Source organism: Enterococcus sp. JM9B, assembly GCF_009933265.1.
Classification (GTDB): domain Bacteria; phylum Bacillota; class Bacilli; order Lactobacillales; family Enterococcaceae; genus Enterococcus_C; species Enterococcus_C songbeiensis.
The window spans coordinates 70452-127637 of the sequence record NZ_MAEK01000034.1 but is presented as its reverse complement, the minus strand read 5'-3'; the positions used below and the strand labels follow the sequence as shown (position 1 = coordinate 127637).

Below are 57186 nucleotides of genomic sequence, written 5' to 3'. Positions count from 1 at the left end.
TTGATACGTCCATTCCAATTATGACTAAAAAGATGTCCTTTTGACCTAGTTTTACTGCTAACGGCATTAAAACATCTTCTAATTTACCAAACATATTTTTCCCTTCTTTCTAAAAAATAGCAAAATAATTACAACCATTTCTAAACCGGTGCTTTGATTCGTTTTTCATACGCATCCAGCCATTCCTGTGTGATTGGTTCAATCACAGTTGTCTGATTTTCACCGGGATGTGCGATGAAAATTGCGGCTGCCGTTTTTTCGGTTGCGACGCTGAATGTAAATTCAACATTTGTGGCAACGCCCCATTGTCCCTCCTTATTCAATGCGATTAAAGAAAAGGCACCAGCTTTTCCATATCGTTTTTTTAACCGCTCACTAAATCCGTATACGGCTTGGTCACATGCTTCTTGCGGTGTGCAGCCTTCGCTCATCAAACGAACAATTTCATAGGACAGACACCCTTTCATCAAATCCTCTCCTAACCCAGTTGCAGCAGCTCCGCCGATTTCACTGTCTACATAAAATCCAGAACCTGAAAGAGGAGAATCGCCGACTCGTCCGCTTTTTTTCATAAATAAACCAGAGCTTGAAGTTCCGGCAGCCATTCCTGCTAATTGATCCAACGCAACGACTCCTACCGTATCATGTCCATCATAAGGATTTAGATGATTTTTGGTGACCTCCTCTACTCGTTTTTCCCAAATCGTTTTTGCCCGTTCAGTCAGCATCACTTTTTCTTCAAAGCCTTCTTCTTTGGCATAGTTCGATGCACCTGCACCGATTCGGAAGCTGTTGAATTTTTCTTTGCTTAGTTTTCTTGCGACTGCGATAGGATTTTTAATATCTACAATACCGGCTACGGCACCGATTTCAAACGTATTGCCATCCATAAAAGCGGCATCCATTTCCAGAATTCCTTTTTCATTCGGCAACCCGCCGTACCCTACTGATTTATAGTAGGGATAGTCCTCTACTTTTTTGATCGCCGTTTCAACAGCATCCCCTGCCGTTTGTTTTTCCAGCAATAATTTTTTGGCAGCCAAAACACCATCGTGCGCCATCCGCCATGTTGCAATAATTCCCCACATAATATGAGCTCCTTTTTCGTTTTAATGGACTGCACTTTCTGTCAATATACTCAGCTAGGATTCCAGTCCTATCAGCTTTCTTACTAAATATAGAACAATAGATTTTTTGTATGCAGCGCTTACATTAGCATTATATATAGTATATACCATAATGTCTATACTAAAATGGCGTCCATCGAAAAATTTTTCCATGAACGCCATTTATCATTGAATCAACGCAAGAATACTACGCATATAAATTTCCATATTGGTTTTTAAATCCGCAACTGTCATCCATTCATTTTTATTATGAGCGATTCCTTTTTGTCCGGGAAAAGAAGGGCCAAAGGCGACAATATTCGGTAATTTTCGCGCATAGGTGCCACCCGTCGTTGTCACAGGCGTTCCATCGTTTCCGGTGATTTCTTGATAAATATTTCCCAATAAACGAATTTCTGAACGATCTTTATTTAAGTTGATGCCGGGAACACTTCGAATCACTTCAACTGTCGAATGCGCAGGAATAACTGTGGCGATTCCCGAAACTATCTCTTCTTCCTGAAAAGAAACCGGATAGCGAAAAGCAATTTCCAATTGTAGCTGATTTTCGTTTTTGGAAAGAATAACCGGTGTCAACATCAATTTACCAGAATCTTCATCTTCCAACGCTAAATCAATCCCTTCTCCGGTATGCTGTTCGTGGAAATGTGTAAATAACCAATCAAAATACGCCCGCGTTTTCACAGAAAGCTGTTGGTTAGTTTTTAAGCGACGAGCCAATAATGTGATTGCATTCTTTCCCATTTCAGGTGCATTGCTAGGAGCCCGTGCTCCTTCTACCGAAATTTTTGTTTCGTCAACCAACACCGACAGTTTATCCGGGACGTGATCCCGCGCTTGATTGCCAATAATTTCTCCCAGATTTGCTAATTCCCCCTTCTCAAAATCAGTGGTAATCCGCACATTCACAATCCCCCGCTCCCCATAGACCACCGGGTACTTGCAATCGGGGGTGAAGCCAAAAATTGGTGGCTGTTCTGCCTTTAAATAATGAGGAACGTCAGACATACCGCTTTCTTCGTCCGTTCCAAATATAATACGCACCGGTTTTTTGGGTTGAATACCGCTATCCTTTAACAATTTCAATCCATAAAAACAACTCATGATCGGGCCTTTATTATCTAAGATTCCCCGACCATAAAGCACCCCATCATCTTCCGTCAAATCAAATGGAGGATAATCCCAGCCCTCACCGGCAGAAACCACATCCAAATGTCCTAAGATACCGATATATTCTGACCCTTCCCCCCATTGAAGATAGCCGATTGCATCATCGATAGTCGTTGTCGTAAACCCATCATTTTCTGCCATTTCCAATACCAAAGACAACACTTTTCTAGGATAAATTCCGTAAGGTGCCTGTTCTTTCGGTTCACCTTTTACGCTGGGCACCTGCATAACCTGCTGGAGATCTTGCAAAAAACCTTCCCAGTTTTGTTCCACCATCGTTTTGATTTCGTCCATTTTTTTCACCTTTTTCTTCTAGTGTTTTCGTTGTAGGGTATTTTTGAAGGTATATTTATCTGCTCGATAGAAAGATGTATCATACAAAATCGGTTTTGCAGAAGGAGAATATGTCAGAGAATGAACCAACAGCAGCGGCTGTCCCTTCTCTACCTCCAACAATTTGTTCATGTCTTCTGTCACTAGGATTGCTTCAACTTCTTGATGAGAGTAGCCGATTTCAATATTTTTTTCGATTTCTGAAAACAAAGAACCTTCCTCTAGCTGTTCAATGGAAGAATCCTTTAAATATCGCTGCAAAACGTAAATGTTTTCGATTGTCATTGGTTCCTCCTCCAAAAAACGGCGACGAACCAAATGAATTACTTTTTCATTCGCATATTTTCCAAAAGCTTGTTTCACTTTTTCCGGCAGTTTTTCTGTGATTTCACAGGTCAGAATTTCCGTTTTTGACTGTTTTCCTTGTCGTTTTGCCGCTTCTGTAAAACCATACAACCCACCACTGCCGCTTTGGATTTTTGGCTGTTTCATCACATAGGTTCCCTTCCCTTTTTCCTTAACCAAGATATTCTGACCGATTAAGCTGTCAATCGCTTTACGAACAGTCAACCGGCTAACTCCAAATTCTGCGGCAAGATCATACTCAGAGGGCAGTTTTTGGCTGGTCACGTAAGTTCCGTCATTGATTCGTTTTTGTAATTCGTTGGCAATTGTCAAAAAAATTGTTTTATTTCTCATTTTGTTCTCTCCTACCACTCAAAAAAAGTTCGGTTCGTACTAACACCCGGTGCAATGCTGATAAAAGCTTTTTCATCGACTTGATGAATCAGTTGTTTGACCATTTTCAATTCTCGTTGGGATATCACCAGCAACAATAATTTCTTTTCATGATGATCAAAGGCACCTTCTACATCATTGATGACCGTGATTCCTCGTTGAATCGAAGTCTGCAAACTTGCAGTCAATGCAATGGGTGATTCTGTTACAATCATCAACTGCACCCGTTTTTGCTTTGCGTTCACATAATCTACCATCTGACCGCTAATAAAAAAGGACAATGCACTGTAAAAAGCATATTGCCACCCATAGATCCATCCAGCAAAAAATTGTAAACAAATATTAAAGACAATAAAAAAAGAACCGATACTTCTTTTCGTCGCTTTTTTTACTAGTATACCAATAATATCCAGTCCACCAGTAGAAAAATCGCTATTTAATGTCAACCCTACTGATAATCCATGCAGTGCCCCACCAAAAATCCCGCAAATAACCGGGTCAGTCGTCAAAGGATACACAGGAATGATTTTCATCATAAAGGAAGTGAGTAGAACAGCAAAAATCGTGTAGATTGTAAAGGAACGGTCGATCCTCCGCCAAGCTACTACTAGCAATGGTAGATTAAAAAGTAAGACAAGTGTTGGAATTGATAATGTGATTTGCAGTCGATCAGCTAACAGTTCCGACAACAATTGCGAAAGTCCCGTGATTCCGCTGGCATAGATTTTTCCTGGCAGCCAAAAAAAGTTTAATGCGACAGAGGATAAAAAAGCATACGCAGCAGCAATCCCAAGTTTACGAATAATTTGTTGATTCATGACGACCTCCTAAAGAATACGCTTACAGTATATACTATTGAGTATATACTGTCATCTTTTTTTCAAAATAAAAAACCAAAAAATTTCTCCTAAGAAAAATTCTTTGATTTCCGTTTTTTATTTTAGATAAGTAGCAACTTTTGTCGTAATCAAATCGATGGCCACGTGGTTTTCGCCACCTTCTGGAACGATAACATCTGCATAGCGTTTTGTCGGTTCGATAAATTGATGGTACATGGGTTTCACCACGGAAAGGTATTGTTCAATGACAGAGTCCAGCGTCCGTCCCCGTTCCTCCATGTCCCGCTTAATTCGGCGAATGATACGGATATCATCGTCAGTATCGACATACAATTTAATGTCCATCAACTTCCGCAAACGTTCATCTTCTAAAATCAAAATGCCTTCCAAAATAATCACTTCTTTTGGTTCTTGAATCACTGTTGCTGTACTGCGGGTATGGGCAACGTAATCGTAGACGGGTTTTTCAATTGCTTCATATTTTAATAATTTTTCTAAGTGTTCAATTAACAAATCCGTATCAAAAGCAAAGGGATGATCGTAATTCGTGTTCAATCGTTCTTCAAACGCTAGATGGCTTTGATCCTTATAATAAGAATCTTGTTCAAGCATCATAATGGAATGATTAGGAAAATTATTAAAGATTGCTCGGCTAACACTGGTTTTACCACTGCCAGAGCCACCAGTCACTCCTATTATAATCGGCTTGTTTTTCGTCATTAAAGAAAACCTCTTTCATTTTATACTAGCTATTATTATAGCGAAAATCCAAGAAAATACTATGCTTTCTCGTGAATCTATTCCGCTAAAATCGTATAAATCTCATCCAGCTTGCTGATTTGATACGTCGGCGCAATGGAAGCCGCCGCTTTTGCAGGATTCAACCAAATTGTATCGATCCCGGCTTGAATCCCCCCTTCAATATCCGAAGTCAAAGAATCACCGATAATGACGGTTTCTTTTTTCTCAAATTGCGGGATTCGCTCAAAAACAAAATCAAAATATTCCTTCATGGGTTTTTGGAAGCCGGTATCTTCAGAAACAAATACATTTTTGAAATAAGGCAAAAGTTTTGCATCCGTCAGCCGTTGATATTGCGTAGCAGAAACCCCGTTCGTCACGATATATAATTCTGCTTTATCTGCTAAATCAGCGATGATTTCCCGACTGTTTCCCAGCAGTTGATGTCCTTGATTGAGAAATTGACGGTAATGGCTTTCCATTTTTGTCCCATCCACTCGCTTGCCAAATTGTTGAAACAACAGGCTGAAGCGTTGATTGACGACTTCATCTCGCTGACGTTTGCCTTGTTCAAATTCTTGCCATAGCTGATGGTTCAATGCTTGGTAGCTTGTCTTGATCGCCGGTGTCAGTTGCAAGCCTTCTTCTTGGAACAACGCCTTTAGCGCCTCATTTTCTGCCGCTTGAAAATCCAATAGCGTGTCATCTACATCAAACAATAAATTTTTATATTTCATTTTTTTCTCCTTTTAACGAAAATAGGGGGTCAATTGTTGCAATTCTGCCACGGTCAACCGGCGATACTTTCCCAGTGCGAGAGTTTCAGGCAACCGTAGCGGTCCAATCGCCGTCCGTTTTAAAAAGACCACTTTTTTTCCACGAACCAAAAACATTTTTTTCACTTGATGAAATTTCCCCTCTTGGATAGCCAAGCGAATGGTACTTTTTTCATCAGAAGCAAAAAGAATCGTTAATTCTGCGGGTTGGCAAATGGTCCCGTCATGAAATACGATGCCTTGTTGAAATGCCTGCTGATCTTCCTGTGTCACCCGTCCATTGACTGTTGCTTCATAACATTTTGTCACTTTTTTTACCGGATGAAGTAATTCGTAAGCCAATTGTCCGTTTGTCGTCAAAAAAACCAGACCTTCCGTATCACGATCCAAACGTCCTACTGCAGCTAATTTTTCTCGGCGATCAGCTTCAGCAAGTAAATCCAAAACTGTCTGATGCTGTGCATCCTGGTTAGCTGTTACGATGCCCTGTGGTTTATTTACCAAATAATAGGCCTCATCCGTCGCCAATGACTTGCCATCCACTAAAATCTGATGGAGATCACTGTCTACATTGCGGGCTTCCCGTCGTTGAATCTGACCATCAACGCTTACTTTACCCAGTAAAAAAAGCCGCTTCATCTCTTTACGGCTGGTTTTCAGCTCTTTTTCAATCAATTTGTCTAAACGCATCGCTTTTTTCCTTTCTGACACATTATAGCGCGAATTTATTCTCAGCAAAACACAAAATCTGCGAAATCCTTGACTTAATTCATTATTCGTCCTATGGTTAGAGAGTAAAGTAAATAAAGTTCTTCTACACAGCGTTATGACCTGGTGGAGAAAAGTTGAACCAAAACTTTCTTGGGTAGCTGTATTTCGGCTACCCTTTTGCGTGTTCTCACGTACCACTCAATGTGCAGACTAGCGAGATTTGCTTTTAAAATGAATGTCGTCAGACAGAAAAATTTTAGGAGGAATTAAGTTATGGCAGTATCATTAGAAGTAAGTAAGAGAGAAGTTCGTCCCCGTTCGTTGCGTAATCAATTGCGTCACGAAGGAAAAGTCCCTGCAGTAGTAAACGGTTATCAAGTGGAAAGCACACCGATTTCTGTTGTTGCGCGTGACTTAGACAAGATTTTGCGGGAACATGGCGCAAATGCAGTAATCAAAATGGAGTTAGATGGAAAAACAGTCAATACTCTAGTAAAACAAACACAAGCAGACACTTTTAACAGACATTTGACCCATATCGAATTCTTGTCAGTAAACATGTCTGAAGTAACTGAAGTAGAAGCAGAAATCTTGCTTGTCGGCGAAGCAGCCGGTGTGAAAGCAGGCGGCGTCTTGAACCAAACATTATACACTGTTGTGGTTTCTGCAACCCCTGATAAATTACCAGAACGTATCGAAGTAGACGTGACACCACTTGAAATCGGCAGTACCTTGACTGTTGCAGAATTGCCAAGTCATGAAGATTACACAATCGTCACAGATGCAGATGAACAAGTTCTTTCTATCACGGAAGCACAAGAAGTTTCTGAAGACGATACTGCTGAAGCAGCTGAACCAGAAGTCATCGGTTCAACAGAAGCAGAATAACAAACGAAAACTAGTTTAACTCTTTTTACCTGAAATTGGGTCGTTGATTAAAATTTAATTAACGACCCAATTTCTTTTGGCTCCTTAGTTGCATTTTTGGCGGCTCAATCGTAAAATAAGTGTTCAAATGAGCAACATTTTTTCATTTCTTCTATAATAGAAGTATGATAATGTTACAAGGAGGTCAGGACAATGTATGAAGTCTTTGATAGTAATCGCAGTCGTTACGCTTCCGTAGGCGTTGTTTCCAGTATGCCCGGCGAGCTGATCGATAGTATTTGGTTCATTATTGATTTAGATTTAAAAGGAGTGATTCCTTTAAATAACTTGATTGCCTTTGATTTAATCAATAAAAATGGCAAAGTCACGATGCATTTTTCACAAGAAGATAGTGAGGTAGAAATGGATATCGATTTGCCGTTTCCTTATTCATCCGACCTGCCAAAAGAAATTTTTGCTTATGATGATGGCACCAGACAAACAATTTTATTGCCTAGTGAAACAAATTAAAAAAATTCCAGTCATGTTATTGGCTGGAATTTTTTTGTTCTGCATTATCGTGATTCATTTTTCAAGGTGTTGTTGAAAAACCGTCTCATAGGCGAGCTCTAATTCTGGATGATTCACCAATAATTGTGCGTGATAGGGTAGAAGTTCGTTGAGGGCTGTCAGTAATTGCTGATTTTTTTGTGATGTTTTTAAGGGGGCGAGCTGGTGGATACACGGTCCTTTGAATAAGTAGCACAACAAATGCAAGCGAAAAATATCTTGCAGGATTTTTTGTCGAATTCTCCGGGACGAATAACGCTGATCGAGAGGATAGATTTTTTGCTCACCTAGCAATTCATCACTGATTCCCATTGGCCAAATCTCTTCTACTCCCAACAACTGCCGCCATAAAAAACAAAAACCTCGTTCATTTATTTCAAAATCAGGAATCCCGTTTATTTGGCTGATAAACTTCCGATCAAACCAGTTTGGATCGATGGCATATCCTTGTTGCCGCCGTTTCCGACTGATTTCTTCAAGTATTTGAAAATAGGCGGCTGGTGTGATTGGCATTTTTGGCGGTTCTAACAGCAACCGGATATGAAATCGAAAGAAACGTTGCTGTGCCTCTGCGCCACAAATAACCGGCTGTTTCTTAAAACTGGCCGTCAATCCGTACCATTTAAACAGCTTGCCTAATTCATGAAAATGCCGGCGAATGATTTTTGGACTCAGATAGAGCGTCTTCTCAAGATCCCTCACACCCCAAGATGGATGTTCCAATAATTTTTCTAAGAGCTGTATTTTGATACTCCGCTTGAGTAAGAAGGCAAAAAAATACCGATCATCAAAGCCCGTCGCCTTTTGTAGCACTAAATGTTCTTTTTTGATTATCACATCGATTCCGATTTGCAGATGACTTCCACTATCTCTCCAGTCATTAACAGTTTCTCGTATGTAGCGGACCGGATGCTGGCACTCACTGGCGGCATCTTCCAGAGAATACTTTTTCTCCACTGCCAACTTTTGATAAACTTTCACTAACACCCGATCTCTTTCTTCTAATAAACAGTCAAACATTTTTTTCACCTCTCATAAAAAAAAATACCATAATAACAGTCGTGGTTTTTTCCAAAATCTTGGATGCTGATGACTATTTTTTGGAATTTTTCTTTCACAGATTTGGTGATGGAGTGCGTAGGAGGGTAGAAGAAAACAGAAAAAAAGAGATGGCACTTGATTGCACCATCTCTTTCCTATTTTACTTCTCGTCTTTATTTTCTTCCTTCAACAATGCTTTGCGGGAAAGGTTTACCCGTCCTTGCTTGTCAATTTCTGTTACCTTCACAAGGATTTCGTCGCCTTCTTTCACGACGTCTTCGACTTTGTTGACCCGTTCATTTGCCAATTGGGAAATGTGAACCAATCCGTCTTTTCCTTTGATCAAGTTGACAAAAGCGCCAAATTTTTCAATGCGGACAACTTTACCTAAGTAAACTTCACCGACTTTGATTTCTTTGGTTAAATCTTCAATGATCTTGATGGCTTTTTTGATCATTTCAGCATCTGCTGAAGCGATCGAAACATTTCCTTCTTGATCGATATCGATTTTAACGCCTGTTTCTTCAATGATTCCGTTGATCGTGTCGCCGCCTTTACCAATAACATCTTTGATTTTGGCAGGTTCGATTTGGATCATTTCGATTTTCGGTGCGTATTGGCTCAATTCTTTCCGTGGTTCAGCAAGAGTTGATGTTAATTGTGCCAAAATTTCCATCCGAGCTTTTTTTGCTTGTGCCAAAGCTTCTTTTAAGATTTGTTCTGTAATTCCTTGGATTTTGATATCCATTTGCAACGCAGTGATACCGTCTTTTGTTCCGGCAACCTTAAAGTCCATGTCGCCTAAATGGTCCTCTAGTCCTTGGATATCCGTTAAAATCGTATAATTTTCACCATCGGAAACAAGTCCCATTGCAATACCAGCTACAGGTGCTTTGATTGGGACCCCTGCATCCATTAATGCCAAAGTTCCCGCACAGATACTTGCTTGTGAAGAGGAACCATTTGATTCCAATACTTCTGCAACTAAACGGATTGTATAAGGGAAATCTTCTTCTGATGGAATCACTTGTGCCAATGCTCGTTCACCTAATGCACCATGACCAATTTCACGACGACCTGGAGAACCGGCACGACCGGTTGACCCAACAGAAAATTGTGGGAAATTGTAATGATGGATAAACCGTTTGAAATCTTGAACGCCTAAGCCATCAATAATTTGATGTTCCCCAAGGGGTGCTAAGGTACAAGAAGACAGGGCTTGCGTTTGTCCACGAGTGAAAAGACCTGATCCGTGAACCCGAGGCAATAAACCGACTTCAGAATCCAATGCTCGAATTTCATCCAATTTACGGCCATCAGGACGAATTTTATCAATCGTAATCAATTCACGAACGACATCTTTTTCAAGATCTTCCGCAATTTGTTTGATTTCTTTTGTTAATTGACCTTCATTTTCATCACCGGCAAATTTTTCGGCATAAACTTCCTTGACGGTTTCTTTTACCTTTTCAATTTCATCTTCCCGTGCTAATTTTTCTTCTGTCAGTACGGCAGTTTTCATGATTGGGTAATATACTTCATAAACATCTTTTTTCAATTGTTCATCGACTTGTAGTAAAGTTACTGTCATTTTTTCTTTGCCGACTGCTGCTTTGATTTCTTCTTGGAAAGCCACCAATTCTTTGATAGCGTCAAAGCCAAAGAGCAAGGCTCCCAGCATTTCTTCTTCTGAAGCTTCTTGTGCACCGGATTCTACCATGTTGATGGCTTGTTTCGTTCCGGCAACTGTCAAATTGATATCTGACACGCCATCTTGTTCAACGGTGGGGTTCAAAATATATTCACCGTTCACACGACCAACTTCAACGCCGGCGATTGGTCCGTCAAAAGGAATATCTGAAATTGATAATGCCAATGATGACCCTAACATCGCTGCCATCGCTGGAGAACAATCTTGTTCCACGCTCATCACGATATTAGTTACTTGTACTTCATTACGAAATCCTTCGGCAAACATTGGTCGAATCGGACGATCGATCAAACGAGCAGTCAATGTTGCTTCTGTGCTTGGGCGGCCTTCCCGTTTGATAAATCCTCCAGGAATTTTACCGACAGCATACATTTTTTCTTCATAGTTGATTGTCAGTGGGAAAAAGTCTGTGTCTTTTGCTTCTTTTGAGGAAACAGCGGCACTTAATACGACGGTATCGCCATAACGAACTAATACGGCACCATTTGCCTGCTTGGCTAATTGACCAACTTCTACTTCCAAGGGACGTCCGCCCCAAGTTGTTTTAAATACTTGCTTTGTCATAAATGCTCCTTCCCTGTGAACAGCGGGCTGCTACTAAACAAATGAAAACAGTGACACTTTCACTTCTTTCATTTGGTTAGTAGTAAGCCGTACCACGATTCACAGAATGCTTTTTTTGTAGTTATTTTTCATTCCGTCCTTCACCACAGACTAGAATCGAAAAAACAAATTCGTAGCAAAAAAAGTGAGATTCGTGTGAATCTCACTTTTAGCGTTTTGATTAACGACGTAATCCTAAAGCTTGGATCAATTCGCGGTAACGTTGAACGTCAGTTTTACGTAAGTAAGCTAACAAGTTACGACGGTGACCAACTTTTTTCATAAGTCCACGATAAGAATGGTGGTCTTTTTTATGAACGCGTGCGTGTTCATTCAAGTGGTTGATATCTTCAGTCAATACAGCGATTTGTACTTCTGGAGAACCAGTATCTCCTTCATGACGGGCGTATTGTTTGATGATTTCATTTTTACGTTCTTTTGAAATTGCCATGTTTTTCACCTCTTCCTAAAAAATTCTCCCTATGACTGAGTATCGCGTTGGTGATTCGCCAAACCAAGTGACAGGTGGTGCATAATGCACAAGTTTACTTTACTTGATTCGTTGAAAAAAAGCAAGTTTTTCTTGCTGGTCTTCATCTGTTTTCACGGGAATTGTAGGATTCTGCGGTTCAAAGAAAATCCTCCCGAAATTCTTTGATTACTTCTCGAGAACGATAAATTTTATCTGCGTTTTCATTGTTACGACTAATAAATAGATAAAACAAAATATCCACTGCTAAAAAATGAGCGATAATCGAATTGGTGGCAGCACTTCGCCGATCTGTCTCTTTCGGACGAGAAACTTGAATGGCTACGTCTGCCAGTTTAGATAATGGATTATTTCCAAAACGCGTTAAGGAAATAACTGGAATTTTTATTTTTTTTGCATACTCTGCATAGCGGACAATCTCAGGTGTGAGTCCAGAATTGGAAATCAACCACAAGACTGAGTTCTCTTGATTATTAATAAGGTGGGGAAGCAAGTTATTATAGTCATTTTCAATCCGTACAGTCTTACCAATCCGTCCCCATTTTTGCAAAATATCTTCTGCAACCAATTCGGAAGCACCGATTCCGGCTAAAAAGATTTTTTCTTTTTTTTCTAGCAGTGAAATAGCTGTTAGTAACACTTCTTCACTAAGGATATCTGCCGTTTCTTGAATCGTAATTTGTGCATTGTGACTCATTTTCGCTTTCAAAATTTCGATTGATTCATTTGGATCAACGTCTGAATATCCAGTGGAATGGATCGGTTGATGAATTTCTGTCGATAATTGAATTTTGAAATCAGTCAAACTCTGATACCCAATTTTTTTGGTAAATCGGACAACGGTTGGTGCACTGATTTTTGTTGCCATCGCCAACTGCTCTGCCGTCATGGATGGGACTTTTTCAGGATTTTTTTTGATATAATGAAAAAGTTTTTTTTCTGAAGCAGAAAGCTCACTTTGGATACTTTCAATGCGAGAAATAACACTCATGTCTTCACCTTCTTCCAGTCTATTTTCCATTAATTATAGCATAAAATATTTTGACAAAATTGTATTAGAAAAGAAATAACCCGGACGATAGCGCGATGATTCCTACGGGTACTGACCCTTGTTGCAATAGTGCAACTGTTCGGAATTTTTCTGACTATTGTTCGGATTATTTTATTTACTGCTTTCTATCACTGACCTTTTATTTATACCGTTTTTACTGACATAACAGGGGTGTTAGGTTCAGCCGATCCAGTTGTTTCCAGCACATTGCTAGCTACCGCATCCATATTGGTAATAATCACTAACATATCGGTTTCTTTGCCGGCTTGTTTGATTGCTGCTAAATCTACTTCAGCAATAATCGTTGTCGGTGTTACTTTTTGCCCTTCAGAAACTTTGATATCAAATGGTTTTCCTTCTAACTCCACTGTGTTGACACCCATATGAAGTAAAATTTCCAATCCAGTTGTTGTTTGAATACCAACTGCATGTTTTGTTGGAAAAATGGAAGAAACGACACCTTCAACTGGTGAATAAATCGTTCCATTTTCCGGTATTACTAAAAACCCATCGCCCATCATTTTTTGGGAAAAAACGCTGTCTGTAGATTCTGTGATTGGTTTTACAATACCTTTAACAACAGCAAATAATTCGGTTGTTCCTGCAGAGACTACTGGTTTTTCATTTTCACTTGCTTTATTTTCATTTGTTTCAACTGTTTCAACTGCTGCTTGTCTATCTTTAGGAATACCAAAGAAATAAGTAGCGATAAATCCACCGACATATGCACCAAGTAAACCTAAAACATATCCCCACCAGCGGCCATCAGCAATTAACGGAACCAAGGCAACACCGGAAGGACCGATGGCGATTGCACCAACACTGCCGATTGCACCGATAATCGCACCACCGACACCACCACCGATACAAGCAGTGATGAATGGTTTTCCTAGAGGAAGTGTCACACCATAAATCAATGGTTCACCGATTCCTAGAATTCCGACAGGCAATGCACCTTTAATCATTTCACTCAATTCTTTATCTTTACGTAGGCGAATCCACAATGCCAAGGCTGCACCAACTTGTCCTGCACCAGCCATTGCCAAAATTGGCAATAATTGTGTGCTACCGGTTGCTTCGATCATTTGTACATGAATTGGTGTCAAAATTTGATGCAAACCAAACATAACCAACGGTAAGAAGGTTGCACCCAAAACAAAACCAGAGAACGCTCCACCCACTTCTACGACCCAATTAATTGCCCCAACTAGACTATTTGATATAAATCCAGCAAGTGGCATAATCAAGAAAATTTCTGCTAATCCGATAATCAATAAACAAAGAGTTGGTGTCACAATAATATCAATTGATTCTGGTACAATATGATGCAGACGTTTTTCCAATTGTGCCAGTAACCAAACTGCAAAGATTACACCTAAAATCCCACCTTGTTGTGCAATCAATGGTTGTCCAGTAAACAAATTTGTAAGGGGTGCTTCTGGATTCATTCCGGTCAATGTAACTACGGCACCAATTACCCCACCAAGGGTAGGTGTCGCACCAAAAACCTGTGCCGCGCTGATCCCAGTATAGATAACTAAATAAGTAAACAACCCATTTTTCAAAATATTCAACACATCAATATATTGTTGCCATGTTGCTGCATCTAAATTTCCTGCAGTGACATTATTTGCCAAGATGGAAGCAATCCCAGCAACTAACCCAGCACCAACAAATGCTGGAATCATTGGTACGAATATATTAGAAATATCTTTTAAAATTGCTTTTATAGGTGATTTCTTTTGTCGTGCTTTTTGAGCTGCTTTTACTTCGGCTGCTTTGGCATTTACTGCATCTTTTCCGCTGGTATGAACAGGGATTGTTTCTCCTAATTGAACACCCGCCTGATCTGCCATCTCTTTTGCTACTTTGTTGACTTTTCCTGGTCCGATGATTACTTGGAGTTGTTCATCATCCACTACACCAAGAACCCCAGGAATTTTTTTCAATGATTCATCATTGACTAAAGATTGATCCCGCACTGACATTCTGACCCGAGTCATACAATGAGTCACATTTTCAACGTTCCCCATGCCGCCGACACCTTTATAAATTTCTTTTGCCAATTCCTCTAATGATAATTCTTCTTTTGCCATTTTTTATTCTCCTTCCATTGTTTTTTTCACAAAACCGTTGGCATCCTTCAGTTTGGCTGCTGCTTCGGTTTTACTGCTGTTGGTTAAAATCATAACAATTGCCAATTTAACGTCTTGTTCTGCCGCTTCAAAATATTTTGCTGCCGTGTCATAATCAACTTCTGTCGCCTGCATAATGATTCGTTTGGAGCGTTCAACCAATTTTTCATTTGTCGGCTTCACATCAACCATCAGATTATTATAAACTTTTCCGATACCGATCATAGAGATTGTCGAAATCATATTCAAGATCAGTTTTTGGGCTGTACCTGATTTCAATCGTGTTGATCCAGTTAGAAATTCCGGTCCACAATCTACTTCAATAGGGAATTGGGCATGTTTAGAAATTTCTGCATTTTTGTTACAGGAAATCGTAGCTGTTGTTGCACCGATAGTCGTTGCATAATCCAACCCACCGATCACATACGGTGTGCGGCCGCTAGCGGCAATCCCGATTACCAAATCATTTTTCGTAAGTGCCAGATTTTTTAAATCTTCACCACCTAATTCTTTGGAATCTTCTGCCCCTTCGACTGCTAAGGTCATTGCTTTTTCTCCACCGGCAATCAATCCGACCACCATACTTGGATCAACCCCAAAGGTCGGCACACATTCGGCTGCATCTAAAACTCCCAGCCGCCCACTCGTTCCGGCACCCATATAAATCAGTCGCCCCCCATTGTTGAAGGCTTTGATGGTTTCTTCAACTACTGCTTGAATACTTGCTAATTCATTTTCAACAGCTAACGGAACTTTCTGATCTTCTGCATTCATTTTTTGACAAGCTTGCGCTACCGTCATTTCATCCAAACCAAATGTCTCTTGATTTCTTCGTTCTGTTGTTAAATTATCTAAATTAATTTTTTCCATCGTCATCTACTCTTTCTAAATAAAAATTTGTACCAGCTTTGATTTGCTGGATCAGTGGTAAATCTTCGTGAATTATTCTACCGACAACATTTACTTTTTCATCTTGCGGCAATTCATTCTTGCAAATTTGAATTTCTCCCATATATCGTAAATATTTATCATTATCAATAGTCACACTGCCACAGGTTCTTGTCACTGTGTTTTGTTGGGTTATCAATGGCACTTCCCGAAAACGTGCATCTGCACTGCGAATTACATCTCGCGCTTCATCTCGCCGATTCTCATGAGCACCTAAAATATAGTTAAAATAATTCGTCCCTGTATCTTCCACATGCAATAAAATCGTTTCCTCTTCTTGAAACCGTTTGAATTGTTCCTTTGTTTTTTGAGTTAACCCACCATCCCCGATGTAAATCAAATCAACGGAACCAACTGACTTCATCGCCAAGGCGCTGGCCAAAGGATGTTGATAGCGGTGTTCTTCCAAAGTTGGTAAGCCGGCAAATAACGGGCCGCGAAGGTGCGCATCCCCGGGTACAAAGGCTTGCACCGTGAATCCAGCCTGCTTGAGCCACTGATTTTTTTTCTCAAACCAATGTCTTTCCAACCCTGTTTCTGGTCGTGGATAATAGTTATGCCATGCTTCTAAATTTGTAAAATCTGCTTGTTCTGCTTGTAGTTCTTCGATATCTTGCTGAGAAACGGTACTGGCATTCAACGATATCTTTAATTGATGAGAAAGTTTTGCGATTTGATGATTGCTGATGGCATAATCCATACGCAACCCAGTTACACCTAACGCCAATAATTCTTCTATGCCCTCAAAAGAAAATCCTGCCCGTTGTAAAGCCTCTCCAGAAATATCTACCATCAAGTCCAGTTGTCGTTTTTTTGCCTGTCTTCCTAAAACAGATAAACGTTGCCGATAATGGGCAGCATCATCTTCGGGAATGTGCATGGACGTAAAGATTCCTTTAAAGCCTGCTTGTGCCATTTCTTCAATATAATCAAACATTTCTTGTGTTAATTCTTCATTCATAAAAACAGAAAAACCAAACATATCTCTCGATCCTTTCTCTATGGCAACCGTTTACAAAAAGAGTATACTTCACCCCATCAAAAAAAGCAATGATTTTTCTCTTATTTATATAAATGTATGAAATATCATTTCACTAGCGTTTAAAATCCGTAAAGATTTTCATAACGTTTTGCCTTGCATAAAAATTTTGTGTTAAACTATTCAATAATCAAGAAAACAATCCTAGAGGTGGAAGATACATGATAACAATGGATGATATTATTCGGGAAGGTAATCCAACTTTACGAGAAGTTGCAAAAGAAGTCCCTTTACCTCCTACTGATGAAGAAATTCAATTAGGACATGATATGCTGGAGTTTTTGAAAAATAGTCAAGACCCAGTAAAAGCAGAAGAATTGGCGTTACGGGGCGGGGTCGGTTTAGCCGCACCACAACTGGATATTTCAAAACGGATCATTGCGGTGCACGTGCCATCAGAAGATCCAGAAAGTTCCGAGCCTGTTTTAAGTGCCGTCATGTACAACCCTAAAATTTTGAGCCATTCGGTCCAAAGTGCTTGTTTGGGAGATGGCGAAGGCTGTCTGTCCGTGGATCGCGAGGTGCCCGGCTACGTTGTTCGTCATGCCCGTGTAACCGTGAGCTATTCCAACGAAAAAGGGGAAAAACAAAAAATCCGGTTGAAAAATTACGAAGCAATTGTTGTTCAACACGAAATCGATCATTTAAACGGTGTAATGTTTTACGATCATATCAACGAAAAAAATCCTTTCGCTATTGAAAAAGGTGTATTGGTCATCGAATAAGCTACAGAACAAAAAAGCTGCCGAATATTCGGCAGCTTTTTTACGTATATTGGCTTTCACTTAATTTTCCTGATATAAAATTCCTTTGTCTGCCAACGCCTGTTTGATTTTGACCAAATCTTCCTCTTTTTGATAGCGAATGGTATGCAGATGGATACCATTTGTCAGTTCAGACAGCAGGCTGGCATTGGTTTTTTGATAATTCTTGAGAAAATCAGCGATGTCTTTTTCATTTTTAATGTAAAGACCCCCGACTAATTCGCCGTAAAGCTCATGTTCCACGATAACATCGATGATTTCACCACCAAATGCCAAAACCGTTTCAAATTCTTCACGAATCTGGGAAGCATCGTGCTGCACGGCAATTTTAGTCGTTTTTCCGATTCCCTCTTTTTGAAATTTGTATCCTCTGGCAGTAGCAATAATCGCCGCCCCTGCTGCCCGCATCAGCGCGACATCTCCTACGATAATTTGACGACTGACACCGAACTGTTGAGCAAATTTACTTGCGCTGATTGGTTTTTCAGCTACCTGTAATTGTTTCAAAATTTCTTCTCGCCGCAAAGTTCCCTCCAAATCATTCAGCTCCTTTGATTTGTGCCTGATACGCACGGGAATGTTTCATGATATCTTCAAAAGAATGTTGGATAGTTTCCCGATAAGCTGGATTGTTGACTGCTTGACGCACATTGTCCAGCACTTTTTCTTCTCGCTTGCTGTCTAACACGTTGGTATTTGTTTGTTTTTTGATTGCGCCGATTTCTGCCACCGCATCCATTCGTTCTTCTAATAATTGGGCGATTTTGCGGTCCAAGGTATCAATTTTTTTTCGTTGAATAGTCAAAGGTTCTTCCGTTTTTTCTGTTTCAATTCGTTTGATAACTTTAGCGGGATTCCCTCCCAGCACCACGTTGTCTCCAAATGATTTTGTCACGACACTGCCGGCTGCGACAACAACATTGTCACCTAACGTCACCCCGGGAATAATCACCACGCCGCCGCCAAGCCACACATTATTTCCCAACGTGATGGGCTTGCCGCTTTCCAGTCCGCTGTTGCGTTTCACCGGTTCTAGTGGATGGGTAGCCGTCAGTAATTGTACATTAGGACCAATCATGCAGGCATCCCCAATCGTAATTGGGCAAATATCCAACAAAGTGCAATTAAAATTTGCGTAGAAATTTTTTCCTACTGAGATATTGTAGCCATAATCAAAGGCAACAGTTGGTTCCATGTAGATTTTCCCTGCAACATGGCCAAACGTTTCCTTCAATAATTGACTGCGGATATCACCATCTAATTCATGATTAATCAGATGCATTTGCTCCCGAGAATGTTTTCGTTCAGCAACCAATACCGGATCTTCGGCAAAATACAATTCGCCGGCAATCATTTTTTCTTTTTCTGTTTTCATTTCGTTTCCTCCATTAAATAAGCTGGAATACCGCTTCACCGGTACTTTTCACCATGGTAAAGGGGGTATCCATTCTTAAATTTGTTTGATTGATTGCCAAAATCTCGGCATTTTTTTGACGATAATGAATCAAGTCACAAAAAGGATGTACTTGAAAAGTCGTCCCTACAACCACCAGCAACTCCCCGTTAGCAACAGCGTCAATTGCTTGCTGCAAGGTCTCATCTGAAAAACCTTCTCCATACAAAACAATATCCGGGCGAAGCTGTCCGCCACAAGTTGCATGACGATCTGATTTTAAATACTCCTGCCAAGGCACCGTTTGACCGCATTTTCGGCAAAAACAGTGATACAGGCTTCCATGAAAATCGACTAATTTTTGGCTGCCGGATTTGCGATGCAACCCGTCAATATTTTGCGAAACTGTCCATACCTCTTTTGTTTGTTCTAGTTCCGTGATTTTTTGATGGATGACATTTGGCTGTGCCTCCGGATGATAGAGATGTAAAACAAAGTGATAAAATTTTTCTGGTTCCCGCAGCATGCATTCATGGCTCAACAGATATTCCGGACGTTCCATTCCGTGGTAAACCCCTTGCAGCGAACGGTAATCGGGAATCCCTGATGCCGTGGAGACACCGGCACCTGTTAAAAACGTGATTTTTTTCGCTTGACGGATCTTTTCTGCCGCCTGTTCTAACTGACTCTCCATCTTGAATCACCTCTTCTTTTAGTATACCGTTTCTTAAAAAAAGATACAGATAAAAAAAGAAAAATCGACAAAAATTCTGCCGACTTTTTGGTTCTCCATTTAGTTGGTTCTTTGTTACTCAGTAGCTAGTCTCGTCAAAGGAACCTGCACAAGGCGATCATCATTTTCATTCGGGGTTCCTCTACCGTCAGAATTATTTGTAACAAAATACAATTGGTCCTCCATAATATAGATGTCGCGAATGCGCCCGTACTCGGTCAAACGTTCCGTCACCTTCTTGCCCGGTGAATTCACTTCCAGCACGGCCGTTCCCCGCAACGCCGCTACATAAAGATTGTCTTCGTGATAAGCCATTCCTGAAGGTGCCCATGTTTGGTCACTGCCGGAAGTAAACAACGGCTTTCTCATTTCGGTTTGTGTCTGATTTCCTTGGATCACCGGCCAACCATAATTTTTTCCAGCCTCAATCTCATTGATTTCGTCATTGGCAGAATCACCATGCTCACTGGCGTACATTTGCCCATCTTCCCCCCACGCCAGACCTTGCGGGTTACGATGACCATAGCTGTAAACATAGGAATCAGCAAACGGATTGTCTTCAGGAATCGATCCGTCCAAATTCATCCGCAAAATTTTACCCGTCAATGAAGTTTCCTCTTGTGCACGCTCTTCATCCAACGCATCACCGACTGTGGCGTATAATTTTTTATCCGGACCGATTTTTAAACGTCCACCATGATGAAAACTCCCTGCTGGAATTTGATCCAAAAGAACATTTGTTTCTTTCCACTGATTCTCTTCCAGTTTCAATTGAATCACACGACTAAAGGTTGCACTATTTTCATAGGTATAATATCCGTAAGCCGTTTGTGATTCGTCGAAATCTTCACTCAAAACAAATCCCATAAAGCCAGCTTCGGCTGCATCAGACAAGGGTTCGGCTAAATCCACTTTTTGCCGTTCTACTTTTCCATCGGTGATTTTTGCAATAGTGCCGCCACGTTCGGAGACATAAAATGTTTCGCCGTTTTTTTCAATTGCCCAGGGAATCGTCAAATTTTCTGCTAAAACGGTGATTTCTTCACTCTCAGTGGTGGAAGGTACGGTTGACAAGGAGTCACTGGTCATTTCCGTAGAACTTGACTCTTGGGTCGGTTGATTGCTACAGCCGCTTAGAAATACTATGCCTAAAATACCCACTAGCAGGATTGTTTTCATTCGTCTTCCTCCCATTTTTTGGCTTCGCAACGTCTCTCTTCTACCCTACCATCGCCGTTTTTTCCTGTAAATGAATCTGCCTAAATAAGCCGTCCCCCATTGGATACGGCTTATTTCAGAAGAACTATTTCTTTTTATCAGGCGTCATAAAATCCTAAAATCATGATACCAATCATAATTGCGGCAATCACAAGATAATGCTTAACAGTTAATTTTTCTTTTAAAAAGATTCGACCTAAAAGGATAGAAACTACGGCATAGGCTGAGATCACAGGTGCTACAGTAACCGCCTCTTTGGTGGAAATCGCTCCCACATAAAAAAATTGGCCCAACGTTTCAAGCAAAGCCGCAATCCCCTTATCCCGCTCCCGAAAAACAAGAACACTTTCTTTTTTTACGATTTCCAAATACGCCCATAAAAGGAGCGCCACAATAAAGAAAGTCAATTCGTAACTCATCAAACCCTGATCTTCCGGCATGATTTTTTTGTATTCCAAATAATAGCTGTCTAAAAATGTGCCCAGTCCATCAATCACCATGTATAAAATGGGAAACAAAATCGCAATCGCACCGATCCGATATTTTTTCTCGACACGGACCCCTTCTGCCACCAATTCGGCATCATCTTGCTGCTTCTCAAAAATCGACAGTAACAAAATCCCCACCAATATCAACAGAATTGCTGCCAACTGAATACCATTGATGCGATTGCCCATAATCAAAAAGCCCAATCCGGCAGTCACTGCACCAGAAGAATTACTGATAGGAGAAGAAATGGATACTTCAATGTAACGCAACCCGAAATAACCGATTGCCATTGATAAAATATACATGCCAGAAACCGGCAAATACAGCAACAGATTTTTCCAATCATAGCTGATTCCTTGATAGACCACATAATAAAACAGCACGTGCAGACCCATAACCAGCCCCACCATGATCGTGGTTTTCATCGCACTGTGGCGATCTGCTTCCTGATTGCCTTTTTTGTAGAAAAGATCTGCTGCCCCCCACGCTAAAATCGTAATGATCGCCGAAGCAAACCACATACCAAACACTCCCTTTTTTCAATTTATCTCTTAAAAACTATCCTAAAGCATCGAAATCGTCAATCAATTTTTTAACTTCTTGCAGGTTTCACCGATCCCCTCATGACACCCTTTGGAAAACGTGGTAAAATGACCATGGAATAAAAGTGAGGTGAATCTATATGGTACCATTTATTATTTACTGGGCAATCATTCTTGTTTGTATCGCTTGGTTAGCATTGAGCGTCTTCTTTTCAATTTTTTATCTAGCTCGCAAAGAAAATGGCAATCTTTGGGCATTTGGTTTGTTCAACGTAATCGCAGCTATCGTGTTGGCGATCTCATTAGCCGTTTATCGTACATGGGGTTGGGGCATCACACAATATTCAAGCCTGATTTATTTGATTCTAGGATTATTGATCGGTTTGACTGTTGTTCAAGCAATTTTAGGTCGTGAACCTAAAGCTAAAGCAGCTTAGACTTTTGAACAAGCGGAAGATTTGTTTCGCTTGTTTTTTATATACAATTTTTATGCATAATTATCAATACTACCAATGTGAAACTATTCTGACAAAGGATTAGCATCCATCACTATAATATTTCTTGCGTTTTTATACGCAAATCGATTGACAAGCCCTTTTTATTCGGGTAGTCTTTTAGGTGTACGAAACAACTGAATACGAGATGCCTCATTCACTGAGGTAGAGGTCGCGAGGTTCATTACCCCTGTGGAGCAAAGCAAATGCGCAGAAACAGGACTAGGGAACATCGCCGAAATGAATAAATCTTTGCTTGGTTTATTTGTTGGGACGCAAGTCAATAGCTTGCGGACTGTCTTAGCAACTTGCTAAGATGCGCTATGTTTTTGTGAGAGGCTTGTCGACTAATCACCAGTCAGTCCACAGCCGTTCCTTTTCATAGGGTACGGCTGTCTTTTTTTTCGACGATGCCAGCAATTGATACCCTTTATCTCGTTCAAAAAAATGGAAAAAAGGAGAAAGTTATGAAAAAAAAGGTTTCGGTAACAGTATTATTTGCGTTCATTTTGTCAATCATTGGATTAGGGGGAACCTTAACCGCTTTGGCAGATGAAAAAACACCTGAAAATGAATTTCGAGTAGGTTTGGAAGCAGGGTATGCTCCCTTCAACTGGTCCCAGCAAACGGATGCCAATGGTGCAGTGAAAATCAGTGGGCAACAAGCCTATGCAGGCGGTTATGATGTCCAAATTGCCAAAAAAGTTGCTGAAGGATTAGGAAAAGAATTAGTCATTCAACAAATCAAATGGGATGGCTTAGCACCTGCCCTACAATCAGGAAAAATCGATGCAATCATCGCCGGAATGTCTCCAACAGCGGAACGAAAAAAAGAAATTGATTTTACGGACCCCTACTACGAGTCTCAATTGGTTATTGTTACGCAAGCTGACAGCAAATATGCAGACGCAAAAAGTATCGAGGATTTTGCCGGTGCAGCACTGACCGCCCAATTAAATACTTTCCATTACAATGTGATCGATCAAATTCCTGATGTTAAAAAAGAACAGGCGATGGATAATTTCTCTGCCATGCGAACTGCCTTATCCTCCGGTGTGATCGATGGCTATGTCAGCGAACGTCCAGAAGGTATCACCGCTGAGAGTGTTGATAAAAAAATGAAAATGATCGAGTTTGAAGATGGACAAGGATTTGAAACCAATCCAGAAGACGTTCAAATCGCTGTCGGAATGCGTAAAGGCGATCCGGATGTAGCAAAGGTCAACGGGATTTTAGCTGGAATTTCTTCAGCCACTCGAATTGAAACAATGGATCAAGCCATCAAAGATCAACCTGCCGCTACAGATAAAGGCGAAGAAGATGCGGGACTTTTAGGGGATTTCAAAAAAATCCTCAGCCAATACGGCATGTTGTTCTTACGAGGCTCCCTATTAACCTTGGGCGTAGCGCTGTTTGGTACGATTGCTGGAACAACGATTGGTTTGCTGATTGGCGTTTTCCGGACCGTACCGAAATCGGAAAATAAACTGACTTTTATTTTCCAAAAAATCGTTAACTGGCTATTGTCTCTTTACATTGAAATTTTCCGAGGAACCCCCATGATGGTACAAGCAATGGTTATCTTCTACGGTTTGGCATTGGCCTTTGGCTTGAATTTAAACAAAACCGTTGCTGCTTTGCTGATCGTTTCCGTCAATACTGGTGCTTATATGTCCGAAATCGTTCGGGGAGGAATTTTCGCAGTCGATGAAGGACAGTTTGAAGCGGCGCAAGCCATCGGAATGACCCATAATCAAACCATGAGCAAAGTTGTTTTGCCGCAAGTTTTACGAAACATTTTACCGGCAACCGGAAATGAATTTGTAATCAATATTAAAGATACTTCCGTTTTAAGTGTTATTGGTGTTGCTGACCTGTTCTTCCAAGGAAATTCCGCCTCAGGTGCGAACTTCCAATTCTTCCAAGTCTTTACGATCATCGGTATCATTTATCTTGTGATGACCTTTACGATCACTCGGATTTTGCGTCTGGTGGAAAAACGGATCGATGGTCCAGCTTCTTATGTTCAATTAGATGAAGAAGAAGTTCTTCCCCAAGAAAAATAAAGCGAGACAAGATTACCGGCAGAAATCGGTTGAACTTTTCTGCCTAAGAATGAGGAGGCAGCACATGTCGAATACAATTATCGAAATCAATCACCTGCAAAAAAGCTTTGGTGAAAATGAAGTGTTAAAAGATATCAATCTGAAAGTCAACAAAGGAGAAGTGGTAACGATCATCGGTTCTTCTGGTTCCGGGAAATCTACCCTTTTACGTTGCATCAATTTACTGGAAAAACCTACTGGCGGCGACATTCTTTATAAAGGAGAAAATGTCTTAGGCAAAGATTACAGCTTGTCAAAATACCGCACAAATTTGGGGATGGTTTTCCAATCCTTTAATTTATTCAATAATATGAACGTTCTGGAAAACTGTATGTCCGGACAAACTACTGTATTGAAAAGAAACAAATCTGCGGCGCGACAAGTAGCGTTAGAAAACTTGGAAAAAGTCGGGATGGAACGGTTTGTCGATGCTCGTCCGTCACAGCTTTCCGGTGGACAAAAACAACGGGTGGCAATCGCCCGCGCGCTGTCAATGGAACCGGATGTTATGCTTTTTGATGAACCGACTTCTGCTCTTGATCCGGAAATGGTGGGAGAAGTTCTTAAAACCATGGATGATTTGGCACACACCGGATTGACCATGCTGATTGTGACCCATGAAATGAGCTTTGCCAAAGAAGTTTCTGATCGAGTGATCTTTATGGATAAAGGGGTCATTGCCGAAGAAGGAACGCCAGAAGACATTTTTGTTCATCCGAAAGAAGAACGAACCAAAGAATTTTTACATCGGGTATTAAAAGAAAGATAACCATTTTATCGGCTGATTATCTATCAGCCGATTTTTTTGTAGATTTTAACGAATTCACGATTCTGATTGAAATTTTCAGAAAATTTCGCTAAAATGGCAGGTATGACAAAATGTTAGGATGAAAAAACTATGGAAAAGAAACAAGAATTAGAACGCGGGCTGAAAAATCGTCACGTCCAATTGATTTCGATTGGCGGAGCGATCGGTACCGGGTTGTTTTTAGGATCAGGTAAATCGATTCAATTGGCAGGTCCCTCCATCTTATTTGCCTATATGATTACCGGCGGAATTTGTTTTTTGATTATGCGGGCTTTAGGAGAGTTGCTGCTTTCAAATGTAGAGAATCACTCGTTTTTAGATTTTGTTGCTGAATATTTAGGAAAAAAATGGGCCTTTATCACCGGCTGGACCTATTGGTTTTGCTGGATTTCGATTGCAATGGCGGATTTGACTGCAATGGGCCTTTATGTGCAGTATTGGTTCCCTACAATTCCACAATGGCTACCGGAAATCATCGCCCTTGCTCTGCTCCTTTCCTTAAATCTGATTGCCGTTTCGTTATTCGGTGAATTGGAATTTTGGTTTGCCCTGATCAAAGTCGTGGCAATCATCGCCTTGATTGCCATCGGCGGTTACATGATCGTGACTCGCTTTCAAACTTCTGCCGGTCCGGTTCAAGTCTCAAATCTTTGGAGCCACGGCGGTTGGTTTCCAAAAGGCGGAAAAGGCTTCATCCTTTCGTTTCAAATGGTGACCTTTGCCTTCGTGGGCATCGAACTCGTGGGGTTAGTTGCCGGAGAAACGGAAAATCCTAAAAAAGTTTTGCCGGAAGCCATCAATAATATTCCGATTCGGATTATTCTCTTTTACCTTGGTTCGTTGTTTGCAATTATGGCCATCTATCCATGGAATAGTTTGGCAACCAACGAAAGTCCTTTTGTGGAAGTTTTTTCTGAGATTGGAATCACTGTCGCTGCAACGGTGATCAACGTCGTCGTTTTGAGCGCCGCCGCTTCTGCCTGTAACAGCGCAATTTACAGTACCGGTCGGATGCTGTTGTCTTTAGCACAAGAAGGCAGTGCCCCTAAGAATTTCACCAAGTTGACCACCCACAAAGTTCCCGGAAAAGCTTTATTCTTCTCGGCATTGGTAATTTTTGTTGCCGTAGTATTAAACTTTTTTATGCCGGATCAAGTATTTACGGTCGTAACAAGTATTGCCACGACATGTTTCTTGTTCGTTTGGGGCGTGTTGGTCTTTACTCACATGAAGTATCGCCGCAGCATGATTGGCAAAAAGAATCATTCCTTCAAAATGCCGTTTTATCCATTAAGCAATATTTTGATATTTGCCTTCTTGCTTTTTGTTTTCGTTGTCTTGCTGCTTTCACCGGAGACCCGTTTAGCCGCACTGGTCACGCCAGTCTGGTTCCTTATTTTACTAGGTATCTACTACCTCAAATTCGAAAAGAAATAGCTCTTTGCGTCTGAAATCTGTTAAAATGATTTCAGGCGTTCTTTTTAGTTTGGGTTCAATTAACGCTTATTTGTATAGAAAATTTAGAAAATTCTTGCGAAAATTGAAGAATTTTGCTATTTTTGGAGAAATACATTTCTTTTAGGGGGTAGAAAATGGAGAAAAAATTAACGTTTAAAGATTATTTATTCATCGGTTCCATGCTGTTTGGTTTGTTTTTTGGTGCAGGAAATCTGATTTTTCCCGTTCACATGGGACAAGAAGCCGGCGGGAATATTTTCTTTGCCAATTTGGGCTTTTTGATCACTGGGATTGGACTGCCTTTTCTTGGTGTCGTGGCGATCGGTATGTCACAAAGCAGTGGCTTGTATGACTTAGCCACCCGGATTAATAAAAAGTATGCAATGGTCTTTACCATCTTGCTTTATCTTGTAATCGGTCCTTTTTTTGCTTTGCCTCGATTGGCTACCACCTCGTTTGAAATCGGAGTCGCTCCGTTTGTCCCACAGGAATCTCATACTCTTTTTTTAGCGGTATTCAGTCTACTCTTTTTTGCACTGGCTTGGTGGGTTTCCCGCAAACCAACAAAATTGCTGGATTACGTAGGAAAATTTTTAAATCCCCTATTCTTACTATTGCTGGGCATTCTATTGTTGTTCGCCTTTTTAAACCCGATGGGTACGGTCTCTTCTGCTGACGTCGCAGTTTCTTACGACACTCATCCTTTTTTCACCGGCTTTACGCAAGGCTACAACACCCTTGATGCCTTAGCTTCCTTGGCATTCGGGATTATTATTGTTACCACTATTAAAGGGATGGGGGTTACAAAACCGGCAACGATTGCTATTGATACGGTAAAATCCGGTTCCATCAGTATTTTATTGATGGGAATCATCTATACCTTGCTAGCGTACATGGGAACCATGAGTTTAGGAAAATTTCCTATTAGTGAAAATGGCGGTGTGGCATTGGCACAAATCGCCAATCACTATCTGGGACGAACGGGAAGTTTTCTCTTGGCTTTGATTGTAATCACTGCTTGTCTAAAAACAGCAATTGGATTGATTACCGCCTTTGCTGAAACCTTTGTCGAATTGTTTCCCCGTAGAAGCTATCAACTTTTTATCGCAGTTGCCAGTATTTTACCGGGCATTTTTGCCAATGTTGGCTTAACAAAGATCATTGAATTTTCCACACCGGTCTTGATGTTTATTTATCCGCTGGCGATGACCTTGATTTTACTCGCCTTGTTGAGTCCGTTGTTTGGGCACCATCAAATCGTTTATCAAATGACAACAGCTTTCACGCTGATTGCTTCGATTTTGGATGGGCTGAATGCTTCTCCTGCATTAATCAAAGAAACTTCCTTCGTACAATTTTTACTTTCTGCCGCTGAAAACTACCTGCCTTTTTTCGCTATCGGAATGGGCTGGATCTTACCAGCAGGACTGGGCTTTCTCCTTGGAATTCTTTTGAGTTTGACAAAACGGTCAGAAAAAGAAAATTAATTGCAGTATTTGATCATTTCGCGAGGTTTTCAACTGACAGCAAATAAAAAAAACGGTACAATATTTGTAGGGAGTAAGGTTTATAGGAGGGTGTTTTATGTTGTACGAAGAATTAATAATGGATTCAACCACATTATTAAAATATCAATTATATAAAAAACTGATGTCGGTGGGGCAGACAAGCTATCCCGTATCGCAAATTGCCACGGAGATGAACTTGAATTACCAACAAACAGTGATCGACTTGACAGAAATCGATGCAGAATTGAGTGAGCTGGATCCTCACTATCAGTCGATTTTTGTGGGTGCCGGAAAAGTGAATTGTTTGAATCTATCCTTCACCATCGATAAGTACCGCTATCATTTATTAAAAAGCTCGATTCCGTTTCAATTTGTTCTCTATTTTTTAAACGAAGAAAATCCATCTATCGATGATTTTTGTGTCCGTTACCACTCCAGTCGGTCAACGGTTTCTCGTAAAATTGACAAATTGAAACGTCATTTAAAAAAATTCAACATCCGCTTCACCTACACCGAAGCAAGTATGGTAGGTGATGAACGGCTGGTTCGGCTAGCTTTGTTTAATATCGTCTGGCTGGGGGCACGGGGATTAGACTGGCCCTTTGCCATTTCTGAAAAAAAGCCGATGCCTTGGTCAAAGATTTCGGCAATTATTTTCCTTTGTCACGTACGTACATGGGACAATTGGAACTGCGCTATTTTGCCGCAATCGTCCTTTCTCGAATCGAAAAAAAACATTTTGTTAAGTATGACAAAGCCTATAATTTTTTGATGTTGAACAATCCTTATTATGATTTCAAAAAATTCAAAGAGCATTTTGGGGATTCCTTGGCACCGCGTCAAGTCAAAGCAGAGACCAGCTATATCTATTTTCTCGCTCACTTTATGCCGTTTTATACCCGCGAAGATGATCCGACTTTGCAGCAGACAATCCAGGATTTTTCCACAAGAGAAAATCCAATTTATCCGTTAGTCACTGCTTTCATTGCTTTTGCAAAAGAGAATTTTTTCAACGAACGGCCACAGATTTTAGATCAGCCGATTATTTTGGGCAACTTGATAAACATTACGTTTGCTTTTTACATTTTTAAACAACCCTTCCCAATCATCCAACGTCTAGTGGTTGCCCCACGGAAAAAAGATGGCACGATTCGGGAGATCGAACAAAAAATCTCTGCCTTTTTTACGGACTACAAAGCGACAAATGAAAACGCAGAAACCGGCTATATCACCGAACAAACACAAGAACTGATGACCAAAGCTTTCAAAGATGTCTTGCTTCCTTTCTATGATCGGGCAAAACACACGAAAAAAGTCAAAGTAGGTATTGCGCTAGAACACAACTACTTGCTGGTCAAAGGATTGTATCAATTTTTGGAGGACCTGCATTTTGTTGACGTCGAACGCTATGATCGGCAGCAAAAATCCGCCTATGATCTTGTTATCAGCTCTTCCTTGCTATTAAAAGACAGTTATCCAGACATCAACATTTTCTTATGGGATTATTCAGGAGAAGACGAACAATTTATTATTTTGTATAAAACACTTCGTAATCTAAGCTCTGCAATCAATCATTAAAAGGATGTGATGACATGCGTTGGAAAGGCGATCGCCGCAGCTCAAACGTTGAAGACCGCCGCAGTTCCTCGCCAGTTTCAGGAAAGCTTCTTGGCGGTGGAGGTATTGGAATGTTGCTTCTAGTCATCTTCTCGCTGCTTTTTTCCGGCGGCAACGTTGACCTCGGTTCTATTCTCGAAGGTGAAGGTGCCGGTGGAAATTACGACACGACGATTGTTCAGCAAGCCAATCCTACCGCTGATTCGGAAACCTCTGAATTTGCTTCCGTTGTTTTTGCTCACTTGGAAGATTACTGGACCGCTGCTTTTTCAGAAAGTGGGCGTTCCTATACGAACCCAACCCTTGTCTTATATTCTGGCAGTGTTCGCTCAGCTTGTGGACAAGCCAGCTCAGCCATCGGTCCCTTTTATTGTCCCGGCGATCAAAAAGTTTATTTGGATTTAAGTTTTGCAGATGAATTAGCCAATCAATTCGGAGCCTCCGGTGATTTCGCCATGGCTTATGTCATTGCCCATGAAGTCGGACACCATGTCCAGTATGAGTTAGGAATCACACAGCAAATCGAAAAATTGCGCCAGCAACTTTCTGAAACGGAATTCAACAAATACAGTGTCCGTCAAGAATTGCAAGCCGATTATTTTGCCGGTTCTTTTGCTAAATATCTTACTGGAGAAACCTATAACGGGCAACCGATTTTAGAAGTAGGGGATATCGAAGAAGCGATGTATGCTGCCAACCAAATTGGAGATGATACCTTGCAAAAACAAGCACAGGGCTATGTTGTGCCGGATAGTTTTACCCACGGAACATCTGCTCAACGAGTTGCTTGGTTTGAACGGGGTTATCAGTACGGTGATTTTGAACACGGCGACACCTTCTCTGCCGCCAACCTGGATCTTTAGATTTCTAAACTAATCTTAACAACTTTCCAAGACTTTCGTCACAATTTATTCACATTTATTCCTTACTATATAAGCATACCAACAAACAACCCTAACTAACACTTTTTCATTTTTAACTCCTTCCCGCCAGCTACCCACTGGCGGGTATTTTTTTTGATTAAAAACAAATTTTTATTTTTTGAAACATTTTCGTCACGATTTGTTCACATCTTTTGGTTAATCTATACTCATCCCAATAAACAACCCTAACAAAACACTTTTTCATTTTTTACTCCCTTTCCCGTCAGCTACCCACTGACGGGTATTTTTTTGTGGGTTGCTTCATCAGCCGTTATCATTTGCAAGTGAGCATCCCGTAACTCTACTACATAATCAAATGACTGAATAAATTGTTCATTTTCTGAATGTGTGACAACAATGACGATTTTATTCTTTATTCCACTAATAATTTTGGAGATCAAATTTTCATTCTCCAAATCCAATCCAGATGTGGGTTCGTCAAAAATAAACACATCTGCATCGGTATAAATCCCTCTAGCAATATCTAGCCTGCGTTCCTCCCCACCACTCAATTTATTTTCCATATCGAGTTTATAGGTCTCTTTGTCTTCGCTATACTTTTGAAGATTTGTTTTTTTCATTGCTTCTTTAAATTGTCCATCATCCAAATTTTGAAAGAGCGCAACATTCTCTTGGATACTTCCTTCAAAAATTGCTGTTTTTTGTGGAATATACGCTATCTGTCCAAAAACTGTTGCTTGCTTGATTGAAGCAATGTTTCTATTATTGACGAAAACACTGCCGCTTTTTGGTTTTCTTATGCCCATGATTATTTCCAGTAATGTGCTTTTTCCTGTTCCACTGCGTCCTTTTATTGCATAGGTCTTTCCTTTTTCAAAGGTAAAACTTATATCCTTAATGATAGGCACCTTATTGTAATCAAACGTTATGTTATCAAGTAAAATCGTTTCTATTCCTGTAACTTCATAGTCCCTATCCTGCTGCTGTTGCTCCTCTTTCAATAAACTCAGTATTCTATCTGCAATCGGTTTACTGGAAGTAATTTCCGTGTAACAATTGGAAAAAGCCTGAATCGGTCCGGCGATTGTTCCCATTAGCGTAGTCATCGCAATCAGTTCTGGTAAAGTTGCTCGATTATTTAATACAAAAAAACCACCGACGATCCAAGTTCCTGAATAGACGATATTTCCAAGACCATAGATGATGGTGAAGGTCTTTCCCTGAGATGCTTCAAAATCAACAGCGGCATCTTTGACTTTCCCACTGGTAATTTGTAGTTTATGTTTAAAACGAAAGGCAGCATTACTTATTTTCAGATAAGCTAAATTTTTTGAGAATTCCTCATACCTTGCTAAATACGTATTCTTATTGTCTTGCCAAAAAGAACGTTTCCCTTTTAAAACATGTTTGCTTAGTAGTGGACTGAAAAATGGTACAAAGGCTAAAAGAATCATGACGCTTGCTAAAGGACCGTTTACAATAAAAGAAGAAATAAATGCAATGATGAACACGCCAATTACCTGTACTGAAAACACTATCTGTCTAAGATAATTTGTCTCCAAAATCTGTAAATCATTTGTCATATGAGCGATTCTTGAAGAAGAAGGTTCTTTCATGCTCTTCAGAATGTCTTCATCTAAATAACGGGTAGTCAGATCATTTCTTAAAGCATCCATAATTGTTTGGACTAATTTAGTGGATGTTAGTCGGGGCAAATAATCGGAAATAACTTCTACTATAAAATAAACAATAGCCAGCAAAGAGATTTTTATAAAATGATTGAGGTCCCCTTTCGTTGCTGCTTCAGATAAAAACTGATAGACAAAAGCAATACATACTGTCATAAAAGCAGCAAATATGGCAGAACAAAAATATGTGACCGACAATAATTTATATTGCTTAAAATATTTTTCCAATAAAATTCCTCCTTTCCAAAAAATACCTTCAAACAACTTAGATACTTATTTTTCCGTATAATTATTCAAATGAACATGGTCTCATTATATGTTCATTTGCATTCGGTTTCAATCTTTTTAACCATCATTTTTTCTTATGATTTCTAGCTTAAAATCCACGGATTTTTACTAATTATTGATTAAAAATCAGTTTCCTATTCCTTTTACCGTTTGTTCCATATGCTAAAATAAGAGAGAGGAGTTGCAGGATTTGATTATTCGAAATTATCTGACTAGTGATGAAAAAGAATGGATAAAATGTCGTTTGCTAGCATTTTTTGATACTAGTTATGCCACAGATATCCGATGGGAAAAAGAACAGTATAAGGAAGCTGTTGAACTGGTGGCTGAAGAAGATGGGCAGCTTGTAGGCTTTTTGGATATCGAATTGCACTCTGCCTTACAAACAAATAAAAACCAAGCGGGTGGCGTTATTTGGCATATGGGCGTTCTTCCAGAATTCCGCCAAAGAAAAATTGCGCAACAATTGTGGTATACCGCTCGACAACTTATGCTGGAACAGGATATTCATTACTGTGAATTATGGACTCAGGAAGATCTTGCCGCGAATGCGTTTTATCGCAAGCAAAAATTTCAACTATTACCAGAATCTACCTATCTGCGATGCAGCTTAAAACCAAATACTTATTCCCTTCCATTAACTGAAACGTTTAATCCAACCTACTATGTGGAGAATTATCTTTTTCAAGCACCGTTGACCGATAAACAAGCATTGCTTCCAATTTGTGAATCCATACAGGAAGTTTATTACCCATAGTAGAATAAAAAAACCTTGTTATATACTCCGCAATAAGCTTTGGTGAAATATTCTTTTGTCTTTGAGTTTGTATGTATTTCTTTGTAATCAATTTCATTTGCCAAAGGAGTTTCAACAAAATTCAGCAATCCGTAGAACTGACAAATATCAACCTATATCTTCAGTTAGCAAGAGTCTTTACCTATGATAAAATATGGTGGAGCAACAAAAGGATTCAGATGATTACTCCGCATACTTCAACAGATTTTCTTCTATGTAAAATACTTTTGACAGACAAAAAGAGTACTCTCAGCTATCCTTGCTATCAAAGGTGGTGATAATAATATGAATATCAGTCAACGAATTAAAAACTGTCGGATTGAGCGACAATTGACCCAAGAAGAAGTAGCCGAAAAGCTTTTTGTCTCTAGGCAGACGATTTCTAATTGGGAAACAGGAAAAACCAGTCCAGACATCGAAAGTTTAATTTCCTTAAGCAATTTATATGAGATTTCGTTAGATCAGTTAATCAAAGAAGACCCCAAATTTCAAAAGCGAATAAAAATAAAATCCCACTATGACTCATTCATAATGGGATTTGGAGCAATACTTGTTTTCATTGGCTTTTTTGGTCCTGATAGCTTGTCACTGCTTAATTTCATTTTAGGCTTCTTTTTTATCTTATCTAGTGAATATAGCGCAAAATATCTTGAAAAATTCTTCTCCTCTAAATAATGCTGCTATATTTTTATCGGCTAATTTCTTCCAACCCCCTCCAACGACAGCTGCAGGATTTTCTCGCATAGCTCTTGATAAGAAATTCCAGCAGCTTGAGCCTCTTGGGGAAGCAAACTGTGTGGAGTCATGCCCGGCAATGAATTGGCTTCGATCACATACACTTCATTTTCACGACTCAACATGAAATCCACCCGTGAATAAACAGAAAGTCCCAGCAGCTGATGTACTTGCCATGCACAAGCCTGCATTTTTTCTGTCAACTCCGGTGATAAAACGGCTGGTGTAATTTCTTCAGTCATGCCTTGTTGGTATTTATTTTTATAGTCATAAAATCCTTCTTTGGGAATCAACTCGATAATCGGTAAAACTTGTTCCCCTAAAATGCCTACGGAAAATTCTCTGCCTTCAATTTTTTCTTCCACTAAAACCGTTTCTGAATACTGAAAAGCCGCCGCCAAAGAATCCGCCAGATCCGTCTGATTCTCTACGATTTCAACACCGATACTTGAACCATTATCATTGGGTTTGACAACCACCGGTCCATCGATTGTAACCGGACTGTCTTTCGTAAGTATTTGCCAAGGAGCAGTTTTGATGCCATGATACGTTAGCAATTCTTTTGAAATCTTTTTATCCATTGCCAGTAGGCTGCTTTTGTAACCGGAGCCAGTATACGCAATCGAATACATATCGAATAACGCTTGAAGCTGTCCATTTTCTCCAATTCCTCCATGCAGTGCCAGGAAAACAAGATCACTGGTTTTACAAATAGAAATCACATTAGGTCCTACCAAATCAGCTTGTATTTTTTTCATTTCAGCTACATCTGGCGCTTTTTCATCGATTGTATGCGTATATTTTTCCATACGATGTTGCGCAAAGGCTTCGGCAAAGGTTTTACAATCTGCTGCTCCCTCGTACACATCCAGCAAAACTACTTGATGACCGTTTGCCATCAATGCATTCGCAATCTGACTTCCAGAAGAAAGAGAAACTTCCCGTTCATCACTTAATCCGCCAGCCAATACAACTATATTCATTTTATTTCCTCATTTCTGTTTTTCTTTCACCTATTTTACCACTCTCTTACTGAGAAAATTACCAACAAAAAAATCATCCACGAAATAATTCAGGATGATTTCTACTATTTTTTTAACGGGAGATGTTTTCTCGGTGACCATTTGGAGCAAGAATGCTGATTTTTCGAACGGATTCTAAGGGAACCATCCGAATCTGCTGCTTGTCTTTTTGTAATTTGATCAACAAATGTCGCCGATCTTTATTTTTAGCCACCAACCAGCCGGAGATTGTTTCAAATTTTCGTTCAGCATCGGGATTATCCACTTGAAGAACCACCAGACTGTGCTGACGTGCTGCTTTTTTTATAGCATCCCGCATTTCTACGGAGATTTTTTCTTGTTGCCGATTCTCGGCAGTATCACTTAAAAATGTATCGAGTAAAGTATTAGAAGTAAGCGCAACGAATTGACGAATTTTTTTGATTTTCGATTTTTTTTCCATTGCAAACCCCTTTCTGCTTCAAGCAAATCAGCTTTTGTAAAGCCTATTCTAAATAATTTTCTGCTAAAACTCAAGCCTTACTGTTTCGCTCAGCTTGCAAAACGGCAAGCCAACTATCCAGACCTTCTTTTAGCAGTTGGTAGGTTTCTTGAAAATCTCCGGTATACCACGGATCAGGAACGGCCATTGCTTTTTTGTCGGGAACGACACTCAGATATAAATGGATTTTCTTTTCTGTACCTGCGGGAGCAATTTTCTGTAGATCTCGAAGATTGTTTTGATCCATTCCAATGATAAAATCAAACGTATGAAAATCTGTCTCCGTGATTTGTCGGGCATGCATTTTCGAAAAATCGATACCGGCTTGCCGCAAAATATTTTGTGTTCCTTCATGGGGCGGATTTCCCGCTTCCCAACTGCTGGTTGCTGCTGAATCAACAAACAGCTCGATTCCTTTTTCCTGTGCCCGTTGCCGCATCAGTCCTTCTGCCATGGGCGAGCGACAAATATTTCCTAAACAGACAAATAAAACCTTCACTCTATCTCCTCCTTTTGATACATCCGAAAAGAGAAAAACTCAACATCTTTTGCCAGTTGAAAAAGTTGAGTAGCGATTTCTAAAGGTGATTCCTGGTACCCGCCGGAAATCCAAGCAAGCAGGACGCCACTACAGCCGTAGGAAAAAAAACGGCCATAAAAATCTTTGTCCTTTTCAGTCAATACCCCTTCTGTATCTACCTGTTCAAACAATTTGCGGAATAATTTCGTTACGATCAATGAAAATTCTTTGATCAAAACATCTCGATTTTTCTCAGTCGTCACTTGGTAGAACACGTTTTTTCCCTTCATTGTTTTCAGCATTTTTAATGCCTGTTCTTCCCAATTATCGATGGACAATTCTGCTGAGGTCAAATATTTTAAGGAATCGTTCAGATAAATCCAACGCAGTAATTCTGCTTTGTCGGAAAAATGATAGTAAAACGTCTGGCGATTGATTTCTGCTTTTTTAGCGATATCTTGCACGCTGATTTTTTCATAGGGCTTGGTTTGTGTCAAAGCGACTAAGGCTCGTCCAATTGCCCGTTTTGTCTGATTTCCTTCTGTCATAAGCCTCTTCCTCAATCTGAAATTTGATATGAATAGCCAAAATGTTCATAGGCAAGATGAGTGGCAATTCGCCCACGGGGAGTACGCTTTAAAAATCCCTTTTGAATCAGATAGGGTTCGTACATGTCCTCGACCGTTTCCGTTTCTTCTCCAATATTGACAGACAGGGTGCTTAATCCCACTGGTCCGCCGCCATAAATTTCGATCATCGTTTTGATCAATTTTTGATCAACATAATCCAAACCGGCTTTATCCACCTGCAGCAAGCTCAACGCCCGATCGGCAATCAAGCGGTCAATCACTCCATCGGCCTGTACTTGAGCAAAATCCCGAACCCGCTTCAACAAACGGTTGGCGATTCGCGGGGTTCCCCTTGATCGTCGTGCGATTTCGATTGCACCTTCTGTAACAATTTCTGTTTGAAAAATATCCGCCGAACGCAACACGATTTCCCGCAGATCCTGCTCTTGATAATATTCCATGTGACTAATAATCCCAAAGCGATCCCGTAATGGCGCTGAAAGCATCCCGGCACGAGTCGTCGCCCCCACAAGTGTAAAGGGTGGCAAAGGAAAATGAACCGGGTGAGCCGTGGTTCCCTGTCCAACCATGATATCCACATAAAAATCCTCCATCGCCGAATACAGCATTTCTTCTGCAACTCGCGGCAAACGATGGATTTCATCAATGAACAATAAATCCCCCGGTTCCAATTCATTTAAAATCGCCACCAAATCTCCCGGTTTTTCAACAGCCGGTCCGCTGGTGGTGCGGATATTGACACCCATTTCGTTAGCAATCACCATGGCCATCGTGGTTTTTCCTAATCCCGGTGGTCCATAAAGTAGCACATGGTCGAGGGATTCTTCACGATTTTTCGCCGCTTCAATATAAATACGCAGCTCTTCTTTAACCTTATCCTGACCGATATACTGTGAAAGGTATTGTGGTCGCAACGATTTTTCGAGGATTTCTTCCGTCTCTGTCGTTTCCGGCGAAACGATCCGTTCGTCTGTCATTGACCGTTCCTCCTATTTTTTCATCATTAATTTTAGCGCTTCCCGCAAATATTCATCGGTTGTTTTTTGCGGATCAACAGGCAATAATTTTTCTACCCGCTTGGTTTCTTTCTCACTGTAACCCAAAGCAGACAAAGCTGCCATAGCTTCTTCCAAGGCTTGATTCTCGGATAAAATCGGCATTGCCGGCAATTCTCCTGCCAATTCGCCCAATTTCCCCTTCAAATCCAAAATCATTTGTTGCGCTGTTTTTTTACCAACACCGGGAAACTTCGTCAAATACGTGGCATCACCGGATTCAATGGCTGCGATCATGCCATCGTGCTCTTCATTTGCCATGATGGCCAAAGCACTTTTTGGTCCGATTCCAGAAACGCTGATTAGGCGCAAAAATAATTGTTTTTCTTCTAATTTTCCAAAACCATAAAGTAGATGCGCATCTTCCCGAATCACTTGATGGACATAAATTTTGACTTCTTGATTCATTTTGCTGCTGTAACGATAGGGATTTCCCAATGCGATTTGATAGCCGATGCCCTGCGTTTCCAATACAAGATAAGCTGGATTGATCGCCGTTACAAGTCCAATGATATATTCGTACATGTCCTAACCCTTTCTGTACATATGTTCCCCTTATTGTATCACAGTTTCCATCGACAAAAAAGGCAGAGAAATGATTGGCTCTTTCTCTGCCTAGTTTAGCTAAATCAGCGGAAAATTTTTTAAGCTGAGCCGACAAAAAAGTTCGGAGAATCAGCAAAATTCTCCGAACTTTTTTACTTGTGCTTACTAACTTTTTGAAACAAAGGAATTGGTTGCCCCATTTTACCAAGGTTGATCGGTAGGTCCAACGGTGAACTCATTAACGTTTGTGTCTTCTGGTTGGTCAATTGCAAAAGCAACAATATTTGCAACGCTTTCTGGTCCAATTTGATAGGTTTCATAAAGAGAGGACATGCCTTTTTCTGTTTCCTTATCGGTGATCGTCGTTAACAATTCCGTTTTTATTGCGGCTGGATAAATCGTTGCCGTACGGATATGGCTGCCTTCTTGTGCTGATTCCATGCGCAAAACTTCCATCAAATCTCGAACAGCCCATTTTGTGGCACCGTAAACTGCGCCACCAGGATAGGCTTTTAACCCGGCAACCGAAGAAGTGGTGATTACATGCCCGGATTTTTGCCCTTTGAAGGTTGGTAAAACAGCGGCGATCCCGTTCAAAACACCTTTGATATTCACGTCCACCATTTGATCCCATTCGTCCGTCTTCAATTCAGATAACGGTGAGTTTGGCATCAAGCCGGCATTCAAAAAGATAACATCAATTTTTCCAAAGGCTTCTTTTGCAAGATTAACTAATGCTTCATTATCTGCTGGTTTGGTTACGTCGGTGACCCGAAAGACAGCTTCGCCACCTGCTTGTTTGATTTCTTCAACGATTTTTTGCAATTTTTCCTCACGACGAGCGCCCAGAACAATTTTTGCTCCTTTGCTTGCCAATAATTTTGCCGTTGCTTCTCCGATTCCTGATGATGCGCCTGTGATTACTACTACTTTGTCTTGAATTGCCATAATAAACATTCCTTTCTCGAACCTATGATTATTTTGCCTAGTACCAAAAACGTGTCACACTTTTGTTGTCACATTACTGGGAAGGCTGTTGTTCTTTATAATTAGAGTTGATACCTTTGATAAATTTGGCTGGAACGCCACCCACAATCGTATTTGCTGGTACATCGTTCGTCACTACTGCCCCGGCTGCGACGATTGCATTCTCTCCGATTGTCACCCCTGGAGTCACTGTGACATTTGCCCCCAACCATGCATTCTCATGGATATACACCGATTGCAATTCCAAATGTCGCCGTTCTGCCGGTTCTATTCGATGATTGACAGAGGCGATCGTAACATTCGGTCCAATCAACACATGATCGCCAATAAAAATACCGCCTAAATCGGTGAACATTGAATGGCTATTAATGAAAACATGCTTCCCAATGTGTAAATTGCGACCAAAATCCGACCAAAATGGCAAACGAATTTCAGTTGTTTCATCAATCGTCTCATTGGTAATTTTGCTGATTCGCTCACGAATCTCTGCTTGGTCATGGGTACCGGTATTTAATTGTTGGAGTAACGGTTGATTAATTTCGTTGATTTCTTCAACCTGATCATACGCCGCAGTCCCCAAGTCCATCTTTGACTTCATTGACTTCCCTCATTTCTTATTTATTGATTGACTACAGTATACTGGGAAATTATACTAATGTTAAATACTTATAATGTATTAATAACTATAATAATTAGTTATGGAAAAAGGAGTGGTTCCATGGATATTCGTGTTCTTCGCTATTTTGTCGCCATTGCACAAGAACAAAATTTTTCCCACGCAGCACAGTCCCTGCATGTGTCACAGCCAGCTTTATCCCGCCAAATTATCGATTTGGAAACTGAATTAAATGTTAAGCTGTTTGAACGGAGCCATCGCCAAGTAAACTTGACTCAAGAAGGTTATTATCTACTAGAACGTGCACAAGAAATTATTCGTTTGTTTGACAAGACAACATATAATTTACAAAAGCAAGACATCATTAGCGGAACGTTGGATATCGGTTCTGGTGAAAGTCATGCCATGACCTACATCATGCAGACAATTCAGCAGATCATTCACAAATATCCCCAAATTCATATCAATCTAAGAAGTGGAGATGCCAGCCTGATAGAACCGCAATTAGATAGTGGTATTTTAGAATTTGGAGTCATCATGGGACGGCGACAGTTGGATAACTATAACTTTCTCACTCTACCTGAGGAAAATCGTTGGGGTCTCTTAATGCGGGCTGATGAACCGCTTGCCCGTCATTCAACCATTTCTCCCGCTGATCTTATTGGTCGCCCCTTAATTGTTTCTGCGCAGGCAAAGCAGCGGGGGATTTTTAAAGAATGGAGCAACGAACTATTTGATCAGTTTAATTTTATCGGTACCTACAATCTGATTTTCAACGCTAGTTTGTTGATTAAAACCGGTGCCTGCATGGCATTGACCTATGAAAATTTAGTCGAAACCTCCCAACAGAGCGGACTCGTCTTTCGTCCTTTGGAACCTCAATTAACTGATCCCAATATTCTGATTTGGAGTAAAAGCCGAAGCTTGCCCAACGTCAGCAAACTATTTCTAGAAACGATTCAAAAAAATATTCAACACACTGACGTATAATTAGCGGAGAACTTTTATTTCCCCATCATGGTCAAACTTTTTAGAAATGAAAGATTGCCTTGATTACTGCTCAACAATCGTCAGCAAAAAAAATAAAGCCCCTTTTCAAAAGCGGGCTTTATTTCCTATTATTCCACATATTCTTTGTATTCACTATAGCCTTGTTGATCCATTTCCTCTAACGAAACAAAGCGCAAAGCGGCGGAGTTGATGCAGTAGCGCAAGCCGCCTTTTTCTTCCGGTCCATCTGAAAAAACATGTCCTAAATGCGCATTCGTTTCATCACTACGAACCTCAACTCGGTGCATTCCATGAGAAAAGTCAGCTTTCTCTTTGATTTCTTTTCGAAGAATCGGCTTGCTGAAAGAAGGCCAGCCACAGCCGGCATCAAATTTTTCGGTAGAAGAAAACAACGGTTTGCCGCTGATAATATCCACGTAAATGCCTTTTTCATAAAAATTATCGTATTCTCCCGTGAATGGCTGTTCCGTTGCGCTTTCTTGCGTAACTGCATAAGCCATTGGTGAAAGTTGCTTTTTCAATTCTTCTTTTGAATATTCTGCCATTGGAAATCCTCCTTTAGTGGAAGCAAACCTACTTAATTTCCTTCATCATCTGATAAATTGCGCCTACAGGAAAGCCCACAATACTATAGTAATCGCCATCCACCTTTTTTACAAACATCCCGGCTTTTCCTTGGATTCCATATGCACCAGCTTTATCCACGTAATCTCCTTCATCGAGATACTGATTAATCTCTGCATCCGTCAAGTCAAAAAAGAGAACTTTGGCAGGAACCAATTTGGTGAGCATTTGCCGACCTTTACGCAAAACTACCGCCGTATATACATGATGCATTTGACCGCTCATCAGACTGAGCATCTCAAATGCTGCTTCCCGAGATTTGGGTTTTCCTAAAATTTTCCCACCGGCCACTACGATGGTGTCACATGCAATCACTAAATCATTCTCATGCTGTTTTGCAACGGTTTTTGCTTTGGTTTTTGCCATTCGCATGACGTATTCTTCTGGCTGATCCTTTTCGTGAACTGTTTCGTCAATATCGGCAGGTTCAACCGTAAAATTATCGACAATATGGGCAAGCAATTGTTTTCGCCGTGGTGATTGCGACGCTAAAATAATCGCCATTTTTTACATCGTCTCCTTCGTTTTATGAGGATCTTGGATTCGTTTAAACATTTTTTCCATGTCGCTGTTAGTGAAGTGAATCAGTACCGGGCGTCCATGGGGACAGTTAAAGGGATTTTCACAGGTCGCTAAATCCTGCAGCAACACGCGGGCTTGAGCCTCGTTCAAATGATGATTGGCCTTGATGGATCGCTTACAGCTCATCATGATTGCAGTTGCTTCTCGGAATTTTTTGACACTGACACTGCCGGTTACCAGCAACATATCGATCATTTCACGAATAATCGCTTCTTCTTGTCCTTTCGGATACCATACAGGATGAGCTCGAACAATGAAGCTGTTGGCGCCGAATTCTTCTAAATAAATCCCTACATTTTCCAACAGTTCAGCTTTTTCCTTCAGCTTTAGCGCATCACTGTTGGGGTAATCTAAAACAAAAGGCACCAGCAATTCCTGCAAATCATTGGTGACATCCCCAATTTTTTCCCGATAATATTCGTATTTGATCCGTTCTTGCGCCGCATGCTGGTCGATGATGTACAATCCCTGCTCACTTTGGGCAAATAAATAGGTTCCATGCATCTGACCAAAATAATCCAATTGTGGAAAACGTTCTGTGGGACGATCATCTGAAGCCAATACTTTATCTAACAAAGTTTCACATTCTTTATTGGCCAAATCAAATTCCGGATGGAGCCGAATCTCTTCCTCGGAGAAGTCCGATACGACATTGGCAGCATTTGGTTTTTCTGTGACCTCGTCTGACTCCAACGGCACAAATTCATCCTTTTTAGATTCCTGTGAAAAAACTGGTGCTGGTTTTCCACCAATATCCACAAGATTATCCACAGGGTTTTCCACAGTCTGTTGATAACTTTCCTCCACAAAAAATTTTCCACTGGCGGCATCGTAAGACAAACCTTTAGTGTTTCTTGGTTCAGCAAAATCCATCGCCAACTGTTCTGTTTTTTCTTGAGGAGTCTGTTTCTTTTTAAAACTTAAATTGTCAGCTGCATTGGGGATTAGATTTTCTTCCCGCAAGGCATTATTGATGGCTTTGCTCAATAATTCTGTCAATTCTTTTTCCTTTGATAAACGGACCTCCTGCTTGGTTGGGTGCACATTGACATCCACCAATAGCGGGTCCATCGTGATCTCGATCACTGCTAAAGGAAAACGACCGATCATTAATTTTGAGCCATAACCTGTGACGATGGCTTTGTTCAGTGCAAAGTTTTTGATATACCGGCCATTGATAATTGTTGACAAATAATTCCGACTGGATCGGGTAACTTCCGGTAATGAAACATAGCCTTCGATTTTAAAATCTAAATCTTCTGCTTGGATTTTCAACATTTTTTTAGCCGTAGTAATGCCGTAAATTCCCGCCAAGGTCTGTTTCAGATCGCCATTGCCGGCAGTCGCCAACATTTTATTACCATCGTGAACCAAACGAAACGCAACAGAGGGGTGGCTCAGTGCCAACCGATTGACGATATCCCCAATATTCGCTAATTCCGTTTGAACCGTTTTAACATATTTCAAACGCGCTGGCGTATTAAAAAATAAGTTTTCCACAGTAATCTTGGTTCCTTGCCGCAAAGCAGAAGGAGTATGGGATTCAACAGCACCGCCTTTTAATTTCAGCAAGGTTCCTTGTTCCGTTCCTTGCACCGCTGTTTCGACGGTCACTTCGGATACGGAAGCAATACTTGGCAAGGCTTCGCCACGAAAACCCAGTGTTCGTATTCGGAATAAATCATCCCGATTGTGGATTTTGCTGGTGGCATGTCGTTTAAATGCATTCACCACATCATCATCAGCGATTCCTTCACCGTTATCTGTCACCTGAATTTTACGCAGACCTGCTTCTTCAATTAGAATATCAATTTGGGTACTGCCGGCATCTAGCGCATTTTCCACTAATTCTTTAACCACCGATGCGGGGCGCTCCACCACTTCCCCTGCGGCAATCTGATTGGCAAGACGTTCAGATAATTCTTGGATTTTTCCCATAGATACGCCTTCTTTCTAAATCCGTTTCTGCAACTCGTACAATGTATTCAATGCTTCCATTGGGGTCATTTCTAATAAATTCAATTTTTTCACCGTATCAATCACACCTAATTCACTGGTAGAAACTTCGCTGAATAAGGACATCTGCTCGATTTCTTCAGTGACAGCAGGAGGAGCTTGCAAGACAGCTGGTGTATCTGCTTCTAATCCCTTTAAGATTGTTGCAGCTCGTTCCAGCAAGTTTGTCGGCAATCCGGCAATTTTTGCCACGTGGATACCATAACTTTTATCCGCAGGTCCTTCCATCATTTTATGAAGGAAAACCACATCGCCATCTTTTTCAACTGCTCCCACATGGATGTTGCGCAGTTGAGGCAAGGCTTCATCCAGAACCGTCAATTCATGATAATGAGTAGAGAATAAGGTCTTGGCTTTCACTTCTTTATGGATATATTCAATAATGGCTTGCGCCAACGCCATACCATCATAGGTTGCTGTTCCCCGTCCCAATTCATCAAATAAAATTAAACTGTTGGGTGTTGCATGACGCAAAGCTTGATTGGCCTCCATCATCTCCACCATAAAAGTACTTTGTCCAGCGATTAAATCATCACTGGCGCCAATGCGGGTAAAAATCCGGTCAAAAATCGGCAACTTTGCCGTTTCTGCGGGGACGAAACACCCCATTTGCGCCATGATGACAGTCAATGCCAATTGCCGCATATAGGTGCTTTTCCCTGACATATTTGGACCGGTAATCAGTAAAATCAGGGTTTCTTGATCCATCGTGATGGAATTTGGGATGTATTCTTGATGCCCCAAAACTTTTTCCACAACGGGATGGCGACCTTCTAAAATTTTCAGCTCTTTGCCAAAAGTCGGTTGTACATATTGGTAGCGTTCAGCGATCATCGCAAAACTTTGCAGAACATCCACCGCGCTGAGGGATTTTGCCAAGGTTTGCAGTCGTTCGATAGCCTGCTTGATTTGTTCCCGCACCTCTAAGAATAATTGATACTCCAAATCAACTGATTTTTCTTCGGCCTCTAAAATTTGCGTTTCCAATTTTTTCAGTTCCGGTGTGATAAAACGTTCGGCATTTGCCAAAGTTTGCTTTCGTTCATAGCGGCCTTCTGCTAAATTGCCTAAATTGGCCTTCGTGATCTCGATATAATACCCAAACACCCGATTGAAGCCGACCTTCAAATTACGGATGCCGGTTTCTGCTCGTTCTTTGGCTTCTAATTCCGCCAACCATTGTTTGCCGTTTTTCATCGCTAAACGGTATTGGTCAAGCGTTTCATTGAACCCGTCCTTGATAACATTGCCTTCTGTAATCTGCAACGGTGCCTCTTCATTGATGGCATCTTCAATCAATTGGACCAGATCTTCCATCGGTTCCAAATCTACCAGCAGGTCATTCCATTCCCCTTGATTGATTCCAGTCAGCAATTCGCGAATCAGCGGAACTTGCAGCAAAGAGGTTTTTAATTGGATCAAATCCCGCCCGTTGACGTTTCCAAAGGCCACACGTCCAGCTAAACGCTCCAAATCATAAACCTTGGTCAAATTTTCCTGCAGGTCAGCCCGTTCAAAATAACTATTCAGCAGAGAAGCGACCATTGCTTGTCGGGCAAGGATTGCTTGTTTTTGAATCAAGGGTCGATCCAACCATTGTTTCAGCAAACGTCCCCCCATTGCCGTCTTGGTTTCATCCAACAGCCACAATAAAGTGCCGTGTTTTTTTCCGGTACGAATTGATTGGCTCAGTTCTAAATTAAATTTCGAATAATAATCCATCTTCAAAAAATGATCTGGTTGATAGTCCACAGCTTTTTGCAAATGTGCCAAACTACGCTTTTGAGTGATGGATAAATAGCACAGCAGTTTTCCCGCCACTTCTTTTTCCACTGAATTAGTCAGTTCACTGGTCAAAAATTGAAATTCTGCATTTTCCTCAATGGTTTCCTGCGTGGAGAAAACCACGTTCAATCGATCCTTCAATTGTTTTTTCAGCTCATCTGAAATTTCACTGCCAAAAACGATTTCTTTGGTTTGCAGCGCAGAAGCTTCATTAATGATGGCTTCTTCATCTTTTAAAACGGTGGCTTTTAGTTCACCGGTACTCAAATCCACATAAGCAAATCCGTAGTCTTTACCGGTAAAGGTCAGCGCCGTCAAAAAATTATTGTCCTTAGCCGAAAGCCCCTTGCTTTCCATAACGGTTCCGGGGGTCACCAATTGAATGACTTCTCGCTTAACCATCCCTTTAGCCGTTTTGGGATCTTCGACTTGTTCACAGATTGCGACTTTATAGCCTTGTTCGATCAACGTATCCACGTATCCTTGGGCAGCATGGTAAGGAACTCCGCACATGGGAATAGGGTCGTCGGCATTACGGTTGCGGCTGGTCAAAGTCAATTCCAAAATTTGTGCGGCTTTGATAGCATCCTCGTAAAACATTTCATAAAAATCCCCTAAGCGGTAAAAAAGGAATGCATCCTGGTACTGTGCCTTGATTGCCAAATATTGTTCCATCATAGGCGTATTTTTAGTCTTTTGAGGCATTCGGTTTTTCCTCCTCAATTGTTTCATTTACTTGTCTTTGCAACGAATCCGTCACAAAATGCAGCAAATCGTTGGCTTCCAACAATTTTTCCCGATAAGCAATCACTAGCGGCTGTTCCTCAAACTCTGCTGTGTAGCGATTTGCCGCAGCAATAGCAGCTTTTTCTGCTTCTGGTTTTCCATAATGAGCAAAATTGACGGCCTCTTTTTGTGCGGTTTTAATTTTTTCTTCCAACTCTTGCAAATGCTGATTTTTTTCGATTTTTTCTTTGATCCGTTTGAAAGATCGGATTGTTTCGTGAGCAGCTAGTAATTCTGTTAACTGTTCAAGGGCTGCTTTTACTTCTGGTTCCCGTTCTAATGCATCCATGGCTTTCATCCTATTCGCTTATTCGTCAAATGGTCGATCGTCACTGATTTGAATCGTATGGATTGCAGTTGCTTTGCCTGTTCTTTCATCAATATCAATCAGGCAACCGGATAAAATGGTTCGACCGCTTTCCACTACTTCAAACCGCTGAGGCAACGTCGTCAAAAATCGTTCAATCACGGGTTCTCGTTTCATGCCTAAGATACCATCATAAGGACCGGTCATGCCTGCATCTGTCAAATAGGCGGTTCCTTGCGGTAAAATTCGAGCATCATTGGTTTGCACATGGGTATGGGTTCCGACGACGGCTGAAACACGTCCATCAAGATACCAACTCATCGCTTGTTTTTCACTTGTTGTTTCCCCGTGGAAATCAACAAAAATCAAGGATGTTCGTTCCCGTGCCGTTGCCAACAGCTCATCGATTTTTCTAAAGGGATCATCCAACGCCACCATAAAGGTTCGTGCCTGCAGGTTGATCACCGCAAGCTCTACTTGATTGACCTTGACAAAAACCATCCCCATTCCCGGTACTTCTTCAGGAAAATTGGCTGGCCGAATCATTTTTTTCGCTTCTCCGATAAATTCAAAAATATCCCGATTGTCCCACGTATGGTTTCCCATCGTGACGACATCGATTCCATCTTGTAAAAATTTTTTATAGATTTTTCCGGTGATTCCCCGACCAGAAGCTGCATTTTCTCCATTGCAGATCGTGACTTGTGGACGGTATTTCTTTTTTAATTTTGGTACATATTCTGTAATGGTTTTGCGGCCAAGAGCACCGACAACATCCCCAATAAACAATACCCGCACAATTTTTCCTCTTCTCTTTTTGACATCTTTCCTTATTATAGTTGTTTTTGGGTGGAAAAAAAAGCCCGCCTCCTTTTTCAAAGGAAAAGACACTTTGCTATCTAGTTTATTGAATTTTGGTTAGAATAAAATTAACAAACGAAAAGGAGGAGACTTATGGCGCGATTTTTGAAAAGAATCGGATTGCTTGCATTATTTGTTGTCGCTATTCTATTGATCCGTCACTATATCATTACTCCAATTATCGTCCAAGGAAAATCCATGCTGCCGACACTAATCAATAATGAACGCTTGTTGATGTCCAAAAATACTGACAATATCCAACGATTCGACATTGTGGTTTTCGATGCACCTAATGAGGATCGGAATTATATCAAGCGAGTAATCGGTCTGCCGGGAGAAACGGTGGAAATTCAAAAAGATCAGCTGGTAATTGACGGGAAAAAATACACCGAAGAATACCTTGATCCAAAATTAAGTGAAGAAGTTTTGACCACTCGTGAAACATTTACCGAGGACTTTGTTTTTGAAGTTCCCGCGGACAGTTATTTCGTTTTAGGCGACAATCGAACCAATTCCACTGATAGCCGTTACATTGGCGCAATTTCTAAGGAGGAGATTGAAGGTGTCGCTCGAATCGTTTTGTGGCCGTTGGATCGTTTCGGCGGGATAGAATAACACGGAATTATTTACAATCGTGTATTCCATCACAAACAAAGCGGTTTTCTTCGTTGTAAAAGCATGATAGAATAACATTGTAAGCATTATCAGAACTAACTGGAGGGATTCTTCATGAAAAAAAGTAACGAGGAAGTTTTGGCACGTCGCATCAACGAATACAAAAAGAAACGCGAAAAAATCGTGAAGGCCGCAGTGCAGGAGCACAAAGAAAACATGCCGGAGCGAAAAACGCTGCATTTTAAATTTGTCAAAGAGTCGACTGTCAAAAAATAAAAATGGCAGGCAGAAAGGAATTTTCCTTTTCTGCCTGCTTTTTATTTCCCTCCGCTCGCCAGGCGAACGATTTCAACAATCGTATCTCGGGCTTTTTCCATAGCTTCCAAGGTAATGAACTCATATTGCCCATGGAAATTTTCGCCCCCTGTAAATAAGTTCGGTGTTGGGATTCCTTTATAGGAAATTTTCGAGCCGTCTGTCCCCCCGCGAAAAGGAGTGATCTTGATGGGAATTTTTAAATTTTCCATCGCTTGTTTGGCATAGGTGACACTGCGGGGATCTTGATCAATAATTTCCCGCATGTTGTAGTATTGGTCAAACAAACGATAGCTAATCCGTTCCTGCTGCAATTCTTCATTAAGTTCGGTAATGATTTGCAAAATCCTTTGCTTGCGGGCTTCAAATTTTTCCCGATCATGGTCCCGAATAATATAGTGGAGCTCTGCATGACTGATATCCCCGATAAATTTATTCAGCAAATAAAAGCCCTGATATTCCCGTGTTTTTTCCGGAACTTCTGCTTGAGGCAGTTGTTGATCGATTTGCTCCCCAATTTTGATGGCATTGACCATTTGCTGGTAGGCTGTTCCGGGATGAACACTCGTGCCATCAATAAAAATTTCGATTTTTGCCGCATTGAAGGTTTCATATTCAAAATGCCCTACGCGTCCACTGTCTAAAGTATAGGCAAACGCCACCGGAAAATCGTCAGGATCAAACAAATCTGCTCCTCGACCGATTTCTTCATCTGGACCGAATGCCACCCAGACATCACCTCTTTCAGCAGCTGGAACCTGTTTTAACAATCGAATTCCGTCAATGATTTCGGCGATCCCGGCTTTATCATCTGCTCCTAAAAGAGTCGTGCCGTCAGTTGTGATCAACGTTTCTCCTACATAATCCAACAAATTAGGAAATTCCGTGACCGATAACACAATCTGCTTGCCCTCATTCAGGACAACATCCTGCCCATCATAATTTTCATGGACTTGCGGTTGACTATTTTCCGCAGAAAAATCTGCGGTGTCCACATGGGCAATAAAACCTACCGCTGTTTTTTTCGGATCACCTCTCAAAACCCCGATGGTAAAACTATTCTTCGGGTGATAGGCAACCTGTTCCAACCCCAAGTCGAGTAATTGATCCTTCAACAGCAATGCTAGATCAACTTGACCAGGCGTCGTAGGAATCGTAGTTGAGGTTTCATCGGAACGAGTATTGATTTTGGCATAACGTAAAAAATCGGTTAATAATTCTGACATATTTTCACCCTATTCTAAAAATGCGTTTCTAAAATTAAAATAATCACCCTATGCATGGAAGACGACTTCTTTTTCAAAAAGAAATCGGCTTTTCTTCCAGCTCGTGTACAATGTCACGAAAATCAGCAAAACCAGCATCTAGTCCCCGTAATAAAATTTCTGCGGTGCCAATATTCGTAGCCAAGGGAATTTCATACACATCCGACAGGCGGATCAGTGCCGTCACATCTGGTTCGTGGGGTTGTGCCGCTAATGGGTCCCGCAAAAAAATTACCATGTCCAGTGCATCTTCTGAAATCATCGCGCCAATCTGTTGATCTCCTCCCAATGGACCAGATTTGAAGCGATGAACTGGCAAGCCGGTTGCCTCTTCAATTCGTTTTCCGGTCGTTCCCGTGGCAAACAATTCATGCTTCACTAAAATTTCCCGATATGCTGTCGTCAGCTTGACCATCATGTCCTTTTTGCGGTCATGGGCAATCAATGCAATCTTCATCTCGTTTCCTCCGCTCTTTCTTTTTCTTAACGGTATCACACACAACAAAAAAAGCCTAGCCAGATTATTATCCGACTACGCTTTTACAACTTCCTTTTCGCAAGTTTGCTTTCGTCACATCCGTAACAGTGCAAGCAAATAGCGAATCAGGCGATAGACTAAAAACAATAAGAAAATATTCCCAAAAATAAAACGAAACAAATCCGTGATTGATCCTTTGATATTTGTCAAAGAAAAACGCCGCAAGAAACGGGGAAGCCGACTGTAGCCGTTTCGTTTTAAACGAAAACTTTCTTCGTAGGTTAATTCCAACATGTCATAATAAACCATTTGTAGTGGTTGGGAGGAGAAAAATGCTTTTTCAAAGCCCACCATCAGCGTGAACTGTTTGTTTCTGGAAGGAAAATTGCGAACTTTGACTTTCTTGATGTGTATTTCCTCTTGCCCGGTTTCTTTTGCGGTGTAGCTGTATTCATCCTCCACCAACTGATAAATTTGAGCCGGTTGATTTTTTCTTAAAAAAGCGTCGTAGATTTCATCAAATTTACGGCTTTGAAGTACCAGATAAACGAATAAAGCGATGAGTATCAGCAACAAAAAACCATTTATCAACAAGCTATCTCTTGTGATTGCTGAATAGACAGCCAACAACAGTCCGCAAACTGCCAGCAAACTCAAACGCAACCGATAATATCCTTGGTACATCAGTTGAATGGAACGACGATAATAGTCAAAGTCCTCTTTTACAAAATCCATGAAACAGCTCCTCTCAAAACTTAACGGGGTAGTTTATAGCAAATGTAATTCTTTCAGTGCTTTCCAAATACCGTCTTGTTCATTTGATGCCGTGACAAAATCCGCTTCTGCCTGCACTTCTGCAGTGGCATTGCCCATCGCAATCCCTAAGCCGGATTCCCGCAACATTTCCCGGTCGTTTAATCCATCACCAAATGCGACAACATCTTCTCTATCAATCCCTAGACGATTAGCAACATTTAAAATCGTTGCCGCTTTTGAACCGTTTTTCGGCACAACATCAACACAATTTTCATGCCAACGAATGAAGCGTAATTTTTGATATTTTTGATCAAAATAACCTTCGTATTGTCGGCTATAAAAAGCCAGTGCTTGATAAACCTCTTGATCTTCTACGAATAATTGATCCAATTCCGGTAATGTCGCCCCAAAGGATTTCATCGCTTCGTCCATGACCTCTACATTAATTGATGTAGAACGTTTCGCAACATCCATACTGATAAAGGCTGTATCGATTGCCAATTGATTGGCTTCTTCTACGAATTGATCCAATTCAGAACGGTCTAAAAGATTCTTATAAATTTGTTGATGATCCAAAAAAGCGGCGGCACCGTTACATAAAACATAATTAGTAAATCCAAGATCGCGAATCACATCTTTAGCGTGAAACCGACTTCTACCGGTGGCTATTGTCACCAAATGCCCGGCTTTTCGCAGTTCTTCCAGTGCTTCCATCGTGCTGTCCAGCGGTTGCTTCTCATTGTCAAGAAGGGTTCCATCAATATCAAAAGCAAAAAGTTTTCGTTTCATAAGGGTTGTGTCGTCTCACTTTCTTATTCTATAGATACTTACTAGCTTCTCGAGTCGCCAACTTGCTGAAGTGCTGGTTCAAAAGCACCTGTCGGACCCATTCAGGATTCGTTTTGCTGTACTCTCTTAATGCCCATCCAATGGCTTTTTGAATAAAGAACTCTTCTGTATTCATATCATACTCAATGGCTTTTTTCAACAGCTCTCGGTCAGTTTTTTCCTTGAATTGCAACTGCAATGTGATAGCGATTCGCCGCAGCCAAAAGTCTGGTTGCTGATCAAACAGTAAGAAAACCGCTTCCAGCTTTTCCGGATGCTGCAAGATCCAAGTACCAAAAAATTTTCGCCAGGAATCGATACTGTCCCACCATTCCTTTTGCGCAGTCAAAACAAGCAGTTTTTCCAATTCCTCAAAGGAAAATCGACGGACATTTTTTTGTGCCAAATCGATTGCCAAATACTGGTATTCCCGTTTCTCTTTTTGATAATAGGTCGTGATCTCCACCAAAACGTCCTCTACCGACCAATTTTTGCTGGCAGTTAGAAGCGATTTTTGCAGGAATGCCCGTTGCGGTTTTGGTACACCGGCAAAAGGAAACCGGTTTTTCATATATTGTGCCATTGCTATAGCATTTTCTTCATTTTTCGGAAAGATTACTTGCTCCATGCTCATTCCTCCATTGCTCATTTTCCAGCGTTTTTCCGCTGCCTTCCTTGACATAAGCTGTCTAAATAAAGTATACTACCATTTGTGTAAAATAATGCAGCAGAAAGATAATAACTCGTCACCAGTTCGTTGCCAGAATGGTTCAATTGTGTAACCGCGGCTGCAAAGGTGAAGATTGAAGAACGGACTGCACGAATATGAATTTTTCATCGGATTATTTTACTCCAAAACTATTTTATTGGAGGAATCTTTAATGTCTCGTTATACTGGACCATCATGGAAAATATCCCGTCGTCTAGGTATCTCTTTGTCAGGAACTGGTAAAGAACTAGCACGTCGCCCTTACGCACCAGGTCAACACGGACCAAACAGCCGTGGCAAAAAATCTGAATACGGCTTGCAATTAGCTGAAAAACAAAAACTTCGTCATATGTACGGAATGAACGAACGCCAATTCAACAACTTGTTCGTTAAAGCAAGCAAGGTCAAAGAAGGAAAACATGGTGTTAACTTCATGATCTACCTAGAACAACGTTTGGACAATATTGTTTACCGTTTAGGTCTTGCAACAACTCGTCGTCAAGCACGTCAATTAGTCAACCATGGTCATATCTTAGTTGACGGCAAACGTGTGGATATCCCTTCATACCACGTTGAAGTGGGTCAAGTGATCTCTGTTCGTGAAAAATCAAAAAATATCTCAACAATCAAAGATGCTGTTGAAGCAATCGTTGGACGTCCAGCGTTTATCAGCTTTGATGATGAAAAATTAGAAGGTTCATTGACTCGTTTACCAGAACGCGACGAAATGTACCCAGACATCGATGAAGCCCTTGTCGTTGAATTCTACAACAGATAAGCGTCTTTTCAAAAAAGAGCAACCTCTCGAGGCTGCTCTTTTTTTGTCTTGAAATAAAAAACAGAAAATTTTCATCGCATTTTTTCAAAAAAAACTTACGAGAAACGCTAAAATATGTTAGGCTAACCTTCGCAACAAAAATTGAAGGAGGAATTTACTTGCCAACAAACAAAAAAGAAGGAATTATTTTTACCACGATGATGTGCTTTCTCATGGTTTTAGGAATGAGTATCTATAATCTTTGGCTGCATGATTCATTGACACTAACGGAGCTGCTTATCGGCTTGATTCCCGGTTTTATCGTCGCTTTTATTTTGGATGTTTTCGTTGTCGGTGGACTGGCGAAAAAAATCGCTTTTTCTTTACCGATTAATCCAGAAAAAAAGCTGATTTTAATCCTGACGATTTCTACCTTGATGATTTTAGGCATGGTCACTTGTATGTCTTTATTCGGAATTTTAATGGAAAATGGACTCAACGAACAGCTTTTCAGCCAATACTTGACCGCCTGGAAAATGAATGTCATTGTTGCACTGCCGCTACAATTACTTATCGTCGGACCAATTTCCCGTAAAGTCTTGCAACAAATACAAACGGCTTAATTTTTTTAGTGTTTGGTCTCTTTGACCAGACACTGCCAAAACGGCATCTTTACATAAAGTTCTCAACGGTTACAACAGAAAATTTTTTTCAAAATCATTTTTACATAGAACCGCAAAAACCAGCACCTCAGCAATAAAAAATACTGTCTGGACCAACGAAGATTGCCAAAATTCCGGATAATGCCACCAGTGAAAAATAATCTCCGTCGTCCAAAAGGAAAGCACCACATAGGCGATCCCCCAAAGGACCCGGGAGGAAAGTGCTTTTTTCATGATTGTACCTGCCACAAACAAGCAGAGCATCACCACCAGCAACAAGATTTGAATCTGATACGCTCTTTCACTAAAGGTTGACGGTTGCGCCATTTTTATTGAGGAATCAAATAAGAAAAAACCGCTGATCCCCGTATTGACAAACAAAAGCAAACGATACAGCAAAAGCAACTTCCCCACCCCTCTCTGCTCCATCTCTTACTAAAAGTATAGCAAGAAAGCCGTCAGACCAAAAATGATAGGGTCTTCTGGTGCTGATTACTTTCCCGTAAAATAATTTCCAGATGACTTCCCACCCCTTGATACCCCTTGTGAATTATCACTTCATCAGAAAAATACTGTTTGATTTCCGGCGCTAAAAATGGATAGTGGGTACAGCCGAGAACAACGCTTTTGGTTTTTCTTGGGTACATCTTCAAAAATTTCTTAACCAAAGCATCCAAAAAAAAAAGCCTTTTACCGATTTTTACAAAAAACACGAAAAAAACTTTACATTTCGTAAACCAAATAATATAATTTCGTTAACGAACGTCAACTAACTAAAAAATAAAAGTTAACGAAAGAAGGATTACTTATGCAATTCACTTTACGGGAACAACTCACTGCCGCAATTTTTGCGGGCATTATCGCAGCATTATCGCCAATAACAATTCCATTCGGTCTGATTCCCATGACCCTGCAAACATTTGCTGTGGGGTTGACCGTGACAATTTTAGGCGCAAAAAACGGAACCTGGGCAGTGTTGATTTATTTACTATTGGGACTTTTGGGCTTGCCGGTTTTTGCGGGAGGAACTGCCGGAATCGGTGTGCTGTTTGGACCCACGGGAGGGTTTTTGATTGGCTTTATTTTTAACGGTTTGCTGACAGGATGGCTCGTGGAAAAAATGCACTATTCCTACCTTGGGGGCTTCTTGGGAAATATTCTTGGGGCTTTCGTCACTCTGCTTTTTGGTACCCTCTGGTTAAAGCTCAGTACAGAAATGAATTGGCTGGGAGCATTTAATGCCGGAATGGTGCCTTTCTTACTGCCGGGAGTGATCAAAGCTGTAGCAGCCGGGGGAATCGGCATCATGATCCACACCCGTTTAAGCAGCTATTTGCTTCGTTTGAATAAATAAAAAAACCTGAAACCAAAGACGTTTTTGCGTCCGCTAGGTTTCAGGTTCTTGTTTTTAGTTCACTGATTCTTTTAATTGTTTGCCTGGTTTGAAAGCTGGATTTTTTGAAGCTGGAATGGTGATTTCTTCCCCAGTTTGTGGATTACGGCCTTTTCTTGCGGCACGGTCACGTACTTCAAACGTTCCAAATCCCATGATTTGAACACTTTCACCGTTTTTTAAAGAAGTTTCAACTGTTTCAAGAACAGCTCCTACAGCGGCGGTCGCGTCTTTTTTCGTTAATCCGGATTTTTCTGCTACTGCTGCGATTAAATCTGCTTTATTCATGTAACTTTCCTCCTGATTGAAAATAACTTTTTGAAGTGCATTAGCAACTCCTGCTTCTTATTCTATCAAAATCCTATAAACACTACAATCAAAACCTTTTCACACCTGCATTAACAAATTGTACAGAGGGACTAAAGCAAGATAACTCTCTAGCATATAAGCCTTGGCTTCTTCCGGATGTTGCCACAGTTCACTGTCTTTTAGAAGCACACGCCCTACTTGAAATTCCCCTTTTTTCACATCCCGCAAACGCCGTAAGGTTTTTTCCAAGGTTGTACTTTCCAGCGGCAGCACAGCATTTTCCATATGGTTTGGGCTAAGGATGCTATCGTTTGGCAGTTCTTCAAACAGCTCGTGATGTGTCAACATTTTTTCCGCCATTTCACTTTTTTGCGGTGGCTGATCAATCAAGGACAGCCACATGAAAACATACTCTTCACAAATGCCTAATTGGAAATGGGGCTCCATTTTATAGCCCCGCTTTTTTTGACTCAACGCTGACAGGGTACTTTCCGGTGGGTACACGCTTCGGCGGCGATGCTGGGCAATATGAAGAAACAGCTCTTTTTGAATCCGTTCCTCGATTATCGGCTGAAATTCAGCCTGTAATGAATGAAAAACCGGTTGGATTTCTGCACGAATAGCAGCCATTCTTGGCTCCAACCCAGCAATAGTAAAAACTGCAAAACTTTTTTCCGTGAACAACAAACATCCCTCTTTTACTTTTTCCATCATTGTAGTCGTCTTTTCTTTTTCAGACAACAAAAAACAGCTCATCCTTCAATCGAAATGAGCTGTGACATTTTATTTCGTTAAGTCGATTCGTTTGCCGATAAAATGAATGATGACCCCGCCAATCGTCATGGAGACCAATTCCCCTAAGCCGATGATCAGCCAATTATAGAAAAATGGTGCTTGGTA

The 57186-nt window shown here is 40.8% G+C and carries 63 protein-coding genes and 1 riboswitch (2 of these 64 running past the window's edge); of the genes, 19 read left to right on the top strand and 44 right to left on the bottom strand.

Annotated features, from left to right (window positions below):
• From BAU16_RS11365 to BAU16_RS11330, 8 genes are all read right to left on the bottom strand, one after another.
• On the bottom strand, positions 1 to 83 hold the start of the coding sequence (locus BAU16_RS11365; protein ID WP_161527140.1) for a M42 family metallopeptidase. 532 nt of this gene lie to the left of the window's left edge; the window shows 83 of its 615 coding nt (coding positions 1–83); it begins with the start codon at positions 81 to 83; the stop codon falls past the left edge of the window.
• A 57-nt stretch (positions 84 to 140) separates the two neighbouring features.
• Positions 141 to 1088, bottom strand: a complete 948-nt coding sequence (locus BAU16_RS11360) for a N(4)-(beta-N-acetylglucosaminyl)-L-asparaginase (protein ID WP_048604466.1) — start codon at positions 1086 to 1088, stop codon at positions 141 to 143.
• Between the two features lie 204 nt (positions 1089 to 1292).
• A complete protein-coding gene (locus tag BAU16_RS11355) occupies positions 1293 to 2591 on the bottom strand; it encodes a Sapep family Mn(2+)-dependent dipeptidase (protein ID WP_161527111.1) in 1299 nt (432 codons plus the stop codon).
• An 18-nt stretch (positions 2592 to 2609) separates the two neighbouring features.
• Positions 2610 to 3329 (bottom strand): GntR family transcriptional regulator, LSA1692 subfamily, encoded by a 720-nt coding sequence (locus BAU16_RS11350; protein ID WP_137604819.1) that lies wholly within the window; start codon positions 3327 to 3329, stop codon positions 2610 to 2612.
• 11 nt (positions 3330 to 3340) lie between these two features.
• Positions 3341 to 4186 carry a YitT family protein gene (locus BAU16_RS11345; RefSeq protein WP_161527110.1) on the bottom strand — a complete coding sequence of 282 codons (846 nt, stop codon included), beginning with the start codon at positions 4184 to 4186 and terminating at the stop codon, positions 3341 to 3343.
• A gap of 117 nt (positions 4187 to 4303) precedes the next feature.
• The gene (udk, locus tag BAU16_RS11340; RefSeq protein WP_161527109.1) at positions 4304 to 4927 is read right to left on the bottom strand and encodes a uridine kinase; all 624 of its coding nucleotides are present in this window, start codon (positions 4925 to 4927) and stop codon (positions 4304 to 4306) included.
• A 77-nt stretch (positions 4928 to 5004) separates the two neighbouring features.
• The gene (locus BAU16_RS11335) at positions 5005 to 5685 is read right to left on the bottom strand and encodes a YjjG family noncanonical pyrimidine nucleotidase (protein ID WP_048604471.1); all 681 of its coding nucleotides are present in this window, start codon (positions 5683 to 5685) and stop codon (positions 5005 to 5007) included.
• A 12-nt stretch (positions 5686 to 5697) separates the two neighbouring features.
• Complete coding sequence (locus tag BAU16_RS11330; RefSeq protein ID WP_048604472.1) at positions 5698 to 6414, bottom strand: 16S rRNA pseudouridine(516) synthase; 717 nt, start codon at positions 6412 to 6414, stop codon at positions 5698 to 5700.
• 294 nt (positions 6415 to 6708) lie between these two features.
• On the opposite strand from BAU16_RS11330, the gene BAU16_RS11325 reads away from it, so the two are divergent.
• Positions 6709 to 7323, top strand: coding sequence for a 50S ribosomal protein L25/general stress protein Ctc (locus BAU16_RS11325; RefSeq protein WP_048604473.1), 615 nt, complete (start codon positions 6709 to 6711; stop codon positions 7321 to 7323).
• Positions 7324 to 7515: 192 nt separating this feature from the next.
• Entirely contained in the window at positions 7516 to 7833 is a 318-nt protein-coding gene (locus tag BAU16_RS11320; RefSeq protein WP_048604474.1) for a DUF960 domain-containing protein, read from the top strand.
• 54 nt (positions 7834 to 7887) lie between these two features.
• On the opposite strand, the gene BAU16_RS11315 is transcribed toward BAU16_RS11320, so the two are convergent.
• The 7 genes from BAU16_RS11315 to BAU16_RS11285 all read right to left on the bottom strand — a co-directional run bounded on the left by BAU16_RS11315 (position 7888) and on the right by BAU16_RS11285 (position 16833).
• The gene (locus tag BAU16_RS11315; RefSeq protein ID WP_137604822.1) at positions 7888 to 8892 is read right to left on the bottom strand and encodes a helix-turn-helix domain-containing protein; all 1005 of its coding nucleotides are present in this window, start codon (positions 8890 to 8892) and stop codon (positions 7888 to 7890) included.
• Between the two features lie 181 nt (positions 8893 to 9073).
• Positions 9074 to 11188 carry a polyribonucleotide nucleotidyltransferase gene (gene pnp, locus BAU16_RS11310; protein ID WP_048604476.1) on the bottom strand — a complete coding sequence of 705 codons (2115 nt, stop codon included), beginning with the start codon at positions 11186 to 11188 and terminating at the stop codon, positions 9074 to 9076.
• 220 nt (positions 11189 to 11408) lie between these two features.
• Positions 11409 to 11678 (bottom strand): 30S ribosomal protein S15, encoded by a 270-nt coding sequence (gene rpsO / locus BAU16_RS11305; protein ID WP_048604477.1) that lies wholly within the window; start codon positions 11676 to 11678, stop codon positions 11409 to 11411.
• Positions 11679 to 11856: 178 nt separating this feature from the next.
• Entirely contained in the window at positions 11857 to 12708 is an 852-nt protein-coding gene (locus tag BAU16_RS11300) for a MurR/RpiR family transcriptional regulator (RefSeq protein ID WP_048604478.1), read from the bottom strand.
• Positions 12709 to 12911: 203 nt separating this feature from the next.
• A complete protein-coding gene (locus tag BAU16_RS11295; RefSeq protein WP_048604479.1) occupies positions 12912 to 14864 on the bottom strand; it encodes a glucose PTS transporter subunit IIA in 1953 nt (650 codons plus the stop codon).
• 3 nt (positions 14865 to 14867) lie between these two features.
• Positions 14868 to 15773 (bottom strand): N-acetylmuramic acid 6-phosphate etherase, encoded by a 906-nt coding sequence (gene murQ / locus BAU16_RS11290; protein ID WP_048604480.1) that lies wholly within the window; start codon positions 15771 to 15773, stop codon positions 14868 to 14870.
• Positions 15760 to 16833, bottom strand: coding sequence for a DUF871 domain-containing protein (locus BAU16_RS11285; protein WP_161527108.1), 1074 nt, complete (start codon positions 16831 to 16833; stop codon positions 15760 to 15762). The genes murQ and BAU16_RS11285 overlap by 14 nt, the downstream gene beginning before the upstream one ends.
• A 218-nt stretch (positions 16834 to 17051) precedes the next feature.
• On the opposite strand from BAU16_RS11285, the gene def reads away from it, so the two are divergent.
• Positions 17052 to 17615 carry a peptide deformylase gene (gene def / locus BAU16_RS11280; protein ID WP_048604482.1) on the top strand — a complete coding sequence of 188 codons (564 nt, stop codon included), beginning with the start codon at positions 17052 to 17054 and terminating at the stop codon, positions 17613 to 17615.
• A 60-nt stretch (positions 17616 to 17675) separates the two neighbouring features.
• On the opposite strand, the gene BAU16_RS11275 is transcribed toward def, so the two are convergent.
• The 5 genes from BAU16_RS11275 to BAU16_RS11255 all read right to left on the bottom strand — a co-directional run bounded on the left by BAU16_RS11275 (position 17676) and on the right by BAU16_RS11255 (position 22008).
• The gene (locus BAU16_RS11275; protein WP_161527107.1) at positions 17676 to 18191 is read right to left on the bottom strand and encodes a transcription repressor NadR; all 516 of its coding nucleotides are present in this window, start codon (positions 18189 to 18191) and stop codon (positions 17676 to 17678) included.
• Between the two features lies 1 nt (position 18192).
• Positions 18193 to 19029: a chorismate mutase gene (locus tag BAU16_RS11270; protein WP_161527106.1), complete on the bottom strand. Its 837-nt coding sequence runs from the start codon at positions 19027 to 19029 to the stop codon at positions 18193 to 18195.
• 13 nt (positions 19030 to 19042) lie between these two features.
• Positions 19043 to 19741 carry an NAD-dependent protein deacylase gene (locus BAU16_RS11265; protein WP_161527105.1) on the bottom strand — a complete coding sequence of 233 codons (699 nt, stop codon included), beginning with the start codon at positions 19739 to 19741 and terminating at the stop codon, positions 19043 to 19045.
• A gap of 114 nt (positions 19742 to 19855) precedes the next feature.
• Positions 19856 to 20959: a PQQ-dependent sugar dehydrogenase gene (locus BAU16_RS11260; RefSeq protein ID WP_161527104.1), complete on the bottom strand. Its 1104-nt coding sequence runs from the start codon at positions 20957 to 20959 to the stop codon at positions 19856 to 19858.
• A gap of 137 nt (positions 20960 to 21096) precedes the next feature.
• Positions 21097 to 22008 (bottom strand): EamA family transporter, encoded by a 912-nt coding sequence (locus tag BAU16_RS11255; protein ID WP_161527103.1) that lies wholly within the window; start codon positions 22006 to 22008, stop codon positions 21097 to 21099.
• A 161-nt stretch (positions 22009 to 22169) separates the two neighbouring features.
• Here BAU16_RS11255 and BAU16_RS11250 point away from each other — a divergent pair, with 161 nt between their 5' ends.
• From BAU16_RS11250 to ypfJ, 8 genes are all read left to right on the top strand, one after another.
• Positions 22170 to 22466 carry a hypothetical protein gene (locus BAU16_RS11250; protein ID WP_048604488.1) on the top strand — a complete coding sequence of 99 codons (297 nt, stop codon included), beginning with the start codon at positions 22170 to 22172 and terminating at the stop codon, positions 22464 to 22466.
• Positions 22467 to 22681: 215 nt separating this feature from the next.
• A riboswitch (Lysine riboswitch) is annotated at positions 22682 to 22855 on the top strand.
• Positions 22856 to 22990: 135 nt separating this feature from the next.
• Positions 22991 to 24589: an ABC transporter permease subunit gene (locus BAU16_RS11245; RefSeq protein WP_137604830.1), complete on the top strand. Its 1599-nt coding sequence runs from the start codon at positions 22991 to 22993 to the stop codon at positions 24587 to 24589.
• Between the two features lie 64 nt (positions 24590 to 24653).
• The gene (locus tag BAU16_RS11240) at positions 24654 to 25397 is read left to right on the top strand and encodes an amino acid ABC transporter ATP-binding protein (protein WP_048604490.1); all 744 of its coding nucleotides are present in this window, start codon (positions 24654 to 24656) and stop codon (positions 25395 to 25397) included.
• Between the two features lie 129 nt (positions 25398 to 25526).
• Positions 25527 to 26873 carry an amino acid permease gene (locus BAU16_RS11235; RefSeq protein WP_137604831.1) on the top strand — a complete coding sequence of 449 codons (1347 nt, stop codon included), beginning with the start codon at positions 25527 to 25529 and terminating at the stop codon, positions 26871 to 26873.
• A gap of 155 nt (positions 26874 to 27028) precedes the next feature.
• The gene (gene brnQ / locus BAU16_RS11230; protein ID WP_048604492.1) at positions 27029 to 28381 is read left to right on the top strand and encodes a branched-chain amino acid transport system II carrier protein; all 1353 of its coding nucleotides are present in this window, start codon (positions 27029 to 27031) and stop codon (positions 28379 to 28381) included.
• 97 nt (positions 28382 to 28478) lie between these two features.
• Positions 28479 to 29174: a helix-turn-helix domain-containing protein gene (locus BAU16_RS13780; protein WP_337248008.1), complete on the top strand. Its 696-nt coding sequence runs from the start codon at positions 28479 to 28481 to the stop codon at positions 29172 to 29174.
• Entirely contained in the window at positions 29063 to 29980 is a 918-nt protein-coding gene (locus tag BAU16_RS13775; protein WP_337248007.1) for a hypothetical protein, read from the top strand. The genes BAU16_RS13780 and BAU16_RS13775 overlap by 112 nt, the downstream gene beginning before the upstream one ends.
• Before the next feature lie 14 nt (positions 29981 to 29994).
• Positions 29995 to 30882, top strand: coding sequence for a KPN_02809 family neutral zinc metallopeptidase (ypfJ, locus tag BAU16_RS11220; protein WP_161527102.1), 888 nt, complete (start codon positions 29995 to 29997; stop codon positions 30880 to 30882).
• 287 nt (positions 30883 to 31169) lie between these two features.
• On the opposite strand, the gene BAU16_RS11215 is transcribed toward ypfJ, so the two are convergent.
• Positions 31170 to 32819 carry an ATP-binding cassette domain-containing protein gene (locus tag BAU16_RS11215; protein ID WP_161527101.1) on the bottom strand — a complete coding sequence of 550 codons (1650 nt, stop codon included), beginning with the start codon at positions 32817 to 32819 and terminating at the stop codon, positions 31170 to 31172.
• A gap of 250 nt (positions 32820 to 33069) precedes the next feature.
• On the opposite strand from BAU16_RS11215, the gene BAU16_RS11210 reads away from it, so the two are divergent.
• Positions 33070 to 33636 carry a GNAT family N-acetyltransferase gene (locus tag BAU16_RS11210; protein WP_161527100.1) on the top strand — a complete coding sequence of 189 codons (567 nt, stop codon included), beginning with the start codon at positions 33070 to 33072 and terminating at the stop codon, positions 33634 to 33636.
• A 324-nt stretch (positions 33637 to 33960) separates the two neighbouring features.
• Entirely contained in the window at positions 33961 to 34350 is a 390-nt protein-coding gene (locus BAU16_RS11205; protein ID WP_137604835.1) for a helix-turn-helix domain-containing protein, read from the top strand.
• A gap of 20 nt (positions 34351 to 34370) precedes the next feature.
• On the opposite strand, the gene BAU16_RS11200 is transcribed toward BAU16_RS11205, so the two are convergent.
• The 8 genes from BAU16_RS11200 to BAU16_RS11165 form a co-directional block, all read right to left on the bottom strand.
• Positions 34371 to 35393 (bottom strand): D-alanine--D-alanine ligase family protein, encoded by a 1023-nt coding sequence (locus BAU16_RS11200; protein ID WP_137604836.1) that lies wholly within the window; start codon positions 35391 to 35393, stop codon positions 34371 to 34373.
• A gap of 112 nt (positions 35394 to 35505) precedes the next feature.
• On the bottom strand, positions 35506 to 35874 hold the full coding sequence (locus BAU16_RS11195; protein WP_048604497.1) for a hypothetical protein: 369 nt from the start codon (positions 35872 to 35874) through the stop codon (positions 35506 to 35508).
• A 70-nt stretch (positions 35875 to 35944) separates the two neighbouring features.
• Positions 35945 to 36412: a low molecular weight protein-tyrosine-phosphatase gene (locus BAU16_RS11190; protein WP_261795778.1), complete on the bottom strand. Its 468-nt coding sequence runs from the start codon at positions 36410 to 36412 to the stop codon at positions 35945 to 35947.
• Positions 36409 to 36981: a TetR/AcrR family transcriptional regulator gene (locus tag BAU16_RS11185; RefSeq protein WP_161527099.1), complete on the bottom strand. Its 573-nt coding sequence runs from the start codon at positions 36979 to 36981 to the stop codon at positions 36409 to 36411. Before BAU16_RS11185 ends, BAU16_RS11190 begins: the two co-directional genes overlap by 4 nt.
• A gap of 11 nt (positions 36982 to 36992) precedes the next feature.
• A complete protein-coding gene (gene ruvB, locus BAU16_RS11180; RefSeq protein ID WP_048604499.1) occupies positions 36993 to 38000 on the bottom strand; it encodes a Holliday junction branch migration DNA helicase RuvB in 1008 nt (335 codons plus the stop codon).
• A gap of 12 nt (positions 38001 to 38012) precedes the next feature.
• A complete protein-coding gene (gene ruvA, locus BAU16_RS11175; RefSeq protein WP_048604500.1) occupies positions 38013 to 38603 on the bottom strand; it encodes a Holliday junction branch migration protein RuvA in 591 nt (196 codons plus the stop codon).
• Positions 38604 to 38825: 222 nt separating this feature from the next.
• Positions 38826 to 39572, bottom strand: a complete 747-nt coding sequence (locus BAU16_RS11170; RefSeq protein ID WP_048604501.1) for an SDR family oxidoreductase — start codon at positions 39570 to 39572, stop codon at positions 38826 to 38828.
• 73 nt (positions 39573 to 39645) lie between these two features.
• Positions 39646 to 40209 carry a DapH/DapD/GlmU-related protein gene (locus BAU16_RS11165; protein ID WP_161527098.1) on the bottom strand — a complete coding sequence of 188 codons (564 nt, stop codon included), beginning with the start codon at positions 40207 to 40209 and terminating at the stop codon, positions 39646 to 39648.
• Positions 40210 to 40329: 120 nt separating this feature from the next.
• Between BAU16_RS11165 and BAU16_RS11160 the strand changes: the two genes are divergently transcribed.
• Positions 40330 to 41217 carry a LysR family transcriptional regulator gene (locus BAU16_RS11160; protein WP_048604503.1) on the top strand — a complete coding sequence of 296 codons (888 nt, stop codon included), beginning with the start codon at positions 40330 to 40332 and terminating at the stop codon, positions 41215 to 41217.
• 128 nt (positions 41218 to 41345) lie between these two features.
• On the opposite strand, the gene msrB is transcribed toward BAU16_RS11160, so the two are convergent.
• From msrB to BAU16_RS11130, 6 genes are read right to left on the bottom strand one after another with little or no spacing between them, the layout of a single operon-like run.
• A complete protein-coding gene (gene msrB, locus BAU16_RS11155; protein WP_161527097.1) occupies positions 41346 to 41783 on the bottom strand; it encodes a peptide-methionine (R)-S-oxide reductase MsrB in 438 nt (145 codons plus the stop codon).
• Positions 41784 to 41811: 28 nt separating this feature from the next.
• The gene (locus BAU16_RS11150; RefSeq protein ID WP_161527096.1) at positions 41812 to 42366 is read right to left on the bottom strand and encodes a Maf family protein; all 555 of its coding nucleotides are present in this window, start codon (positions 42364 to 42366) and stop codon (positions 41812 to 41814) included.
• Between the two features lie 3 nt (positions 42367 to 42369).
• The gene (gene mutL, locus BAU16_RS11145; protein ID WP_161527095.1) at positions 42370 to 44382 is read right to left on the bottom strand and encodes a DNA mismatch repair endonuclease MutL; all 2013 of its coding nucleotides are present in this window, start codon (positions 44380 to 44382) and stop codon (positions 42370 to 42372) included.
• Positions 44383 to 44397: 15 nt separating this feature from the next.
• Positions 44398 to 46950 carry a DNA mismatch repair protein MutS gene (gene mutS / locus BAU16_RS11140; RefSeq protein ID WP_137604841.1) on the bottom strand — a complete coding sequence of 851 codons (2553 nt, stop codon included), beginning with the start codon at positions 46948 to 46950 and terminating at the stop codon, positions 44398 to 44400.
• On the bottom strand, positions 46934 to 47320 hold the full coding sequence (locus BAU16_RS11135) for a YlbF family regulator (protein ID WP_137604842.1): 387 nt from the start codon (positions 47318 to 47320) through the stop codon (positions 46934 to 46936). Before BAU16_RS11135 ends, mutS begins: the two co-directional genes overlap by 17 nt.
• An 18-nt stretch (positions 47321 to 47338) precedes the next feature.
• On the bottom strand, positions 47339 to 48136 hold the full coding sequence (locus tag BAU16_RS11130; protein WP_048604509.1) for a TIGR00282 family metallophosphoesterase: 798 nt from the start codon (positions 48134 to 48136) through the stop codon (positions 47339 to 47341).
• A 156-nt stretch (positions 48137 to 48292) separates the two neighbouring features.
• On the opposite strand from BAU16_RS11130, the gene lepB reads away from it, so the two are divergent.
• Both lepB and BAU16_RS13615 read left to right on the top strand, forming a co-directional pair.
• Positions 48293 to 48814 carry a signal peptidase I gene (lepB, locus tag BAU16_RS11125; RefSeq protein WP_048604510.1) on the top strand — a complete coding sequence of 174 codons (522 nt, stop codon included), beginning with the start codon at positions 48293 to 48295 and terminating at the stop codon, positions 48812 to 48814.
• A 114-nt stretch (positions 48815 to 48928) separates the two neighbouring features.
• Entirely contained in the window at positions 48929 to 49090 is a 162-nt protein-coding gene (locus tag BAU16_RS13615; protein ID WP_171000772.1) for a hypothetical protein, read from the top strand.
• A 41-nt stretch (positions 49091 to 49131) separates the two neighbouring features.
• On the opposite strand, the gene pepT is transcribed toward BAU16_RS13615, so the two are convergent.
• From pepT to BAU16_RS11100, 5 genes are all read right to left on the bottom strand, one after another.
• A complete protein-coding gene (pepT, locus tag BAU16_RS11120; protein ID WP_048604511.1) occupies positions 49132 to 50355 on the bottom strand; it encodes a peptidase T in 1224 nt (407 codons plus the stop codon).
• Positions 50356 to 50428: 73 nt separating this feature from the next.
• Positions 50429 to 50851 carry a methylglyoxal synthase gene (mgsA, locus tag BAU16_RS11115; protein ID WP_048604512.1) on the bottom strand — a complete coding sequence of 141 codons (423 nt, stop codon included), beginning with the start codon at positions 50849 to 50851 and terminating at the stop codon, positions 50429 to 50431.
• Between the two features lie 114 nt (positions 50852 to 50965).
• On the bottom strand, positions 50966 to 51607 hold the full coding sequence (locus BAU16_RS11110) for a hypothetical protein (RefSeq protein WP_161527094.1): 642 nt from the start codon (positions 51605 to 51607) through the stop codon (positions 50966 to 50968).
• A gap of 33 nt (positions 51608 to 51640) precedes the next feature.
• A complete protein-coding gene (locus BAU16_RS11105; RefSeq protein ID WP_137604847.1) occupies positions 51641 to 52417 on the bottom strand; it encodes a Cof-type HAD-IIB family hydrolase in 777 nt (258 codons plus the stop codon).
• Between the two features lie 28 nt (positions 52418 to 52445).
• A complete protein-coding gene (locus BAU16_RS11100; RefSeq protein ID WP_161527093.1) occupies positions 52446 to 53084 on the bottom strand; it encodes a DNA alkylation repair protein in 639 nt (212 codons plus the stop codon).
• Positions 53085 to 53337: 253 nt separating this feature from the next.
• On the opposite strand from BAU16_RS11100, the gene rpsD reads away from it, so the two are divergent.
• Together rpsD and BAU16_RS11090 are read left to right on the top strand one after the other, a co-directional pair.
• A complete protein-coding gene (rpsD, locus tag BAU16_RS11095; RefSeq protein ID WP_048604516.1) occupies positions 53338 to 53943 on the top strand; it encodes a 30S ribosomal protein S4 in 606 nt (201 codons plus the stop codon).
• A gap of 158 nt (positions 53944 to 54101) precedes the next feature.
• Positions 54102 to 54545 (top strand): DUF2798 domain-containing protein, encoded by a 444-nt coding sequence (locus BAU16_RS11090; RefSeq protein WP_048604517.1) that lies wholly within the window; start codon positions 54102 to 54104, stop codon positions 54543 to 54545.
• A 69-nt stretch (positions 54546 to 54614) separates the two neighbouring features.
• Here the strand turns inward: BAU16_RS11090 and BAU16_RS11085 are convergent, their stop codons facing one another.
• A complete protein-coding gene (locus tag BAU16_RS11085) occupies positions 54615 to 54998 on the bottom strand; it encodes a hypothetical protein (RefSeq protein WP_048604518.1) in 384 nt (127 codons plus the stop codon).
• A gap of 394 nt (positions 54999 to 55392) precedes the next feature.
• On the opposite strand from BAU16_RS11085, the gene BAU16_RS11080 reads away from it, so the two are divergent.
• Positions 55393 to 55938 carry a biotin transporter BioY gene (locus BAU16_RS11080; RefSeq protein ID WP_161527092.1) on the top strand — a complete coding sequence of 182 codons (546 nt, stop codon included), beginning with the start codon at positions 55393 to 55395 and terminating at the stop codon, positions 55936 to 55938.
• Between the two features lie 54 nt (positions 55939 to 55992).
• On the opposite strand, the gene BAU16_RS11075 is transcribed toward BAU16_RS11080, so the two are convergent.
• The 3 genes from BAU16_RS11075 to BAU16_RS11065 all read right to left on the bottom strand — a co-directional run.
• Positions 55993 to 56265 carry an HU family DNA-binding protein gene (locus BAU16_RS11075; protein ID WP_048604521.1) on the bottom strand — a complete coding sequence of 91 codons (273 nt, stop codon included), beginning with the start codon at positions 56263 to 56265 and terminating at the stop codon, positions 55993 to 55995.
• Positions 56266 to 56364: 99 nt separating this feature from the next.
• Positions 56365 to 56970 carry a DUF1054 family protein gene (locus tag BAU16_RS11070; protein ID WP_161527139.1) on the bottom strand — a complete coding sequence of 202 codons (606 nt, stop codon included), beginning with the start codon at positions 56968 to 56970 and terminating at the stop codon, positions 56365 to 56367.
• Between the two features lie 99 nt (positions 56971 to 57069).
• Positions 57070 to 57186, bottom strand: partial view of a QueT transporter family protein gene (locus BAU16_RS11065; RefSeq protein WP_161527091.1) — the final stretch only. Its footprint extends 393 nt past the window's final position; 117 of the gene's 510 nt are visible here — the last part of the coding sequence; its start codon lies off the right edge, out of view — the gene reads right to left on this strand; its stop codon occupies positions 57070 to 57072.

Coding starts and splice junctions, on each gene's coding strand:
- BAU16_RS11360 (WP_048604466.1), bottom strand. CDS start 1,088: ATGTGGGGAATTATTGCAACATGGCGGATGGCGCACGATGGTGTTTTG.
- BAU16_RS11355 (WP_161527111.1), bottom strand. CDS start 2,591: ATGGACGAAATCAAAACGATGGTGGAACAAAACTGGGAAGGTTTTTTG.
- BAU16_RS11350 (WP_137604819.1), bottom strand. CDS start 3,329: ATGAGAAATAAAACAATTTTTTTGACAATTGCCAACGAATTACAAAAA.
- BAU16_RS11345 (WP_161527110.1), bottom strand. CDS start 4,186: ATGAATCAACAAATTATTCGTAAACTTGGGATTGCTGCTGCGTATGCT.
- udk (WP_161527109.1), bottom strand. CDS start 4,927: ATGACGAAAAACAAGCCGATTATAATAGGAGTGACTGGTGGCTCTGGC.
- BAU16_RS11335 (WP_048604471.1), bottom strand. CDS start 5,685: ATGAAATATAAAAATTTATTGTTTGATGTAGATGACACGCTATTGGAT.
- BAU16_RS11330 (WP_048604472.1), bottom strand. CDS start 6,414: ATGCGTTTAGACAAATTGATTGAAAAAGAGCTGAAAACCAGCCGTAAA.
- BAU16_RS11325 (WP_048604473.1), top strand. CDS start 6,709: ATGGCAGTATCATTAGAAGTAAGTAAGAGAGAAGTTCGTCCCCGTTCG.
- BAU16_RS11320 (WP_048604474.1), top strand. CDS start 7,516: ATGTATGAAGTCTTTGATAGTAATCGCAGTCGTTACGCTTCCGTAGGC.
- BAU16_RS11315 (WP_137604822.1), bottom strand. CDS start 8,892: ATGTTTGACTGTTTATTAGAAGAAAGAGATCGGGTGTTAGTGAAAGTT.
- pnp (WP_048604476.1), bottom strand. CDS start 11,188: ATGACAAAGCAAGTATTTAAAACAACTTGGGGCGGACGTCCCTTGGAA.
- rpsO (WP_048604477.1), bottom strand. CDS start 11,678: ATGGCAATTTCAAAAGAACGTAAAAATGAAATCATCAAACAATACGCC.
- BAU16_RS11300 (WP_048604478.1), bottom strand. CDS start 12,708: ATGAGTGTTATTTCTCGCATTGAAAGTATCCAAAGTGAGCTTTCTGCT.
- BAU16_RS11295 (WP_048604479.1), bottom strand. CDS start 14,864: ATGGCAAAAGAAGAATTATCATTAGAGGAATTGGCAAAAGAAATTTAT.
- murQ (WP_048604480.1), bottom strand. CDS start 15,773: ATGGAAAAAATTAATTTAGATAATTTAACAACAGAACGAAGAAATCAA.
- BAU16_RS11285 (WP_161527108.1), bottom strand. CDS start 16,833: ATGTTTGGTTTTTCTGTTTTTATGAATGAAGAATTAACACAAGAAATG.
- def (WP_048604482.1), top strand. CDS start 17,052: ATGATAACAATGGATGATATTATTCGGGAAGGTAATCCAACTTTACGA.
- BAU16_RS11270 (WP_161527106.1), bottom strand. CDS start 19,029: ATGAAAACAGAAAAAGAAAAAATGATTGCCGGCGAATTGTATTTTGCC.
- BAU16_RS11265 (WP_161527105.1), bottom strand. CDS start 19,741: ATGGAGAGTCAGTTAGAACAGGCGGCAGAAAAGATCCGTCAAGCGAAA.
- BAU16_RS11260 (WP_161527104.1), bottom strand. CDS start 20,959: ATGAAAACAATCCTGCTAGTGGGTATTTTAGGCATAGTATTTCTAAGC.
- BAU16_RS11255 (WP_161527103.1), bottom strand. CDS start 22,008: ATGTGGTTTGCTTCGGCGATCATTACGATTTTAGCGTGGGGGGCAGCA.
- BAU16_RS11250 (WP_048604488.1), top strand. CDS start 22,170: ATGGTACCATTTATTATTTACTGGGCAATCATTCTTGTTTGTATCGCT.
- BAU16_RS11245 (WP_137604830.1), top strand. CDS start 22,991: ATGAAAAAAAAGGTTTCGGTAACAGTATTATTTGCGTTCATTTTGTCA.
- BAU16_RS11240 (WP_048604490.1), top strand. CDS start 24,654: ATGTCGAATACAATTATCGAAATCAATCACCTGCAAAAAAGCTTTGGT.
- BAU16_RS11235 (WP_137604831.1), top strand. CDS start 25,527: ATGGAAAAGAAACAAGAATTAGAACGCGGGCTGAAAAATCGTCACGTC.
- brnQ (WP_048604492.1), top strand. CDS start 27,029: ATGGAGAAAAAATTAACGTTTAAAGATTATTTATTCATCGGTTCCATG.
- BAU16_RS13780 (WP_337248008.1), top strand. CDS start 28,479: ATGTTGTACGAAGAATTAATAATGGATTCAACCACATTATTAAAATAT.
- ypfJ (WP_161527102.1), top strand. CDS start 29,995: ATGCGTTGGAAAGGCGATCGCCGCAGCTCAAACGTTGAAGACCGCCGC.
- BAU16_RS11205 (WP_137604835.1), top strand. CDS start 33,961: ATGAATATCAGTCAACGAATTAAAAACTGTCGGATTGAGCGACAATTG.
- BAU16_RS11200 (WP_137604836.1), bottom strand. CDS start 35,393: ATGAATATAGTTGTATTGGCTGGCGGATTAAGTGATGAACGGGAAGTT.
- BAU16_RS11195 (WP_048604497.1), bottom strand. CDS start 35,874: ATGGAAAAAAAATCGAAAATCAAAAAAATTCGTCAATTCGTTGCGCTT.
- BAU16_RS11185 (WP_161527099.1), bottom strand. CDS start 36,981: ATGACAGAAGGAAATCAGACAAAACGGGCAATTGGACGAGCCTTAGTC.
- ruvB (WP_048604499.1), bottom strand. CDS start 38,000: ATGACAGACGAACGGATCGTTTCGCCGGAAACGACAGAGACGGAAGAA.
- ruvA (WP_048604500.1), bottom strand. CDS start 38,603: ATGTACGAATATATCATTGGACTTGTAACGGCGATCAATCCAGCTTAT.
- BAU16_RS11170 (WP_048604501.1), bottom strand. CDS start 39,572: ATGGCAATTCAAGACAAAGTAGTAGTAATCACAGGCGCATCATCAGGA.
- BAU16_RS11165 (WP_161527098.1), bottom strand. CDS start 40,209: ATGAAGTCAAAGATGGACTTGGGGACTGCGGCGTATGATCAGGTTGAA.
- BAU16_RS11160 (WP_048604503.1), top strand. CDS start 40,330: ATGGATATTCGTGTTCTTCGCTATTTTGTCGCCATTGCACAAGAACAA.
- msrB (WP_161527097.1), bottom strand. CDS start 41,783: ATGGCAGAATATTCAAAAGAAGAATTGAAAAAGCAACTTTCACCAATG.
- BAU16_RS11150 (WP_161527096.1), bottom strand. CDS start 42,366: ATGGCGATTATTTTAGCGTCGCAATCACCACGGCGAAAACAATTGCTT.
- mutL (WP_161527095.1), bottom strand. CDS start 44,382: ATGGGAAAAATCCAAGAATTATCTGAACGTCTTGCCAATCAGATTGCC.
- mutS (WP_137604841.1), bottom strand. CDS start 46,950: ATGCCTCAAAAGACTAAAAATACGCCTATGATGGAACAATATTTGGCA.
- BAU16_RS11135 (WP_137604842.1), bottom strand. CDS start 47,320: ATGGATGCATTAGAACGGGAACCAGAAGTAAAAGCAGCCCTTGAACAG.
- lepB (WP_048604510.1), top strand. CDS start 48,293: ATGGCGCGATTTTTGAAAAGAATCGGATTGCTTGCATTATTTGTTGTC.
- BAU16_RS13615 (WP_171000772.1), top strand. CDS start 48,929: ATGAAAAAAAGTAACGAGGAAGTTTTGGCACGTCGCATCAACGAATAC.
- pepT (WP_048604511.1), bottom strand. CDS start 50,355: ATGTCAGAATTATTAACCGATTTTTTACGTTATGCCAAAATCAATACT.
- mgsA (WP_048604512.1), bottom strand. CDS start 50,851: ATGAAGATTGCATTGATTGCCCATGACCGCAAAAAGGACATGATGGTC.
- BAU16_RS11110 (WP_161527094.1), bottom strand. CDS start 51,607: ATGGATTTTGTAAAAGAGGACTTTGACTATTATCGTCGTTCCATTCAA.
- BAU16_RS11105 (WP_137604847.1), bottom strand. CDS start 52,417: ATGAAACGAAAACTTTTTGCTTTTGATATTGATGGAACCCTTCTTGAC.
- BAU16_RS11100 (WP_161527093.1), bottom strand. CDS start 53,084: ATGGAGCAAGTAATCTTTCCGAAAAATGAAGAAAATGCTATAGCAATG.
- rpsD (WP_048604516.1), top strand. CDS start 53,338: ATGTCTCGTTATACTGGACCATCATGGAAAATATCCCGTCGTCTAGGT.
- BAU16_RS11080 (WP_161527092.1), top strand. CDS start 55,393: ATGCAATTCACTTTACGGGAACAACTCACTGCCGCAATTTTTGCGGGC.
- BAU16_RS11075 (WP_048604521.1), bottom strand. CDS start 56,265: ATGAATAAAGCAGATTTAATCGCAGCAGTAGCAGAAAAATCCGGATTA.